Annotated in this window: 51 protein-coding genes and 1 pseudogene (2 of these 52 running past the window's edge); 21 read left to right on the top strand and 31 right to left on the bottom strand. The window is 70.2% G+C overall.

Annotation, left to right across the window (positions count from 1 at the left end; genetic code table 11):
• Both LCC91_RS12495 and LCC91_RS12490 read right to left on the bottom strand, forming a co-directional pair.
• A protein-coding gene (locus tag LCC91_RS12495; RefSeq protein WP_052231494.1) for a flavin monoamine oxidase family protein crosses the window boundary here: on the bottom strand, positions 1–746 show its start. 946 nt of this gene lie to the left of the window's left edge; 746 of the gene's 1,692 nt are visible here — the first part of the coding sequence; it begins with the start codon at positions 744–746; its stop codon lies off the left edge, out of view.
• 64 nt (positions 747–810) lie between these two features.
• Positions 811–1,476: a LysE/ArgO family amino acid transporter gene (locus LCC91_RS12490; protein ID WP_052231493.1), complete on the bottom strand. Its 666-nt coding sequence runs from the start codon at positions 1,474–1,476 to the stop codon at positions 811–813.
• 356 nt (positions 1,477–1,832) lie between these two features.
• On the opposite strand from LCC91_RS12490, the gene LCC91_RS12485 reads away from it, so the two are divergent.
• From LCC91_RS12485 to LCC91_RS12415, 15 genes are all read left to right on the top strand, one after another.
• A complete protein-coding gene (locus LCC91_RS12485) occupies positions 1,833–2,915 on the top strand; it encodes an extracellular solute-binding protein (RefSeq protein ID WP_043700326.1) in 1,083 nt (360 codons plus the stop codon).
• A 57-nt stretch (positions 2,916–2,972) separates the two neighbouring features.
• Positions 2,973–4,046, top strand: a complete 1,074-nt coding sequence (locus LCC91_RS12480) for an ABC transporter ATP-binding protein (protein ID WP_224440950.1) — start codon at positions 2,973–2,975, stop codon at positions 4,044–4,046.
• Positions 4,043–4,912: an ABC transporter permease gene (locus LCC91_RS12475; RefSeq protein WP_043700154.1), complete on the top strand. Its 870-nt coding sequence runs from the start codon at positions 4,043–4,045 to the stop codon at positions 4,910–4,912. Before LCC91_RS12480 ends, LCC91_RS12475 begins: the two co-directional genes overlap by 4 nt.
• A 1-nt stretch (position 4,913) precedes the next feature.
• Positions 4,914–5,771: an ABC transporter permease gene (locus LCC91_RS12470; protein WP_043700152.1), complete on the top strand. Its 858-nt coding sequence runs from the start codon at positions 4,914–4,916 to the stop codon at positions 5,769–5,771.
• A 10-nt stretch (positions 5,772–5,781) separates the two neighbouring features.
• Entirely contained in the window at positions 5,782–6,684 is a 903-nt protein-coding gene (argP, locus tag LCC91_RS12465) for an HTH-type transcriptional regulator ArgP (RefSeq protein ID WP_143897866.1), read from the top strand.
• Positions 6,685–6,761: 77 nt separating this feature from the next.
• The gene (locus LCC91_RS12460; RefSeq protein WP_143897864.1) at positions 6,762–7,874 is read left to right on the top strand and encodes a metal-dependent hydrolase; all 1,113 of its coding nucleotides are present in this window, start codon (positions 6,762–6,764) and stop codon (positions 7,872–7,874) included.
• Positions 7,871–8,248, top strand: coding sequence for a DUF2237 family protein (locus LCC91_RS12455; protein WP_043700148.1), 378 nt, complete (start codon positions 7,871–7,873; stop codon positions 8,246–8,248). Before LCC91_RS12460 ends, LCC91_RS12455 begins: the two co-directional genes overlap by 4 nt.
• Before the next feature lie 46 nt (positions 8,249–8,294).
• Positions 8,295–9,275, top strand: a complete 981-nt coding sequence (gene speB / locus LCC91_RS12450; RefSeq protein WP_043700145.1) for an agmatinase — start codon at positions 8,295–8,297, stop codon at positions 9,273–9,275.
• A gap of 151 nt (positions 9,276–9,426) precedes the next feature.
• The gene (gene argS / locus LCC91_RS12445) at positions 9,427–11,109 is read left to right on the top strand and encodes an arginine--tRNA ligase (RefSeq protein ID WP_043700142.1); all 1,683 of its coding nucleotides are present in this window, start codon (positions 9,427–9,429) and stop codon (positions 11,107–11,109) included.
• A gap of 35 nt (positions 11,110–11,144) precedes the next feature.
• Entirely contained in the window at positions 11,145–11,834 is a 690-nt protein-coding gene (locus LCC91_RS12440; protein WP_052231492.1) for an SPOR domain-containing protein, read from the top strand.
• 76 nt (positions 11,835–11,910) lie between these two features.
• Positions 11,911–12,537, top strand: coding sequence for a thiol:disulfide interchange protein DsbA/DsbL (locus LCC91_RS12435; RefSeq protein WP_043700139.1), 627 nt, complete (start codon positions 11,911–11,913; stop codon positions 12,535–12,537).
• Between the two features lie 114 nt (positions 12,538–12,651).
• Complete coding sequence (gene lptA, locus LCC91_RS12430; protein ID WP_058615842.1) at positions 12,652–13,296, top strand: lipopolysaccharide transport periplasmic protein LptA; 645 nt, start codon at positions 12,652–12,654, stop codon at positions 13,294–13,296.
• Positions 13,293–14,051, top strand: a complete 759-nt coding sequence (gene lptB, locus LCC91_RS12425) for an LPS export ABC transporter ATP-binding protein (protein WP_043700131.1) — start codon at positions 13,293–13,295, stop codon at positions 14,049–14,051. Before lptA ends, lptB begins: the two co-directional genes overlap by 4 nt.
• A gap of 5 nt (positions 14,052–14,056) precedes the next feature.
• Positions 14,057–15,616 (top strand): RNA polymerase factor sigma-54, encoded by a 1,560-nt coding sequence (gene rpoN / locus LCC91_RS12420; RefSeq protein WP_043700128.1) that lies wholly within the window; start codon positions 14,057–14,059, stop codon positions 15,614–15,616.
• A 16-nt stretch (positions 15,617–15,632) separates the two neighbouring features.
• Positions 15,633–16,838: a THUMP domain-containing class I SAM-dependent RNA methyltransferase gene (locus LCC91_RS12415; protein WP_043700125.1), complete on the top strand. Its 1,206-nt coding sequence runs from the start codon at positions 15,633–15,635 to the stop codon at positions 16,836–16,838.
• Positions 16,839–17,050: 212 nt separating this feature from the next.
• Here the strand turns inward: LCC91_RS12415 and pcaF are convergent, their stop codons facing one another.
• The 19 genes and pseudogenes from pcaF to LCC91_RS12320 form a co-directional block, all read right to left on the bottom strand.
• The gene (gene pcaF, locus LCC91_RS12410) at positions 17,051–18,253 is read right to left on the bottom strand and encodes a 3-oxoadipyl-CoA thiolase (RefSeq protein ID WP_043700122.1); all 1,203 of its coding nucleotides are present in this window, start codon (positions 18,251–18,253) and stop codon (positions 17,051–17,053) included.
• A 67-nt stretch (positions 18,254–18,320) separates the two neighbouring features.
• A pseudogene (locus LCC91_RS12405) lies at positions 18,321–18,599 on the bottom strand (MaoC/PaaZ C-terminal domain-containing protein); the annotation flags it as partial.
• 22 nt (positions 18,600–18,621) lie between these two features.
• Positions 18,622–20,118: an IS5 family transposase gene (locus tag LCC91_RS12400; protein WP_224440884.1), complete on the bottom strand. Its 1,497-nt coding sequence runs from the start codon at positions 20,116–20,118 to the stop codon at positions 18,622–18,624.
• An 83-nt stretch (positions 20,119–20,201) separates the two neighbouring features.
• Positions 20,202–22,004: a phenylacetic acid degradation bifunctional protein PaaZ gene (gene paaZ, locus LCC91_RS12395; protein WP_224440949.1), complete on the bottom strand. Its 1,803-nt coding sequence runs from the start codon at positions 22,002–22,004 to the stop codon at positions 20,202–20,204.
• Between the two features lie 85 nt (positions 22,005–22,089).
• Positions 22,090–22,839, bottom strand: a complete 750-nt coding sequence (locus LCC91_RS12390) for an ABC transporter ATP-binding protein (protein ID WP_143898594.1) — start codon at positions 22,837–22,839, stop codon at positions 22,090–22,092.
• A complete protein-coding gene (locus tag LCC91_RS12385; protein ID WP_043700113.1) occupies positions 22,836–24,710 on the bottom strand; it encodes a branched-chain amino acid ABC transporter ATP-binding protein/permease in 1,875 nt (624 codons plus the stop codon). The genes LCC91_RS12390 and LCC91_RS12385 overlap by 4 nt, the downstream gene beginning before the upstream one ends.
• Positions 24,707–25,732, bottom strand: a complete 1,026-nt coding sequence (locus LCC91_RS12380; protein ID WP_043700110.1) for a branched-chain amino acid ABC transporter permease — start codon at positions 25,730–25,732, stop codon at positions 24,707–24,709. Before LCC91_RS12380 ends, LCC91_RS12385 begins: the two co-directional genes overlap by 4 nt.
• A gap of 98 nt (positions 25,733–25,830) precedes the next feature.
• A complete protein-coding gene (locus LCC91_RS12375; RefSeq protein ID WP_043700108.1) occupies positions 25,831–26,979 on the bottom strand; it encodes an ABC transporter substrate-binding protein in 1,149 nt (382 codons plus the stop codon).
• Between the two features lie 55 nt (positions 26,980–27,034).
• Positions 27,035–28,132: a 1,2-phenylacetyl-CoA epoxidase subunit PaaE gene (gene paaE, locus LCC91_RS12370; protein ID WP_043700105.1), complete on the bottom strand. Its 1,098-nt coding sequence runs from the start codon at positions 28,130–28,132 to the stop codon at positions 27,035–27,037.
• A 46-nt stretch (positions 28,133–28,178) separates the two neighbouring features.
• Positions 28,179–28,733: a 1,2-phenylacetyl-CoA epoxidase subunit PaaD gene (gene paaD, locus LCC91_RS12365; protein ID WP_221934164.1), complete on the bottom strand. Its 555-nt coding sequence runs from the start codon at positions 28,731–28,733 to the stop codon at positions 28,179–28,181.
• Positions 28,734–28,740: 7 nt separating this feature from the next.
• On the bottom strand, positions 28,741–29,532 hold the full coding sequence (gene paaC, locus LCC91_RS12360; protein WP_224440948.1) for a 1,2-phenylacetyl-CoA epoxidase subunit PaaC: 792 nt from the start codon (positions 29,530–29,532) through the stop codon (positions 28,741–28,743).
• 8 nt (positions 29,533–29,540) lie between these two features.
• The gene (gene paaB / locus LCC91_RS12355) at positions 29,541–29,876 is read right to left on the bottom strand and encodes a 1,2-phenylacetyl-CoA epoxidase subunit PaaB (RefSeq protein WP_052231326.1); all 336 of its coding nucleotides are present in this window, start codon (positions 29,874–29,876) and stop codon (positions 29,541–29,543) included.
• Between the two features lie 46 nt (positions 29,877–29,922).
• Positions 29,923–30,930, bottom strand: a complete 1,008-nt coding sequence (gene paaA, locus LCC91_RS12350; protein WP_043698283.1) for a 1,2-phenylacetyl-CoA epoxidase subunit PaaA — start codon at positions 30,928–30,930, stop codon at positions 29,923–29,925.
• A 24-nt stretch (positions 30,931–30,954) separates the two neighbouring features.
• Positions 30,955–32,280, bottom strand: a complete 1,326-nt coding sequence (gene paaK, locus LCC91_RS12345) for a phenylacetate--CoA ligase PaaK (protein ID WP_043698286.1) — start codon at positions 32,278–32,280, stop codon at positions 30,955–30,957.
• A gap of 37 nt (positions 32,281–32,317) precedes the next feature.
• Complete coding sequence (gene paaI / locus LCC91_RS12340; protein WP_043698289.1) at positions 32,318–32,818, bottom strand: hydroxyphenylacetyl-CoA thioesterase PaaI; 501 nt, start codon at positions 32,816–32,818, stop codon at positions 32,318–32,320.
• Between the two features lie 167 nt (positions 32,819–32,985).
• A complete protein-coding gene (gene paaX, locus LCC91_RS12335) occupies positions 32,986–33,993 on the bottom strand; it encodes a phenylacetic acid degradation operon negative regulatory protein PaaX (RefSeq protein WP_185974940.1) in 1,008 nt (335 codons plus the stop codon).
• Positions 33,994–34,093: 100 nt separating this feature from the next.
• Positions 34,094–34,654, bottom strand: a complete 561-nt coding sequence (gene flhC / locus LCC91_RS12330; RefSeq protein WP_058616540.1) for a flagellar transcriptional regulator FlhC — start codon at positions 34,652–34,654, stop codon at positions 34,094–34,096.
• Positions 34,655–34,845: 191 nt separating this feature from the next.
• On the bottom strand, positions 34,846–35,223 hold the full coding sequence (gene flhD, locus LCC91_RS12325) for a flagellar transcriptional regulator FlhD (RefSeq protein WP_052231690.1): 378 nt from the start codon (positions 35,221–35,223) through the stop codon (positions 34,846–34,848).
• Positions 35,224–35,620: 397 nt separating this feature from the next.
• On the bottom strand, positions 35,621–36,184 hold the full coding sequence (locus LCC91_RS12320; protein ID WP_043702621.1) for a cob(I)yrinic acid a,c-diamide adenosyltransferase: 564 nt from the start codon (positions 36,182–36,184) through the stop codon (positions 35,621–35,623).
• A gap of 186 nt (positions 36,185–36,370) precedes the next feature.
• Between LCC91_RS12320 and LCC91_RS12315 the strand changes: the two genes are divergently transcribed.
• Together LCC91_RS12315 and LCC91_RS12310 are read left to right on the top strand one after the other, a co-directional pair.
• Positions 36,371–37,795 carry an FAD-binding oxidoreductase gene (locus LCC91_RS12315; RefSeq protein WP_043702624.1) on the top strand — a complete coding sequence of 475 codons (1,425 nt, stop codon included), beginning with the start codon at positions 36,371–36,373 and terminating at the stop codon, positions 37,793–37,795.
• A gap of 16 nt (positions 37,796–37,811) precedes the next feature.
• Positions 37,812–41,201 (top strand): EAL domain-containing protein, encoded by a 3,390-nt coding sequence (locus LCC91_RS12310; protein WP_143898504.1) that lies wholly within the window; start codon positions 37,812–37,814, stop codon positions 41,199–41,201.
• Here the strand turns inward: LCC91_RS12310 and LCC91_RS12305 are convergent.
• The 6 genes from LCC91_RS12305 to mnmG all read right to left on the bottom strand — a co-directional run bounded on the left by LCC91_RS12305 (position 41,108) and on the right by mnmG (position 47,166).
• Positions 41,108–41,962 (bottom strand): class I SAM-dependent methyltransferase, encoded by an 855-nt coding sequence (locus tag LCC91_RS12305; protein WP_143898502.1) that lies wholly within the window; start codon positions 41,960–41,962, stop codon positions 41,108–41,110. The two genes, LCC91_RS12310 and LCC91_RS12305, sit on opposite strands and share 94 nt — an antisense overlap.
• Positions 41,962–42,942: a ParB/RepB/Spo0J family partition protein gene (locus tag LCC91_RS12300; protein WP_043702631.1), complete on the bottom strand. Its 981-nt coding sequence runs from the start codon at positions 42,940–42,942 to the stop codon at positions 41,962–41,964. The genes LCC91_RS12305 and LCC91_RS12300 overlap by 1 nt, the downstream gene beginning before the upstream one ends.
• A 76-nt stretch (positions 42,943–43,018) precedes the next feature.
• A complete protein-coding gene (locus LCC91_RS12295) occupies positions 43,019–43,792 on the bottom strand; it encodes a ParA family protein (RefSeq protein ID WP_043702634.1) in 774 nt (257 codons plus the stop codon).
• Positions 43,793–43,825: 33 nt separating this feature from the next.
• Positions 43,826–44,440 (bottom strand): LysE family transporter, encoded by a 615-nt coding sequence (locus tag LCC91_RS12290; RefSeq protein WP_043702669.1) that lies wholly within the window; start codon positions 44,438–44,440, stop codon positions 43,826–43,828.
• A 45-nt stretch (positions 44,441–44,485) separates the two neighbouring features.
• Positions 44,486–45,181 carry a 16S rRNA (guanine(527)-N(7))-methyltransferase RsmG gene (gene rsmG / locus LCC91_RS12285; protein ID WP_043702637.1) on the bottom strand — a complete coding sequence of 232 codons (696 nt, stop codon included), beginning with the start codon at positions 45,179–45,181 and terminating at the stop codon, positions 44,486–44,488.
• Positions 45,178–47,166, bottom strand: coding sequence for a tRNA uridine-5-carboxymethylaminomethyl(34) synthesis enzyme MnmG (gene mnmG, locus LCC91_RS12280; protein ID WP_043702640.1), 1,989 nt, complete (start codon positions 47,164–47,166; stop codon positions 45,178–45,180). The genes rsmG and mnmG overlap by 4 nt, the downstream gene beginning before the upstream one ends.
• 156 nt (positions 47,167–47,322) lie before the next feature.
• Here mnmG and LCC91_RS12275 point away from each other — a divergent pair, with 156 nt between their 5' ends.
• The 4 genes from LCC91_RS12275 to LCC91_RS12260 all read left to right on the top strand — a co-directional run bounded on the left by LCC91_RS12275 (position 47,323) and on the right by LCC91_RS12260 (position 51,632).
• Positions 47,323–48,888, top strand: coding sequence for an ATP-binding protein (locus LCC91_RS12275; protein ID WP_043702644.1), 1,566 nt, complete (start codon positions 47,323–47,325; stop codon positions 48,886–48,888).
• Entirely contained in the window at positions 48,885–49,175 is a 291-nt protein-coding gene (locus tag LCC91_RS12270; RefSeq protein WP_082007665.1) for a YkgJ family cysteine cluster protein, read from the top strand. Before LCC91_RS12275 ends, LCC91_RS12270 begins: the two co-directional genes overlap by 4 nt.
• A gap of 187 nt (positions 49,176–49,362) precedes the next feature.
• Entirely contained in the window at positions 49,363–49,560 is a 198-nt protein-coding gene (locus tag LCC91_RS12265; RefSeq protein ID WP_043702648.1) for a YgaP family membrane protein, read from the top strand.
• 68 nt (positions 49,561–49,628) lie between these two features.
• Complete coding sequence (locus LCC91_RS12260; RefSeq protein ID WP_052231692.1) at positions 49,629–51,632, top strand: diguanylate cyclase domain-containing protein; 2,004 nt, start codon at positions 49,629–49,631, stop codon at positions 51,630–51,632.
• Here the strand turns inward: LCC91_RS12260 and LCC91_RS12255 are convergent.
• From LCC91_RS12255 to LCC91_RS12240, 4 genes are all read right to left on the bottom strand, one after another.
• Complete coding sequence (locus LCC91_RS12255) at positions 51,551–51,967, bottom strand: EAL domain-containing protein (RefSeq protein ID WP_224440947.1); 417 nt, start codon at positions 51,965–51,967, stop codon at positions 51,551–51,553. The two genes, LCC91_RS12260 and LCC91_RS12255, sit on opposite strands and share 82 nt — an antisense overlap.
• Positions 51,968–51,969: 2 nt before the next feature.
• Positions 51,970–53,466, bottom strand: coding sequence for an IS5 family transposase (locus LCC91_RS12250; RefSeq protein WP_224440884.1), 1,497 nt, complete (start codon positions 53,464–53,466; stop codon positions 51,970–51,972).
• A gap of 91 nt (positions 53,467–53,557) precedes the next feature.
• Positions 53,558–54,943, bottom strand: coding sequence for a putative bifunctional diguanylate cyclase/phosphodiesterase (locus tag LCC91_RS12245; protein WP_185974939.1), 1,386 nt, complete (start codon positions 54,941–54,943; stop codon positions 53,558–53,560).
• 20 nt (positions 54,944–54,963) lie between these two features.
• Positions 54,964–56,379, bottom strand: the 3' portion of a protein-coding gene (locus LCC91_RS12240) for a methyl-accepting chemotaxis protein (RefSeq protein WP_043702651.1). The gene runs 153 nt beyond the window's last position; 1,416 of the gene's 1,569 nt are visible here — the last part of the coding sequence; its start codon lies beyond the right edge, outside the window; it ends in the stop codon at positions 54,964–54,966.

Genomic DNA, 56,379 nt, shown 5'->3' with positions numbered 1-56,379 from the left:
TCCAGCATCGAGTTCGGGAAGTCCGAATCCCACCCGCCGGTGCCAAAGCCCACCTGGCCAAAGACCTCCCGGTGGTGGAAGCTCAGGCGCTGAAAGGCGCTGGACTGCGAGACGAAGTCGTAGAACGTGCGGTCGTCCCAGCGCGACACCAATGCGTTCCACAGCGCCTTGACGCGCTCGACGTCGCGCTGGCGCATCGCGGTTTGCAGCTCGGTAAAGCCCGCGCCCTCTTCCAACGCGTCGGCCCAGGCCTGCGCCACCTCGCGAAACAGCGGCGGCAAGTCCTCGATCGTGCGCGCCCAGTGCGTGCGGCCCTCCAAGTCGATGACGGTGCAGTTGGCTGCCGGCGTCAACGGGTTGGGAAACGGCCGGCTCTGCAGGCCCAACAGGTTGACGTAGTGATAAAAGCCCGTCGACGACAGCGGAAAGCGCATACCGCCCAGCTCCGCGATCGCGCCGTGGCCGCCCTCGAACGGTTGTGAGCGCAGCCGGCCACCCATGCGCGCCGCCTCGTACACGACGGGCTTCAAGCCGAGCTTCATCAGCTCGTACGCGGCGGTCAGGCCGGCCATGCCGGCACCGACGACCGCGACCTCGGTACCGTGGCGGCTGGCCGGCAGTTCCCCGAGGCCAGCCGGGTGCACCAGCCATTCGTCATAGGCGAACGGGAAATCCGGGCCGAACACGGTGATCGGCGCATCGGGAGCACGGCGCGCGGGCGCGCGCAGCGTGGGGGTAGTCGTCATAGGGGGTCTCCTTTCTGTCGTGGGTGGAAAAGGCGGCGTGGGGGCTCCAGCGCGCCGGGCCACATCAGTCGAACAAGCTGACAATCAACGCGGCGGCCGTGCCCCACATCATCAGCGCGACCAGGCCGTCGAGTGCCCGCCAGACGCGCAGCGAATTGAGCCGCCGCCCGAGCCAGAACGCCGCGCCGCCGAGGACCAGGAACCACAGCACCGAACCGGTCGCCGCGCCCAGACCGAACACCGGCTGCTGGGCACCCCAGGCCAGTGAAGCCGTACCGATCAGCACTGCGGTGTCCAGCCACGCGTGCGGGTTCAACCACGAAAACGCCAGCGCGGCCAACACCGCCTGCCGGCGCGTGACGGGCTGGGCGTCCGCCGCGCCCACCGCCGGCATGTCCGCCGCGGCGGGCCCGTACCAGAAGCGCTGCGCCGCGCGCCAGCCATAGACGAGGAGGAAGAGCACCCCCGCGCCGACCAGCGCGCCGTGCAGCTTGTCCGACAGGCCGCCCAGTTGGGCGAGCCCCGCCACGCCCAGCGTGATCAGCACGATGTCCGCGACAGCGCAGGTCAGAACGGTCAGCCACAGGTGGCGGCGCTGCAGCCCGGTGCGGATCACGTGCGCGTTTTGCGGCCCGATGGCCATGATCAGCGACAGGCTCGTCATCAGGCCGGCGGTGAAGCTGGGAGCAGCAACGCCAGCAAAACCAGTACTCCAGATCCAGACACTCATGGGCAATCCTCACTCGCGACCACCGAGGCCTGCCCCCGGCGCGTCATAGCCCAAGTGTGCCGTGCCGCGCTGCTACCTATAAAGGTTTTTAAACGCTTCTTGCTTTATTCAATTTTTACTCAACAACCTCCCGGCCAAGCAGCCCACGCGATGCCCTCGTGAGTTGGGGTGCATTTTTCTAGCGCGACCATGTATTCGAGCGCGCCCATGTACCCAGCCAAGCAGCGGTACCTCGGCCGTTTGCCCGCCGGTTGGTCACAGTTTCGTCATATTTACGCTTTACAGTGGTTCGGTTCCGTGCGATGATTTTCTACGCGCGGCTCCTTTTCGTTTCTTACCCGCAGGAGGTTTTTCTCATGAACGCGAAACGCCAAACGCTGCGCTGGCTGGCCTCACTGACCGCGGCCGCCAGTCTGTTGCCCGTCCAGGGCTTGGCCAACGACAAAGTGTTGCGCTTGCTGACGTGGGCCGATTACGCGCCCAAAGAAGTCATCGAGCAATTCACCCGCGAGACCGGCATCAAGGTGGAAGTCACTTTGTCCAACAACGAAGAAATGATCGCGAAGCTTCGTGCCACGGGTGGGGCGGGCTTCGATCTCGTGCAGCCGAGCCAGGACCGTATCGTTGGTCCGCAAATGGAGTTCGGCATTTACAAGCCGCTGGATTTGTCCAAGATCCACACCGACCGCTTCATTCCTTCGATGCTCGAGGCCACGAAGAAGAACACCACCGTGGCCGGCAAGGTCTATGCGGTGCCGCACATCTGGGGTACCGACGGACTGGTGGTCAACACCAAGTCAGCACCCAACGTGCGCGACTACCCCGACCTGTGCCGCCCGGAGTACGCGGGCAAGGTGTCGATGCGACTGAAGCGACCGACACTGATCGCGTTTGCTTTTGCGTCGGGCAAAGACCCGTTTGCCCTCTACAACGACTCCAAGGCCTACACAGCGCTGATGGAAGAGGTGGGGCAAACCTTGATGGCGTGCAAGAAAAACGTCAAATATTTTTTTGACAACAAGGATCAGCTGCTTGCGGGCATACGCTCCGGCGAGCTGACGGCGGCGATGATGTGGGACACCGGCGGCTGGTCGCTCAATCGCACCAACCCAGACATACGCTTCATCGCCCCACAATCCGGTGCGCTGGGGTGGGTCGACACTTTCGCCATCCCCGCCAAAGGCCGCAATGACGAGGCAGCCTACGCGTGGATCAATTTCAATTTGCGCCCCGACATTGCCGCCAAGGTGGTCAAATCCGTTGGCAATTTTACAGCCGTCAAGGGCGGCGACGCCGACGTCGATCCGGTGCTCAGACGTCAATTCCAGGAGAGCTTCCCCGAAACGGCGCTCAAAAATATCAAGTGGTATCCGCCCGTGCCCGCCGGCTTGGAAGAAATTGAAGGGCGCATTCTGGATCGCATCAAGGCGGCCCGTTGACGTGTCATGAACAGCGGGGCGTCCACTGCACCCGCGTTTGACCTGGAAGTGTGCGCCGTGGCCAAGCGCTACGGCGCGTTCACGGCTGTCGACGGCGTGAGTTTTCAGGTCGCGCATGGGTCTTTTTTTTCGATTCTGGGGCCGTCGGGCTGCGGCAAGACCACGCTGCTGCGCATGATCGCCGGCTTCACAGAGCCCGACGATGGCGACATCCGGATCCAAGGGCGCTCGATGCGCGGCATCCCGCCGAACCGTCGTCCGACGCATATGGTGTTTCAACACCTTGCGCTCTTTCCGATGATGAGCGTGGGCGAGAACGTGGCGTACGGGCTGCGACGCCGCGGCCTGTCGCACGCGCAGGCGCTGCAGCGCGCACGCGCGATGCTGGCCCGGGTGGGGCTGCCGGGCAGCGAGAACAAGCGCATCGAGCAGCTCTCGGGCGGGCAAAAGCAGCGCGTCGCACTGGCACGCGCACTGGTTCTGGAGCCTGCGCTGCTGTTGTTGGACGAGCCGCTTGGGGCGCTGGACTTGAAGCTGCGCGAACACATGAAGCTGGAGCTCAAGCAGCTCCAGGCCGCTGTGGGAACGACGTTTGTCTACATCACCCACGATCAAAGCGAGGCGCTGGTCATGTCGGATCAAGTCGCGGTCATGAACCGCGGGCGCTTCGAGCAGGTCGGCTCTCCCGAGGCGCTGTATTTTGAGCCGCGCACGGCCTTCGTGGCGGGGTTCGTGGGGCACAACAACCGGCTGGCCGGGCACGTTGCAGATGTGCGCAGCGACGCGGTGCTGTTGGATCATCCCAGCGGCTGGCAAGCGTGGGCGCGGCCGATGCAGCCGATGGCCGCGGGCACCCCGGCGTGGCTGTTCGTGCGCCCCGAAGTCATCGAGCTGCTGCGCCAGCCCCCCACCGACCGCCCCGCATGGCCCGTGCAGGTATTGGCCGTGCTGTTCGATGGCGGCAACACCACGGTGCACGTACAGCACACGCCCAGCGGCGCATCACTGCGGGTGGCGCTACCGCTGGCCGGACAGTGGTCCGATGTGCGCCCGGGACAATCGTTGTTCGTCGCGTGGCGCGCGGAACTCGCCTGGGCATTCCCCCGCACCGAGGAGGACGACCACGCATGAACAAGGCTGTCGGGCGGGCCCTGGGTTTGGGCTGGCTGCTGGCCCCGGTGTTGGTGTGGTTGCTGGGCCTGCTGGTACTGCCCCACATGGAGCTGCTGTGGCTGTCGCTGCAAGAGCGCGTTGGCCCCGGTGAATACGCGTGGAGCCTGCGGCAATACCGCACCTTTGTCGAAGAGCCGCTGTACTGGCACACGTATGTACGGACGGCGGTGATGTCGGCGCTCGCCACCGCCTTGACGTTGTTGCTGGCGTTCCCTGTGGCATGGGTGATAGCCAAACTCGTGCCATCGCGCCGCAAAGCGGCGTGGATGCTGCTGGTGCTGATGCCGTTTTGGGTCAGTGAGCTGGTGCGCACCCTGGGATGGCTGATTTTGCTGCGACACGGCGGCGTCATTTCGTATGTGCTGCAGCATTGGGGGTGGACGTCGGAGCCCGTCGAGCTGCTGTATCGCGATGCCACGGTGCTGCTAGGCCTGGTGTACGGCTCGCTGCTGTTCATGGTCGTGCCGCTCGTGCACAGCCTCGAGACGCTCGACGACAGCCTGGTCGAGGCCGCCTACGACTTGGGGGCACGCCACTGGGAGGTGCTGTGGCACGTCGTGCTGCCCCATGCCGCGCCGGGGATCACCGCCGGCTGCATCGTGGTCTTCATGCTGTGCGTCGGCAATTATTTGACGCCGGTGCTTTTGGGAGGCAAAGACGCGCTGTGGTTTACCGAGATGGTGTACACGCAGTTCATCAGCCGCTTCAACTGGCACCAGGGCGCGGCGTTTGGTTTCTTGCTGTTGATCCTTTCGACCGGGTTGGTGTGGCTGGGACTGCGGCTCACTGGCCAGCGCCTCGATCACGTCATGAAAGCCAGCTGAGATGATTGCGACGCTGCCCCAAGGCCGTTGGCTGCGACGGGTCTTGACCGCTTATGCGGTGGTGTTTTTTGCTTTTTTGTTTTTGCCGCTTGGGGTGGTGGCGGTTTTTGCTTTCCATGACGCCGCGCATCCCTCGCCGCCTTGGATGGGGTGGACGCTGCAGTGGTTTGTTGGCCAGAGCGAGGCGCGCGTGGGGTTGCTGCACGATGCGGCGCTGCTGCGCTCATTGGCCGTGAGCACCTGGGTGGCCACGTGGGTGGCGCTGCTGTCGGTGGTGGTGGGCACCTGTAACGCATGGCTGCTGGAGCGCGCATGCTTTCCCGGCAAACCGTTGCTGGTGTTGCTGACCTTGGCGCCGCTGGTCATCCCGGGCGTGGTGCTGGGCATTTCGATTTTGGCGTTCGCCAGCCGTGTGGCCAACGGCTTGGAGGCCTGGCTGGGCTGGGAAGTGTCGTGGCTGCGCCCCGGGTTGCCATTGGTCGTGCTGGGCCAATTCAGCTATATCGCAACGATCGCGACGTTGACAATCGCCGCGCGGTTGCGCCGCATCGACCCCGGCTGGGAGGATGCCGCACTCGATCTGGGTGCAACGCGCTGGCAGGTTTGGTGGACGATCGTCTTTCCGTACTTGCGCCCTGCCATGGTAGGGGCGGCCGCCATGGCGTTTGTGATGTCGTTCGAAAATTTCAACACCACGCTGATGCTGGTGGGCTCCGAGCCCCCCCTGACGATTTTGATGTATGGGCGCATGCGCGAGGGTTCGACACCCGTGCTCAACGCGGTGAGCGTGTTGCTCATGCTAGGCTCGGCGTTGGTGGCCTTGATCCTGTACTGGCGCAGCCGCCGCGCGACGGGTTAAGCTGCGCGGCATGCTCGATGCGCGACAACTCGAAGCCCTGGCCGCCGTGGTGGAGCACGGTAGCTTCTCCGCCGCCGCGCAGGCGCTGTCACTCACCGTGGCGGCCGTCTCGCTGCGGGTCAAAGCGCTGGAGGCGCACCTGGGGCAGCGCCTCGTGGTGCGCGGCAAGACCGTGCGCGCCACGCCGGCGGGGCAGGCGCTGCTCGCGCACGTCAAGCAGGTGCAGCTGATGGAGGCGGACTTGCTGGAGCGCCTCGCGGGCGGCTCGGGGCAGCGCTGGCAGAGCGTGCCGGTGGCGATCAACGCCGACTCCGCGGCGGCGTGGTTCTTGCCGGGGGTGGCGCCGCTGCTGGCGCGCCAGCGGCTGCTGCTGGACCTGACCATCGACGACCAGGACCACACGCACGAGCTGCTGAAAAACGGCACCGTGATCGGCTGCGTGACCACGCGCGCCGACCCGATGCGCGGCTGCGTGGCCGATCCGTTGGGCGTGATGCGCTACCGTTGCGTGGCCGCGCCGGCGGTGGCGGCGCGCGCGCGCACCGCGCACGGGCGCGTCACCCCGCACCGGCTGCTTGCGCTACCCGCGGTGATCTTCAACCGCAAGGACGCGCTGCAGGACGCATGGCTGGCGCAGCATTTCGGGCTGCGCAACGCCCGCTATCCGCGCCACTTCACCCCGGCGGTGGACGCCTTCGAGCGCGCCATCGAGCTGGGGTTGGGCTGGGGCATGGTGCCGGAGCTGCACCTGGCGCAGCGGCAAGGGCGCGCCCCGCTGGAGGAGGTGTTGCCCGGCGCGGTGGTGGACGTGGCGCTGTACTGGCAGCACTGGGAGCGCGAGCCCCCGACCGTGCAGCGCCTGACGCGCGCCATTCGCGAGGCGGCACGCGCGTGCCTGATCCCGCTGGCCTGAACGCCACACGACCCCGACGGGCCGCACGGGTATTGGCGCGGCGCTAGCATCCCGCGCATTGACATCCCGCTGTTTCCATGGATTCGCTGACGCAAATGGCCCTTGGTGCCGCCGTCACCGTCGCGGTGATGGGGCGGCACACGGCCGCGTGGAAAGCCGCCGCGTGGGGTGCGGTGGTCGGCACACTGCCGGATCTGGATGCCCTGATTGACCACGGGGATGCGGTGCTGGACATGGTACGCCACCGGGCCGAAACGCACGCGCTGCCCATCCAGACCGCGGCCTCGGTGCCGATCGCGTGGGCCATCGCGCGCCTGCAGCGCGAACCGCTGGGCCGCTGGTGGTGGGCCGTGTGGCTGACGCTCATCACCCATGCGCTGCTGGACGCGTTCACCGTTTACGGGACGCAGCTATGGCAGCCCTTCACCGACGAGGCCTACGGACTCGGCAGCCTCTTCATCATCGACCCGCTGTACACGCTGCCGCTGGTGGTGGGGGTGCTCGCGGCGGTCCTGAGCCGACAGCGCGCGGGCTGGAACACCGCGGGACTGGTGCTCTCCAGCGTGTACCTCGCGTGGAGTGTGGGCGCGCAGCAATGGGCCACACGGCAAGCCGAGCGCGATTTGGCCGCGCGCAGCGTCACCCCGGAGCGACTGCTCGTCACCGCCGCGCCGCTGACGACGCTGCTGTGGCGCGTCGTCGCGGTGGAGGGGCCGCACTACCACGAGGGCTACGTCGGCCTGCTCGACGGCGGGCGGCCGATCCGCTTCGAACGCCACGACCGAGGCGGTGCGCTGCTGGCGCAATACGCCGATCACCCGCAGGTACAGCGCATCGCGCGCTTTTCCGACGGGCTCTACCGCCTGCGCGCGCTCGAGGGACGGCTGCACCTGACCGACCTGCGCATGGGACAGGAGCCCGCGTACGTGTTCGATTTCGACATCGGCCCACTGACCGCCGCCGGTGACGCGCCGCCCGCCACCCGGGTCGGCTCGCGTGTGGCGTTCGCCGACGGGTGGCCGTGGCTGCGCGAGCGCGTGATCGGGGCCGATCTGCCCCCGCTGAACCGCTGGCTGCAAGCGCGGCGTGCGAACGACTCGGCCGTGACGGCCGTCGAGAAACCCGCTGCCGCGACCGCAACGGCGGTTGCCGAATCCGTGACCCTCCCGCCTCCATCGAATCGACCATGACCACCGCCCGCAATGTGCTGGGCGGCCCCTTGCGGGCCTGCTCGTACGACCCGTTGACCGGCTACTTCCGCGACGGCTGCTGCCACACCGCGGCACACGACGTCGGCTCGCACGTCATCTGCGCCAAGGTGACGGCGGAATTCCTGGCGTTTTCGCTGCAGCGCGGCAACGACCTCGTCACGCCGCGCCCGGAATGGCGTTTCCCGGGGCTCAAACCCGGCGATCGCTGGTGCCTGTGCGCGCTGCGCTGGAAGGAGGCGCTCGACGCCGGCGTCGCGCCACCGGTCATCCTGGAGAGCTGCCACGAACGGGCACTGGCCTACGTCTCGCTGGACGATTTGCGCGCCCACGCCTGGTCGCCGACGCGGACGTGAGCGCGGCATCGCCGCGGCAGCGCGCACCCCTGCCACAATCCGGGCCATGAACCCGACGATTCCCGACGCGCCGCCGGCGGGCGACAGCGCGATTCGCCGCCCCACGCTGCACGGCACCTGGCCGGAGATGACTTACGCCGGCGTGCTGAGCTTCATGCGCCGCACCTACACGCGCGACCTCTCGGGCGCGGACGTGGTGGTCAGCGGTGTGCCGCTGGATATCGCCACGACGTTTCGGCCCGGGGCGCGCCTGGGCCCGGCTGCGATCCGCGCCGCCAGCGTCCAGCTCGCCGAACTGAAGCCCTTCCCGTGGGGGTTCGACCCGTTCGACACGCTCGCGGTGGTGGACGCGGGGGACTGCTGGCTCGACCCGCATAACCCGCACACCGTGCCTGGCGCCATCCGCGACCACGCGCGGCGCATCCTGGCCAGCGGCGCGCGCATGCTCACCTTCGGTGGCGACCACTACATCACCTACCCGCTGCTGCAGGCGCACGCGGAGCGCTACGGCGCGCCGCTGGCGCTGATCCATTTCGATGCGCACTGCGACACCTGGCCCGACGACAACCCGGACTCGCTCAACCACGGCACGATGTTTTACAAGGCGGTGCGCGAGGGGCTGATCGACCCGGCGCACTCGGTGCAAATCGGCATCCGCACGTGGAACGACGATTTCATGGGACTGCACGTGCTCGATGCGCCCACCGTGCACGCGCGCGGGGTCGACTGGGCGCTGCAGCAGGTGCTGGCCATCGTCGGGGACCGCCCGGCGTACCTGACGTTCGACATCGACTGCCTGGACCCGGCGCACGCCCCCGGGACCGGTACGCCGGTGGCCGGGGGCCTGAGCAGCGCGCAGGCGCTGCACCTCGTGCGCGGGCTGGTGCCGGTGAACCTGGTCGGGATGGACGTGGTCGAGGTCTCGCCGCCGTACGACCACGCGGAGATCACGGCGCTGGCCGCAGCGCACGTGGCGTGCGACCTGTTGTGCGTGCTGGCGGCGCAGCGCGGCGCGCGGCGCTACTGATCCGGCACGAAGCAGTTTCGTCTCTCCCGCAGCCTTCTGCGCTTGAGAGATAGGCTGGGCACTCAAGACAAAACCGTGCCAGCGCAATACCGCGGCGTCCCTCGGACGGCAGCGGACGGCGCTCGCCGGCCGGCTCCTACAATTGGGCCCCATGCAAACCGTCAAGAACGAACTGCTCGGCGCACTGGCGGCCGAGCTGGAGGCGCTGCACCCGGGCGCCGGCGCGCGCGCGGCGTTCGAGCAGCCCAAGATCGCGGCGCACGGCGACCTGGCCATCACCGCCGCGCTGCAACTGGCCAAACCTTTAGGGCAAAACCCGCGCGCGATCGCGCAGACGCTGGTGGAGCGACTGCAGGTGCAGCCCGCGTTCCAGCAGTGGGTGGGCGCGCTGGAGATCGCGGGCCCCGGCTTCATCAACCTGCGGCTGCTGCCGCGCGCCAAGCAGCAGGTGGTGCGCGAGGTCCTGGCCGCTGGCGACCGCTACGGGTACCGCCCCCCCAACGGGCAGCGCGTTTTGGTGGAATTCGTCTCCGCCAATCCGACGGGCCCGCTGCACGTGGGACACGGGCGTCAGGCGGCGCTGGGCGATGCGATCTGCAACCTGTTCGAGACGCAGGGCTGGCAGGTGCACCGCGAGTTCTATTACAACGACGCCGGGGCGCAGATCGACAACCTGACGCGTTCGGTGCAGGCGCGCGCGCGCGGGCTCAAGCCCGGCGACCCCGGCTGGCCCGAAAACGCCTACAACGGCGACTATATCCAGGACATCGCCGACGATTTCCTCGCGCGCAAGACGGTGGTGGCGGACGACCGGACGTTTACCGCCAGCGGCGACGTCGAGGACTGGGACGGCATCCGGCAGTTTGCGGTCGCGTACCTGCGGCGCGAACAGGATTTGGACCTGAAGGCCTTCGCGGTGCGCTTCGACCAGTACTACCTGGAGTCGAGCCTCTACACCAGCGGCCGCGTAGCCCAGACCGTACAGCGCCTGATCGACGCCGGCAAGACGTATGAAAAGGACGGCGCGCTGTGGCTGCGCACCACCGAGTACGGCGACGACAAGGACCGCGTGATGCGCAAGTCCGACGGCAGCTACACCTACTTCGTGCCGGACGTGGCCTACCACATCACGAAGTGGGAGCGCGGCTTCACCAAGGTCATCAACATCCAGGGCACGGACCACCACGGCACGATCGCGCGCGTGCGTGCCGGACTGCAGGCGGTCGGGCTGGGGATTCCGCCCGGCTACCCGGACTACGTGCTGCACACGATGGTGCGCGTGGTACGCGGCGGGCAGGAGGTCAAGATCTCCAAGCGCGCGGGCAGCTACGTGACGCTGCGCGACCTCATCGAGTGGACGAGCAAGGACGCGGTGCGCTTCTTCCTGCTGTCGCGCAAGCCCGACACCGAGTACACCTTCGACGTCGACCTGGCGATCCAGCAGAACAACGACAACCCGGTGTACTACGTGCAGTACGCGCACGCGCGCATCTGCTCGGTGCTGGCGCAGTGGCGCGCGCAGGGCGGCGACCCGGCGACGCTGGCCGACGTCGACCTGGCACCACTGGACACGCCGGCCGCGCAGGCGCTGATGCTGCAGCTCGCGCGCTACCCCGAGGTATTGACGGCTGCTGCCGCCGACTTCGCCCCGCACGACATCACGTTCTACCTGCGCGAGCTGGCGGCCGCCTACCACAGCTACTACGACGCCGAGCGCATCCTGGTCGACGACGAGGCGACACGCCGTGCGCGCTTGGCGCTGGTGGCGGCCACCGCGCAGGTGCTGCGCAGCGGGCTGCGCGTGCTGGGGGTGAGCGCACCGGAATCGATGTGAGCCTTTTCGCCAACGCCCTGCCCCTTCCCACCACCATGGACCGCCCACTCGCTCCTCGCCCGCCCCGCCCCACCCAGCGGGGCGGTACCCTGCTCGGCTTCATCGTCGGCCTGCTGGTCGGCATCGGCGCGGCGCTGGCCGTCGTGGTGTACGTGACCAAGGTGCCGATCCCGCTGGTCGACCGGGGCGTGCAGCGCAAGCCGGTGCAGCCGGAAACGGAGGCCGAGCGCCTCAAGAGCTGGAACCCCAACGCCGGGCTGTCGTCGGCCAAGCCGTCCGCGCAGGGCGCGACGGCGCCGGCCGACGGCGCAGGCGCGAGCACGGGTCCGGCCGACGGAGCTGCGGGCGACGGCAAACCCGCGGGCCGTGACACCACCCCTGCCGCCCCCGGCGCGGCGGGCGGCGACCCGATCGCCGAGCTGATCCGCCAGCGCGCCGGGGGCACGTCCCCCGCCGCGGGCGAGGCCAGCGCGGCCGCGGCGGCCGACCCGTTCCTGTACTACGTGCAGGTGGGGGCGTTTCGCAGCGCCGAGGAGGCCGAGGCGCTGCGTGCACGGCTTGCGCTGCAGGGCTTCGAGGCCAAAATCAGCGAACGCGAGCAGGCCGGCCAGCGCGTGCACCGCGTGCGTCTGGGTCCCTTCCCGAACCGGGTGGAGGCCGAGGTGATGCAGGAACGGCTCAAAGCCAAGGCGTTCGAGACCGCCCTCGTGCGGGTGCAGCGCTGAGCGGGAACCGCTGCCCGGGCCGTATGCTCGAAGGCAGCATCCGTTGTTTTTGTTTCCTGTCCTGACAACCTCTACCATGCAACGCCGCCAGTTTCACGCTTCCCTGCTCGGCCTCGCTGCCGCCGCCACGCTCCCCCCTCTCCACGCGCAGGAAGCGCTGCGCGAAGGCAGCGACTACCGGCGGCTGGCCAAACCGGTGCCGGTGGACGCCGGGCCGGGGCAGGTCGAGGTGCTGGAATTCTTTGCGTACAGCTGCATCCACTGTTACCGCTTCGAGCCGCTGATGACCGCCTGGATGCGCAAGCTGCCCAAGGAGGTCATCGTGCGCCGGGTGCCGGTGGGCTTCAACGCCGCGTTCGAGCCGATGCAGCGCCTCTACTACACGCTGGAGGCACTCGGCCGCCTAAACGATTTGCACGAGAAGGCGTTCAAGGCCGTGCACGAGGACAAGGTGCGCTTCGCGTCGCTGGACGTGGTCGCGGACTGGGCCGCAAAGCAGGGGCTGGACCGGCAGGCGTTCACGCAGACCTACCAGTCGTTCGGGGTCAGTGGCAAGGTCAAACGCGCGCTGCAGCTGCAGGACGCGTATGAGGTCGACGCCACCCCGTCGCTGGGCATCGCCGGGCGCTACCTGGTGCCCGGCCAGGCGGCGCGCACGCTGGTCATCGCGGACGCGCTGATCGCGCGCGCGCGCCAGGCCTGACCCGGCCGCGCCGCCCGCGCTTGCCGTCCCACCACGCAATCCCGCCGCGGGGTGCGGCGGCGCGGCCGCGGGCAATCGTGGCACAATCGGCGCACGCCTAGGAGAGCAAGTTCCGTGCCCGCCGATCGTTCCCCCTCCTGGCGGCGTGCCCTCGCCGTCGTCGCCGCGCTCGCTGCTGCGGGTGCCGTCGTGTCCGCCCACGCCGAGCGCGCCGACCGCGACGCGCCCATGCAGGTCGAAGCCGACGCGCTGCGCTACGACGACGCGCAGCGCACCAGCGTCTTCACCGGACGGGTACTCATCACCAAGGGGACGATCCGCATCCGCGCCCAGCGCGTCGAGGTGCGGCAGGACGAAGAGGGCTACCAGTTCGGCGTGGCCACCGGCAGCGCCACCGAGCGCGCGTTCTACCGGCAAAAGCGCGAGGGACTGGACGAATATATCGAGGGCGAGGCCGAGCGCATCGAATACGACGGGCGCGCCGATCGCGTCACGCTGCGCGGCCAGGCCGAGCTGCGCCGCTACCGCGGCACGGCGCTCGCCGATCGCACGGTCGGCGCCGTCATCGTGTACGACAACCGGGACGACACCTTCAGCGTCGACGGCGCGCGCGGGCAGCCCGGTGCCGAGGGGGGCACAGGGCGCGTGCGCGCGACGCTGACGCCGCGCGGCGCCGACCCTGCGGCCACCCAGCCATCCCCCGCCAATGTCCCGCCGCCGGCGCTCGCCCCGAGCGAGCGGCTGGAGCGGCGGCCATGACGGCCGCCGCCGCGGCCGCCTGCTTGCGCGCCGAGGGGCTGCACAAGCGCTACGGCCGACGCACTGTCGTGCACGACGTCTCGCTGCAGGTCCGCGGCGGCGAGGTGGTCGGGCTGCTCGGCCCCAACGGCGCGGGCAAGACGACCTCCTTCTACATGATCGTCGGTCTGGTGCGCGCCGACGCGGGCCGGCTGTGGATCGACGGACAGCGCGCCGAGCACCTGCCGATCCACCGCCGCGCGCGGCTGGGGCTGGGGTATCTGCCGCAGGAGGCGTCGATTTTTCGCAAGCTGACGGTGGCGCAGAACGTGCGCGCCGTGCTGGAGCTGCAGCGCGACGCCGCCGGCCGCCCGCTGCCCGAAGCGGTGCTGCGCGAACGGCTCGATGCGCTGCTGGCCGAGCTGCACGTGGACCACCTGCGCGACGCGCCGGCGCCAGCGCTCTCTGGCGGCGAGCGGCGGCGGGTCGAGATCGCGCGCGCGCTCGCCGCGCAGCCGCGCTACATTCTGCTGGACGAGCCGTTCGCGGGCATCGACCCGATCGCGGTCATCGAGATCCAGCGCATCATCGGTTATCTCAAGGGCCGCGGCATCGGCGTGCTCATCACCGATCACAACGTGCGCGAGACGCTGGGCATCTGTGACCAGGCGGTCATCATCAGCGAGGGCCGCGTGCTCGCGCACGGCACCCCCGCCGAGATCGTCGACGACGCTGACGTGCGGCGCGTGTACCTGGGCGAACACTTCCGGCTGTAGCGGCGATGAAGGCGGGACTCGCGCTGCGCGTCACGCAGCATCTCACGTTGACGCCCCAGTTGCAGCAGTCGATCCGGCTGCTGCAGCTGTCCACGCTCGAGGTCACGCAGGAAGTCGAGCAGATGCTCGCCGACAACCCCTTTCTCGAGCGGGCGGAGGACGACGACGCGGAGACACCGCCCGCCGCCCCGGCGGACGAGGAGCGCGACGGCGCGACGGCCCCGGTGGACGACGCCGATCCCCCGGACACTGCGGCGGTGTGGGACGAGGCCGGGCCCCGGTCGGGCGTGGAGGCCGACTGGCCCGCGCGGCTGGACGAGGACGCGGGCGGCTGGAGTGCCGACGAGTCGCCCGGAGCCGACGGTCCGGACTGGTCGTGGGAAGGCCCCGGGCTGGACCGCGACGGCCGCGACCTCGACGACGAGAACCGTCCGGCAGCCAGCGAACTGGCCAGCGCGCACGAGCGGCTGCAGGACCACCTGCACCGGCAGGCGCTGGCGCTGCACCTAAGCGACGAGGAGCGCGCGGCGCTGTACTTCCTGATCGAATCGCTGGACGACGACGGCTACCTGACGGAGCCGCTGGAGGCGTTGAGCGACGCGTTCTGGCGGCAGTGCCACCCCGACGATGCGCCGCCGGACCCCGATGCGCGCGATGAAGTGCTGGCGCTGCTGCGCCGCGCGCTCGGGTGGCTGCAGGCGATGGAGCCCGCGGGCGTCGGGGCGCGCGACCTGGGCGAATGCCTGCGGCTGCAGATCGGCGAGCTGCCCAACACGCCGGCGGCGCGCGCCGCGCTGGCGCTGTGCGCCCAGCCGCTGGAGTGGATCGCGCGGCGCGACACGCGGCGGCTCGCCCAGGCCACCGGCCTGGGCGAAGCCGATGTGCGCGCCGGGCTCGCGGTGCTCACGCGCCTCGAGCCCAAACCCGGGCGGCGGTTTGCCGATGCCGAGCGGCAGATCGTCGTGCCGGACGTGATCGTCACCGTGCGCGCGGGTGTGTGCGACGTGCAGCTCAACCCCGCGGTGCTGCCGCGCCTGCGCGTGACCGACGTGTACGCGCAGGCGCTGCGCGGCCAGCGCCACGGTGACCTGCAGCAGCGGCTGCAGGAGGCGCGCTGGTTCATCAAAAACCTGCAGCAGCGCTTCGACACCATCCTGCGCGTGGCGCAGGCGATCGTCGAGCGCCAGCGCAACTTCTTCCTGCATGGCGCGGTGGGCATGCGCCCGCTGGTGCTGCGCGACATCGCCGAGGCACTGGGGCTGCACGAGTCGACCATCAGCCGCGTCACCACCGCCAAGTACATGGCCACGCCGTTTGGCACGTACGAGTTCAAATATTTTTTCGGCTCGGGGCTGGCCACCGACGCGGGTGGCAACGCCTCCAGCACCGCGGTGCGGGCGCTGATCAAGCAGCTCATCGCCGCCGAGGATCCGCGCCAGCCCCTGAGCGACGGGCGCATCGCCGAGTTGCTCAAGGAGCAGGGCATCGAGTGCGCGCGCCGCACCGTGGCCAAGTACCGCGAGTCGCTGCGCATCCCGACCGCCAGCCTGCGCAAATCCCTCTGACCCCCCACCCCTTCCGATGTCCACGCTCGACCTGTTTCTGCCCTGCGCAGGGGGCTGCGCCCCCTTTCTGGCCGACGAGGTGGCCGCCCTCACCGGCCAGCCGATGGACGCGCTGCGGGTGGGGCGAGCGGGCGTGGCGCTGCGCGGTGACTGGGACACGGTGCTGCGCCTGAACCTGCACAGCCGCATCGCGCAGCGCGTGCTCATCCGGCTGTGGGAAGGCCCCTACCGCCGCGAGGACGACATCTACGCCGCTGCGGCCGCCGTCGCGTGGGAGGATTGGTTCACCCCCCGGCAGACGATCAAGGTCGAGGTCACCGCCCAGCGCAGCCCGCTGCGCAGCCTACACTTCGCGGGCCTGCGCGTGAAGGACGCGGTGTGCGACCGGTTGCGAGAGCGGCGCGGGGCGCGGCCGAGCGTGGACACCGCCCAGCCCGACGTGCGGCTGTACGTGCACCTGACGGCCGAGACGCTGACGCTGGCGCTGGACACCAGTGGCGAGCCGCTGTTCAAGCGCGGCTGGCGCATCGACAAAGGCGACGCGCCGCTGAAGGAGACACTGGCCGCGGCGGTGATCGCGGCCACCGGCTGGACCGGCGTCGACGCCGACGGCGCGCCGGTGCCACTTGTCGACCCCTGTTGTGGCAGCGGCACGCTGGTCATCGAAGCGGCGCAGATCGCGCTGCGGCACGCCCCCGGGCGGCAGCGGCGCTTTGCGTTCGAGCGGCTGCTGCCGCACGATCCGGCTCGCTGGGCCGCGCTGCGCGACGCTGCCCGCGCCGCCGAGCGTCCGTGGCCCGCGGGCGCAGCGGCGATCGCATACGGCAGCGACGTGTCGTTCCGCATGGTCGATTTCGCGCGGCGCAACGCGGAGCGCGCCGGGGTCGGCGCAGCGGTGGCGTTTCGCGGCGGCGACGCACTGCAGCGGCTGCCACCGACCGACCGGCCGGGTATCCTGCTGCTCAACCCGCCGTATGGCGAACGGATCGAAGCCGCGGGAGTCGCCGGCGGCTTGGGGGCCGATGCGTTTTACGAGCGCCTGGCCGCGCACTGGAAGACCCACTTCGGCGGCTGGACCGCGTGGGTGCTGACGCCGGACCGCGACCTGCCGCGACGCCTGCGCCTGCAAGCGAGCCGCCGCATCCCGCTTTACAACGGCCCCATCGAGTGCCGGCTGCTGCGTTTCGACCTGCAGGCCCGAAATGGTAGCTCTGATAATTGAGCCGCTGGTCGGGTGTCCGGGTTGTCTTTTTGCAACTTTGCGCGAAACGCTTGTCACTTTGTGATAAAGTACTGGTTGAGCCGTTCGCGCGGCTCCCCGCTTTTCCTCCCTGAGCGGGTGCCTTTGTGTGTGACAGCAAAAGGCTTGCAGCCCCGGCCCTTTAGGTCGGGGCTCTTTTTTTGCCGGGTCGCGCCACCGCGCCCCGACGGGGGTCAAACCCGCTCCAGCACCACCGCGATGCCCTGGCCGACGCCGATGCACATCGTGCACAGCGCGTAGCGGCCACCGGTGCGGTGCAGCTGATTGACGGCGGTCGTGGCCAGCCGTGCGCCGGACGCGCCCAGCGGGTGCCCGAGCGCGATGGCGCCGCCGTTGGGATTGACGCGCGGGTCGTCGTCGGCCAGCCCCAGTTGCCGCAGGACCGCCAGCCCCTGCGCGGCGAAGGCCTCGTTGAGCTCGATGACATCCATCTGATCGAGCGTGAGGCCCGTGAGCGCGAGCACCTTGCGCGTCGCCGGCGCGGGGCCGATGCCCATGATGCGCGGCGGCACTCCGGCCACGGCCATACCCACCACGCGCGCGCGCGGCGTCAGGCCGTGGCGCGCCGCCGCCGCCTCGCTGGTCAGGATCAGCGCACACGCGCCGTCGTTGACGCCGCTGGCGTTGCCGGCGGTGACGGTGCCGTCCGGGCGCACGACGCCTTTGAGCTTGGCCAGCGCCTCCATCGTCGTCTCGCGTGGGTGCTCATCGCGGTCGACGACCACCGGGTCCCCCTTTTTCTGCGGGATCGTCACGGGGACGATCTCCTGCGCGAAAAAGCCGGCACGCTGCGCCGCCAGCGCCTTGCGCTGCGAGGCCAGCGCCATGCGGTCCTGATCCTCGCGGCTGATGCCGAACTCGGCGGCAACGTTTTCGGCGGTCTCCGGCATCGAGTCGACGCCATACAACGCCTGCATGCGCGGGTTGACGAAGCGCCAGCCGATCGTCGTGTCGTACACCGCGTTGCTGCGCGCAAACGCCGTCTCGGCCTTGGGCATCACGAACGGCGCGCGGCTCATGCTCTCGACGCCGCCGGCGATCATCAGTTCGGCCTCGCCGGCCTTGATCGCGCGCGCGGCCGTGCCCACGGCGTCCAGCCCGGAGCCGCACAGCCGGTTGACGGTCGCGCCCGGCACGTCCACCGGCAGGCCCGCCAGCAGCGCCGCCATGCGCGCGACGTTGCGGTTGTCCTCACCCGCCTGGTTGGCGCAGCCCAGGATCACGTCGCCGAGCGCCCCCCAGTCCACGCGGGGGTGGCGGGCCATCAGCGCCGCGATCGGGATCGCGGCCAGGTCGTCGGTGCGCACGGACGAAAGCGCGCCGCCGTAGCGGCCGATGGGGGTGCGCACGGCGTCGCAGATGAAAGCATGGGTCATGGTCGGCTCCAGACAGTCGGCGGGAACGGGACGGAATCAGGGGCGGATGCCGGGCAGCAGACGCGGCTCAGGCGCGCTTGGCGACGAGCGTCAGGATGTCGTAGCTGGCCACCAGCTCCCCGTGCTGGTTGGTGACCTCCACGTCCCAGACGACGACGCCTTGGCCGCGCCCCTGGGGGTCGGTCTTGTGGCGGTCGATCTTGCGCTTGGCGGTGAGGCGCGCCTGGATGGTGTCGCCGATCGCCACCGGCTTGACGAAGCGCAGCGTCTCCAGCCCGTAGTTGGCCAGCACCGGCCCCGGCGCGGGCGAGACGAACAGGCCGGCCGCCGCCGACAGCACGAAATAGTCGTCCCTGAAAAATTCATTTTCACGCCGCCCTTAGCCGCAGCTGGGCAGGGTTGGCGCCACTGGACTCGGTTGGCCGCCGCTGGGCGAGCCACCGGCCGATGAGGCGCACGGCCGCAATGAGGCGCAAAAAAGCTCGCCTCAAGAAGGGCACGCCCTTCTTCGTGATCATGCGCAGCAGCCAGCGGATGTTGTAGCCCGCCGCGCACAGCACCGCGTGCAGCCGGTCACCCTGCTCGCCCTTGAGGTGGCACCTGTCCATGCGGTGATCCTGCTTCAAGTGCCCGATGACCGGCTCGATGGCCTGGCGGCGCTTGAGCAGCTTGCGCTCCTGCTGCGTGAGGCGCTTGATCTTGCCGCGGTGCACCAGGCGCACATCCGCAATGTCGGCTTCCACCCCGCGGTAGCCCAGATCGGCAAACGCTGTGCTGGGCTTGATGCCAGTGTCCTGCATCAGGATCGTGGCCTGCTCCAGCTGCGCTTGCAGCGTGTGCCCGTCGTAGGGGTTGCCATGGAAGGCCCGGGCTGCGACGATGAGGCTGTGCTTCAGGGTGCTGGCAATGCCGACCTTGACGCCGAACTCGTAAGGGCAGCGGGCCTTGCCCTTGTTGATGCACTCCACCTCCGGCGCGTGCCAGGCGTAGAGCTTTCGAGTCCCGTCGGCGGTCTTTCGGTTGGCAGTCTGCGCCACCAGACGCGCCGCCTTGTTGAGGGTGTGGCCAAGAGCACTCTGGATGGCCTGCCCCAGGCGGCTGGCCTTGCGCTCGATCTCGCGCTGCAGCCTGGCCACGATCGTGCGCTGGCGCTTGATGACCCGGCGCATGCGCGCAAACTGCCGCGCGTGCGCATAGCGTCCTGCCTTGCGGGCCAGCTCCTTGCCTTCCTTGGCAAAGGTCTGCTTCAAGGCGATGCCGGCGGCCTTGGCCGCCTCCACCAGCTTGGTGCGTGCCGTCTCCAGCAGCCGGCTGTCGGTGGGGTGCGCCACCGCCTTGGGTTGTACGGTGGTGTCCACCACCACGCGCTTGAGTTCCTGCGGCTTGATGAGTCCGGTTTCCACCGCCACGTTGATGGTCTGCGCCAAGAGTTCTTCCACGCCTTCTTCGCCCAGCAGCCGGCGAAACTTCACCAGCGTCGTGGCGTCGCACGGCCGGCGATGTTCAAAGTACGCCCGCCCCGAGAAGAACTGCCATGTGGGGGTTTCGCCCCAGCGCTCGACCACCCCTTCGTCCGACTCGTTGAAGGCGTGCTTCAGATACAGCAGCGCGATCATCACGCGCAGCGGCACGCGGGGTCGGCCTGCGTTGGACGCCCGAGCTGCGCGCACCGGAGATTCGCCAAAGAGGTCCAGATCGGGCATCGCGACACCTGCGCGCGCTTTGCGCATGAACAGGTGCGACAGCCTTGCTTCCAACTCCTGCCACGGCATGCGTGAGGACAACACCGCCAGCGGATGGCGCAGGTCGATCATCTGATCGAGCCGGGCGCGGAAGAAGTCCTCGGTGGCGGGGCAGGCAAACATCGCAAAACTCCCAGAAAACGGCGCATCAGACCATCAAATCTGGGGGAAATTGTACTCGCAAACAGACAATAACACAAGAAAAATCATGCTGTTATGAATATTTCAGGGGCGACGAAATAGCCGTGCGCGATGCGCTGGCCAAACGGCGATTCCTTCGCGGCGATCTCGTCGAAGTGCATGTAGAAGTAGTCGCCCGAGATACCACCGAAGGCGACGATGTCGGCCTCGGTGACCGTGCGGCGGTGCGTGAGCAGGCTCTCGCCGATCCGCAGATCCTCGAAATAGCGGCGGAACGGGTGGACGTCGGTCTCGAGGCGCGCCGCGCCGCGCACGTATTCGCCGCTGACGGCGGCGAGCATCGTCGGCGACCCTTGCACCGCGGTGCGCTGCAGGTAGTGCTTGACAGCACGCAGCCCCCCCAGCTCCTCGCCACCGCCGGCGCGCCCGGGGCCGCCGTGCTTGAGGTGCGGCAGCGGCGAGCCGTGGCCGGTGGATTCGGGCGCGGCCTCGCGGTCCAGCACCAGCAGCCGCCCGTGCCACGCCGCCGCGACGGGGATCGCCCGCGCCGCGATCTGCGGATCGCGCGTGACCAGCGTGCCGACCAGGCTGCCGCGACCGCGCGCGGCCAGCGCCAGCGCCTCGTCCAGCTCGTCATACGGCAGCAGCGTGCTCACGGGCCCGAACGCCTCGACGTCGTGCACCGCGTCGTGGCGGTGCGGGTCGCGGCTGAACAGCAGCACCGGGGCCATGAAGGCGCCGTCGGCCGTGCCGTCGCCGAGCGGCGCGAAGCCCGGCCCCCCGTCCCACACGACCTCCGCGCCCTCGCGCAACACCGCGACGCGTTCGCTGACGTCGCGCACCTGCGCGTGGCTGGCCAGCGCGCCCATGCGCACCGCCTCCAGCGCCGGATCGCCCACCACCACCCTCGCCAGGCGCGCGCGCAGCCGCTCGGCCACCGCGTCCAGGTGGCGCCGCGGCACGAGCGCGCGGCGGATCGCGGTGCACTTCTGCCCCGCCTTGACCGTCATCTCACGCACCACCTCCTTGACGTAGAGGTCGAACTCCTCGTCGTCAGGCGTCACGTCCGGCGCCAGGATCGCGCAGTTGAGCGAGTCGGCCTCGGCGTTGAAGGGGACGGACTGGCGCACGAGATTGGGGTGCGCGCGCAGCTTGGCCGCCGTGTCGGCGGAGCCGGTGAAGGTGACGACGTCCGGCCCCTCCAGGCGATCCAGCAGGTCACCCGTGCCGCCGATGACGAGCTGCAGGCTGCCCTCGGGCAGCAGGCCGCTGTCGACGATCAGGCGCACCAGCGCCTGCGTCAGATAGCTCGTCGCGGTGGCCGGCTTGCCGATACAGGGCATGCCGGCCAGGAAGGTCGGCGCGAATTTCTCCAGCAGCCCCCACACGGGGAAGTTGAACGCGTTGATGTGCACCGCGACGCCGCCGCGCGGCACCAGGATGTGCGTGCCGGCGAAGCGCCCCTGCTTGCCCAGCGGCACCACCGGGCCTTCGTGCCACAGGTTGCCCGACGGCAGCTCGTTCGTCCCCAGGCTCGCGTAGGCGAACAGGGTACCGATGCCGCCTTCGATGTCGATCCAGCTGTCGCTGCGCGTCGCGCCGGTGTGGGCGGACCAGGCGTATAGCGTCTCCTTGCGCTCCATCAGGTATTTGGCCAGCGCCTTCAGGCGCGCGGCGCGCTGCTGGAAGTCGAGCTGCAGCAGCGCGCCAACCGCTTGGCGGCCGTGGGCGAGGGCCTCGCCGAAGTCGATCGCCTCGGCGTGCGTGGCGGCCACCGGCGTGCCGTTGACAGCACTGCGCAGGGTCTGGGCGGGGGTGTGGCCGAACCAGCGGCCGGCGATGTAGCTGTGCAAAACGGGCGTGGTCATGGAAGCGGGCAACGGTTGGGAGCGAAAACGAGGGGCAGGAAACACCACCGCGGCCCCACCATCCGGCGGCCGCGACAGTGGTGGATCAGGCGGCGCGCCGCGCGCCGACGCCGAGGTAGGTGTCGATGATGCGGCGGTCGTGCAGCAGGTCTTCGGCCGGGCCGTGCAGCGCGACCGCCCCCATCTCCAGCACGTAGCCGCGGTCGGCGATCTGCAGCGCAGCGCGCGCGTTTTGTTCGATCAGCAGCACCGACACGCCCAGCTCGCGCAGCCGCGCCACGGTGTGCAGCACCTCGCGCACGATCAGCGGTGCCAGCCCCAGCGACGGCTCATCCAGCATCAGCAGACGCGGCCGCGCCATCAGCGCGCGGCCGATCGCCAGCATCTGGCGCTCTCCGCCGGAGAGCGTCGCCGCCATCTGCGCGCGGCGCTCGCGCAGGCGCGGAAAGATCGCAAACACCTCCTCCATGCGGGCGCGCTGCGTGCGGTCGCCCCGGCGCCAGCGCGCAAAGCCGCCCAGCAGCAGGTTGTCCTCGACCGACATCTCGCCAAACAGCTCGCGCTTTTCCGGCACCAGCGCCACCTGGTGCGCGACCATGCGCTCGACGCTCACCCGCGGCACCACCTGCCCGTCCACCGCCAGCGTGCCGCTGGAGCGCAGCAGCCCCATCGCGGCGTTGAGCAGCGTGGTCTTGCCCGCGCCGTTGGGGCCGATGACGGTGACGATCTCGCCCTCGTGCACGTCGAGGTCCACCTGGTGCAGCGCCTCCACCGGCCCATAGGCAACGCTGAAGCCGCGCAGCTGCAGCAGCGGGGGTTTGGACGGCGCGTTCATGCGGCCCCTCCGACGGCGAGGTCGTCACCCAGGTAGGCCTGCAGCACGCGCGGGTCGCGCTGTACCTCGGCCGGCGTGCCGTGCGCGATCACGGTGCCGAAGTCCAGCACGGTGATGCGATCGGCCAGGTTCATCACGAATTCCATGTCGTGCTCCACGATCAGGATGCCCAGGCCCTCGCGGCGCAATTGGTCCAGCAGCGCCGCCAGCGCTTGCTTCTCCAGGTGGCGCAGCCCTGCGGCCGGCTCGTCGAGCAGCAGCAGCGCGGGCTGACCCGCGAGCGCGCGAGCGATCTCGACGATGCGCTGCTTGCCAAGCGGCAGTGCCCCGGCGGGCGTGTCGGCGTGCTCCGCGAGCCCGCAGCGCTCGATCTGCCGCATCGCCTCGGCCAGCAACGCCGCCTCCTCGTGGCGGTCCAGGCGGAACATGCTCGCCCACCAACCCTTGCGCCCGCGCAGGTGCGCGCCCAGCGCCACGTTGTCGAGCACCGAGCGCTGCCCCATCAGCCGCACGTGCTGGAACGTGCGGCCCAGCCCGCGCGCAGCGAAATCGCGCGACGGCCGACCGGTCATCGGCTCGCCCAGCAGCCGCACCTCGCCCTCGGTCGGGTCGTCGACGCCGGAGATCATGTTGAAGAAGGTGCTCTTGCCCGCGCCGTTGGGGCCGATGAGCGCGTGCACCTCGCCGGCGCGCACCTGAAGCGACACCTGCGCGTTGGCCACCAGCCCGCCGAAGCGCTTGGTGACCTCGCGCGCTTCGATCAACACCGTGCCGGCGGGTGGCAGCGTGCGCGCGGGCAGTGCCGCGGGCGCCGGCAGCCGCCGCGGCGCGGGCACCACGCCGGCGCGGCGCGCCCACGCGGCCAGCGTCGGCCACAGGCCCTCCGCGTAACGCTGCAGCACCAGCATCATCAGCAGCCCGAAGACGATGATCTCGAAATTGCCGCTCATGCCGAACAGCTTGGGCAGCCAGTCCTGCAACTGCTCCTTGAGCAGCGCGATCAGCGTCGCGCCGAGCAGCGCCCCCCACAGGTGGCCCGAGCCGCCGACCACCGCCATGAACAGGTATTCGATGCCGATGTTGAGGTTGAACGGGGTGGGGTTGACGAAGCGCTGCAGGTGCGCGTAGAGCCACCCCGACAGCGCCGCCAGCAGCGCGGCGAGCATGAACACGCGGATGCGCAGCGCGGCGGTGTCGACCCCCATCGACTCCGCCATCAGGCGGCCGCCCTTGAGCGCGCGAATCGCCCGCCCGGCACGCGAGTCCAGCAGGTTGTGCAGCGCCCACACCGCCAGCAGCAGCAACGCCCAGATCACCACGCCGAGCGCGCGCGGGTCGGCCAGCGACCAGCCCCCCACCGACAGCGGCGGGATGCCGGTCAGCCCCGTGTGGCCGCCGAGGAACGCGAGGTTGCCGAACAGAAAGTACAGGCTCAAGCCCCACGCGATCGTGGCCAGCGGCAGGTAGTGACCGCCCAGGCGCAGCGTCACGGCGCCCAGCCCCCAGGCGATCGCCAGCGTCAGCGCCAGCCCCAACGCCAGCCCCACCCACGGCAGCGCGGCCGCCGGCAGGCCCGACAGCGCGGCGGCCACCTCCGGCGCGGTGCACACCCAGGCGGTGGCATACGCGCCCAGCCCGACGAACGCCGCCTGCCCGAACGAGGTCATGCCGCCGATGCCGGTGAGCATCACCAGCCCCAGCGCGACGAGCGCGTGCAGCCCGATGTAGTTGAGCAGCGTGATCGTGAAGTCGGGCAGCACACCCCAGGCGGCGGCCAGCAGCAGCACGAAGCCGATGGTGAGCGCGCGCTGGCTCACGCGCGGCGTGGCGCTCGCCCCCGTGCCCGCGCGGGCGGTCGTGTCGGCGCTCATTCCTCTTCCTCCACGTGGTGGCTGCGCAGCGAGCGCCACAGCAGCACCGGGATGATCAGCGTAAACACCAGCACCTCTTTGAAGGCGCTGGCCCAAAACGACGCGAACGCCTCCAGTTGCCCGACCAGCACCGCGCCGAGGAGCGCGGCCGGGTAGCTCGCCAGCCCGCCGATGATCGCGGCGACGAACCCCTTGAGGCCGATCAGAAAGCCCGTGTCGTAGTAGATCGTCGTGATCGGCGCGATCAGCAGGCCCGAGATCGCGGCGATCTTGGCCGCCAGCGCAAAGCTCAAATCCCCCGACAGCTCGGTGGGGATGCCCATCAGGCGCGCGCCCACGCGGTTGATCGCGGTGGCGCGCAGCGCCTTGCCCAGCAGCGTGCGCTCGAAAAAGACGAACATCGCCACCACCAGCGCCACCGTGACGCCCAGCACCACCAGCGACTGGCCGCTGACGATGAGGCCGCCGAGCTCGAAGCGCGCCTCGGAAAACGGCGGGGTACGCGAGCCTTCGGCGCCGAAAAACCACAACCCCAGCCCCATCAACACCCCGTGCAGCGCCACGGAGACGATGAGCAACACCAGCACGGTCGCGTGCGCCAGCGGCCGAAACGCGAGGCGGTAGATCAGCGGCCCGAGCGGCGTGACGATCAGCACCACGGTGAGCGCCTGTCCCAACAGCGACGCCGGACGCCACCACACCGCCAGCGCCGCCAGCGCCGGCAGCAGGACGCACCACAGCCCCGTGGCCCACCAGTCCACGGTGCCACCGCGCGCCTGGCGCCACGCCTCCATCGCCAGCGTCAGCGCGGCCAGCGCCAGCAGCAGCCACAGCGTGGCAGGGGTGCCGCCCGCCTGCAGCACGGCCATCGTGAGCGCACCGTACGCCACGAGCTCGCCTTGCGGCACGAAGATCACCCGCGTCACCGAAAACACGAGCACCAGCGCCAGCGCCATCAGCGCGTAGATCGCGCCGTTGATGATCCCGTCCTGGCCCAGGAACAGGGCGATTTGCAGATCCATGGGGTCACGCCAAGGCGCCGGCGGCGTGCGGCCGCCGGCGGGTTGCGGGGGCCCCGCGCGCGCGGCCCGAGGGCCGCGCACACGGGCGGCTCAGGGCATCAGGGCTGGTACTTCCAGGTGCCGTTTTCGATCTTGACCATCACGCGCGCGCGCTGGTCCAGACCCAGGTGGTCGGTGGGCGACATGTTGAAGATGCCGTGCGCCCCGGCGACGTTTTTGACGTTTTCCAGCGCATCACGCAGCGCGGCCCGGAACGCCGGCGTGCCGGGCTTGGCCTTCTTGAGCGCCTCCGGCGCGGCGGCGGCCAGCAGCAACCCGGCATCCCACGCATGGCCCCCGAAGGTGCTGACCGACCCCTTGCCATAGGCGCCCTCGTACGCCTGCACATAGGCCAGCGCCGACTTCTTCACCGGGTGGTCATTGGGCAACTGATCGGCCACCAGTACCGGTCCGGCGGGCAGGAAGGTGCCTTCGCAATCCTTGCCGCACACGCGCAGGAAGTCGTTGTTGGCCACGCCGTGCGTCTGGTAGATCTTGCCGGCGTAACCGCGCTCCTTCAGCGTCTTTTGCGGCAGCGCCGCCGGCGTACCGGAGCCGGCGATCAGCACCGCATCCGGCCGCGCCGAGACGATCTTGAGCACCTGACCGGTCACCGACGTGTCGGCGCGGTTGTAGCGCTCGTTGGCCACGATCTGCAGCTTTTTCAGCCCCGCGGCCTTGACGAACTCCTGGTACCAGCCCTCACCATATGCATCGGCAAAGCCGATGAAGCCCACCGTGCGCACGCCGTTGTCGGCCATGTGGCTCGCGATCGCCAGCGCCATCTGGATGTCGTTCTGCGGGGTCTTGAAGACCCAGCGCTTCTTGGCGTCGACCGGCTCGACGATGCGGGCCGACGCCGCCATCGAGATCATCGGCACCTGCGCTTCGGCGACGACGTCGATCATCGCCAGCGAGTTCGGCGTGATGGTGGAGCCGATGACGACGTCGACCTTGTGCTCGCTGATGAGCTTGCGCGTGTTGGTCACGGCCGCCGTCGTGTCGCTCGCATCGTCGAGCACGATGTAGTTGACCTTCTCGCCGCCGATGGTCTTGGGCATCAGCGTGAAGGTGTTCTTCTCCGGAATGCCCAGCGACGCGGCCGGACCGGTGGCCGAGACGGTGACGCCGACATTGATGTCGGCCCACGCCGGGACGGACAGGCCGACGGCGGCAAGGGCGGCCAAAAGGGTTTTGCGCAGGGTCATCGGGTGTCTCCTCTGAAGGGGTCGGGAAAAAAGCCGGCGAGCCGGTCGGAAAAACTCAACGCTCATCGAAGCTCAGCACCAGACGGGGCGTCACCGCGTGCGCCTGGCAGGTGAGCACGAAGCCGCGGGCCACCTCGTCGTCGGTCAGGCCGAAATTTTTCTCCATCGTAACGCGTCCTTCCAGCACTTTGGCGCGGCACGTGCTGCACACCCCCCCTTTGCAGGAGTAGGGCAGGTCCAGCCCAGCCTCCAGCGCCGCGTCCAGCACCGCCTCGCCCGCGCCGATCGGCACGTCGTGCTGCTTGCCGTCGAGCACGACGATGGCGTGCGCCGCCGCCCCGGCCACGCGGCGTTCCCCGGCGGCGTCCACCGCGGCCTGCACACGCGCGGCCTGCGCCGCGCCGGTCGTGAAGCGCTCGGTGCGGATGCGCTGCGGCGGCACACCGGCGGCGAGCAGCGCGCGCTCGGTGGCCTGGATCATCGCTTCCGGCCCGCAGATGAACACTTCGTCCATGCTGGCCGGCGGCAGCAGCGCGTCCATGATCGCGCGCACCTTGGCCTCGTCCAGCCGGCCCTGCAGGAGGTCGACCTCCTGCGCCTGCCGCGACAGGACGTGGATCATCGTGAAGCGGTCCGGGTAGCGGTCCTTGAGGTCCTGCAGCGCCTCGTTGAACATGATGGTGGCCGTGCGCCGGTTGCCGTACACGAGCGTGAACTTGGCGTGGGGCTGCTCCTCCAGCGTGCTCGCGGCGATCGACAGGATCGGCGTGATGCCCGAGCCGGCCGCAAAGCCCACGCGGTGCAGCGCGCGCGGGCGCTGCACGGTGAAGCGCCCCTCGGGCGGCATCACGTCGAGGACGTCCCCGGGGCGCAGCGCCTGCGCCGCCCAGTTGGAGAAGCGCCCGCCCGGCACCGGGCGAATCCCGATCTCCAGCTCGCCGCGCTCGGCCAGCCGGGAACGCGGGCAGCAGATCGAGTAGTTGCGGCGCAGCTCCTGCCCGTCGAGGCGGGTGCGCAGCGTCAGGTACTGCCCCGGCTCGAAGCGAAACGTCTCGCGCAGCGCGGGCGGAATGTCGAAGGTGACGGCCACCGACCCGGCGGCTTCGGGGCTGACGCGTTTGACGGTCAGGGGATGAAAGTGCGGAACGCTCATGGCACCCTCGGGTGGGGGTTCGGGGTTGGGGGCTGGTTGGGGGGGGTCAATGGGGCTTGAAGTGGTCGAACGGCTCGCGGCAGTCCAGGCACTGGTACAGCGCCTTGCACGCGGTGGAGCCAAAGTGCGACACCTCCCGGGTGTGGGTGGAACCACAGTGCGGGCAGGCCACTGGTTGCGGCGCGCGCTGCACGAAGCGCAGCACGCGCTCGCCCGGCGCGGGGCCGTCGTCGTGGCAGCGCCCGGGCGGCGCGATGCCGTAGGCGCGCAGCTTCTCGCGCGCGGCGTCGCTCATCCAGTCGGTCGTCCACGCGGGCGCCAGCTGCGTGGTCACGCGAGCGGCCACGCCGAGCCGCGCCAGCGTCGCTTGCACGTCGTCGGCGATCTGCGCCATCGCCGGACAGCCGCTGTAGGTGGGGGTGATGACGACCTCGACCAGCGTCGGGTCGTCCGCCGCGACGCGCACCGCGCGCAGGATGCCCATCTCGGCCAGCGTCACGACCGGGATCTCCGGGTCGGTCAGCGCATCGAGCGCGGCGCGCACGCGCGCCAGCTCCGCGTCGCCGACCGCACTCCGCCGATGCAGGGCGTCCGTCGTCATCGCCGCCTCACCAGACCGCGCCCGGGTGGGCGCGCGCCACGCACTGCATCTCGGCGAGCAGGTAGCCGAGGTGCTCGGAGTGCAGGCCGTGCTTGCCCTGCGGGACATAGCCCTGGTCGCTGCTGACGCGCAGCGTCGCTTCCTGCAGCGTCGCCTCGACCGTGGCGCGCCAGACGGGGCGCAGGCCCGCCACGTCGACACCGATGCCGGCGGCCACTGCCGCGGTCTCGAAGTCGCTGGGCGTCCAGAACTCCTGCGTGTAGGGCATCAGGTGGTCGAACGCCGCCTGCATGCGCGCGTGCGACTCGTCGGTGCCGTCGCCCAGGCGCACCACCCAGTCGCTGGCGTGGCGCAGGTGGTAGCGCGCCTCCTTCAGCGACTTGGCGGCGATCGCGGCCAGCGGTTCGTGGCGCGACGCCTGCAGCGCGTCCCACAGCGGCACCATCAGCGCGCTGTAGAGGAAGTTGCGCGCCAGCGTCACGCCCCAGTCCATGTCGCCCTGGGCGTAGCCCACGCGCGGCAGGCTCGCCGGCAGCTCGAGCAACACGTAGTTGCGAAAGTCCGGCGCGTCGCGGAAGTACGCCAGCGTGTCTTCCGTGACGTCGCCGCCCTGCAGCCGCGCGACCTCCTGGTACAGCAGCCGCGCCTGGCCCACCAGGTCCAGCGTCTGGTTGGTCAGCGCCAGATCCTCCTCCAGCACGGGACCAACCCCGCACCACTGGCTGTTGCGCTGCGCCAGGACGAGGGCGTTGTCACCCAGGTGCAGCAGGTAGTCGACCAGCACGGTCTCGGTGGCCACGGCGTCCATCACATGTGCCCCACTTCGTCCGGGATGTCATAGAAGGTCGGGTGGCGATAGATCTTGTCCGCCGACGGGTCGAAAAACTCGCCCTTGTCGCTGGGGCGGCTGGCCACGATCGCCGCCGACGGCACGACCCAGATGCTCACGCCTTCCTGACGGCGGGTGTAGATGTCGCGCGCCATCTGCAGCGCATGCTCGGCGTCGGCCGCGTGCAGGCTGCCGCAGTGCTTGTGCTCCAGGCCCTGCTTGCTGCGCACGAACACTTCCCACAGCGGCCAGTCCTTCAGCGCCGGGGGGGTCTTGGCGGGCGCATCCGCGCCCGCGGTGGGTTGGGTCTCCATGGGGGCTTCTCTCCTCGTTCGGTCCACGGTCTGGGGGCGGGGGCGTTCAGGCGGCGGCCTTGTGCGCGCGCGCGCGGCGCTTGGCCGCGTGGGCCAGGGCCGCCTCGCGCACCCAGGCGCCGTCGCGGTGCGCCTTGATGCGGGTGCCCAGGCGCTCCTTGTTGCACGGGCCGTTGCCGTTGACGGTCTGCCAGAACTCGTCCCAATCGATCTCGCCGAAGTCGTAGTGGCCGCGCTCGGGGTTCCACTTCAGCTTGGGGTCGGGCAGCGTGACGCCCAGCACCTCGGCCTGCGGCACGGTGGCGTCGACGAACTTTTGCCGCAGCTCGTCGTTGCTGATGCGCTTGATGCCCCAGCGCATGCTCTGCTCGCTGTGCACGCTGGCGCTGTCGGGCGGGCCGAACATCGCCAGGCACTTCCACCACCAGCGGTTGACGGCGTCCTGCACCATGTCGCGCTGCGCCTGCGTGCCGCGCATCATCGTCAGCAGCAGCTCGTAACCCTGGCGCTGGTGGAAGCTCTCCTCCTTGCAGATGCGGATCATCGCGCGCGCGTACGGCCCGTAGCTGCAGCGGCACAGCGGAATCTGGTTCATGATCGCGGCGCCGTCGACCAGCCAGCCGATCACGCCCACGTCCGCCCAGTTGAGCGTCGGGTAATTGAAGATCGAGCTGTACTTGGCCCGCCCGGTGAGCAACTGTTCGATCAGCTCCGCGCGGGTGACGCCCAGGGTCTCGGCCGCCGAGTACAGGTACAGCCCGTGGCCCCCTTCGTCTTGGATCTTGGCCAGCAGGATCGCCTTGCGCTTGAGGCTGGGCGCGCGCGTGACCCAGTTGCCTTCCGGCAGCATGCCCACCACCTCGCTGTGCGCGTGCTGGCTGATCTGGCGGATCAGCGTCTTGCGGTAGGCCTCGGGCATCCAGTCCTGCGGCTCGATGCGGCCATCGGCGTCGATGCGCGCCTGAAAGGCTTCGAACTTGTCGGCCGGCTCGTCCGGCTGGATCGGCTGCACCTTGGCGCCGGGGTCGGGAATGCTCAGGGCTTGGGTGTACATGGCGGTCTCCTGGAGGACGGGGCGTCAAACGGTGCGCGGGCGTTCGTCCTGCACGCGCTTGGCCTTGCCGGTCTGTGTGCGCGGCAGCGCATCGGCGTCGAGCACCGTGACGCGCGTGCTCACGCCGATGAAGGTCTTGATGCGGTGTTGCAGCTCGTGCGCGATGGTGGCGCGCTCGGCGTCGGTCAGGCGGCCCGAGAGCGACCGCTGCAGCTCGCAGCGCACCTCGAGCTGGTCCAGGTGGCCGTCGCGCGTCAGCACCAGCAGGTAGTTGCCCGACAGCTTCGGGTCGCGCAGGATTTGCTCCTCCACCTGGGTCGGGAAGACATTGACCCCGCGCAGGATGATCATGTCGTCCGTGCGGCCGGCGATCTTGCCCATGCGGCGAAACGACCGGGCGGTGGGCGGCAGCAGCCGCGTGCGGTCGCGGGTGCGGTAACGGATCACCGGCATCGCTTCCTTGGTCAGCGACGTGAAGACGAGCTCGCCCTCTTCGCCGTCGGGCAGCACCTCGCCGGTGTCCGGGTCGATGATCTCGGGGTAGAAGTGGTCCTCCCAGATCACCGGCCCGTCCTTGGTTTCGATGCACTCGTTGGCCACACCGGGCCCCATGACCTCCGACAGCCCGTAGATGTCGATCGCGTCGATCCCCAGCTTGCGCTCGATCTCGGCGCGCATGCCTTCGCCCCACGGTTCGGCACCGAAGATGCCGACCTTGAGCGAAATCTGGTCGGGCCCGATGCCCTGCTGCTCGAACGCTTCGGCGAGCACCAGCGCGTACGACGGCGTGACCATGATGATGTCGGGCTTGAAGTCCTGGATCAGCTGCACCTGTCGTTCGGTCTGGCCACCCGACATCGGGATCACCGTGCAGCCAAGGCGCTCCGCCCCGTAGTGCGCGCCCAAGCCGCCGGTGAACAGCCCGTAGCCGTAGGCCACGTGGACGATGTCACCCGGGCGCCCGCCGGCGGCGCGGATCGAACGCGCTACCAGGTTCGCCCACGTGTCGATGTCGCGCTGCGTGTAGCCGACCACGGTGGGCTTGCCCGTCGTGCCCGACGAGGCGTGCACGCGCACCACGCGCTCGCGCGGCACGGCGAACAGCCCGAAGGGATAGTTGTCGCGCAGGTCCGCCTTGGTCGTGAAGGGGAATTTCGCCAGATCGGCCAGCGTCTTGAGGTCGTCCGGGTGCACGCCCGCGGCGTCGAACTTGGCGCGGTAGTGCGGGACGTTGTCGTAGGCGTGGCGCAGCGTCCAGCGCAGGCGCTCGAGCTGCAGCGCCGCGATTTCGTCACGGCTGGCGGTCTCGATCGGCTCCAGGTCGCCGGGGCGAGGGGCTTTGACGGGCATCGGGGTCTCCTCGGGGCTCTGTGGGTATGAAGCGGCGTCAGGGGCGCGGTCGGTCCGCCGCCTGGGCAGCCTCGGCGGCATGCGCCAAACCGGCGATCACCTCGCCGCCCAGCCGATAGCTCTTGCCGCGAAACAACGCGACGGTGCGCCCGCCGCGCACCCGCACCGTGATGTCGTACACGCCGGTGCGGCCGGCCAGCGAGCGCTCGACGGCCTCGGCCTCCAGCACGTCGCCCTCCCGCGCCGGGGCCAGAAAGTCGATGTGACACGCCGACGCCACCGTGTTGTGGTTGTAGCTGTTACAGGCGTACGCGAACGCGCTGTCGGCCAGCGTGAAGATCAGCCCGCCGTGGCAGATCGCGTGGCCGTTGACCATGTCGCGCCGCACCGGCATCGACAGCACGGCCCGCCCGGGCGCGATTGCCTCCAGCCGCATGCCCAGCGCCTGCGTCGCGTGGTCGCGCGCCCACATCGCGGCGGCGACCGCCTCGGCCAGCGCCTGAGGATCGGTCGGGGCGGGAGCGGCGTCGTGGTTCATCGTGATACAAAAATACTGCGTTACTAGTGCGTTTCAGTATCACGCAAACCGCCGCGGCGTGCATTGGGGTTTACCCGAAGCGCCAAGGCACAGCCCGCCGACCCGACTAACGGCGGGTCAGGGAGGCACCAGTTGGGGGAAAGGAGGGGCGATGCCGCCCCGCTGGGTCAGGCGAGGTGCGGCGTGCCGAGCGAGCACTCGTCGTCGAGCGGCTCGAAACGCTGCCACAGCCAGCCGACCGCCCCGGGCACGTGCCCGTCCGCGAGGCACAGGCGCTCGTCCAGGTGGCGCTCGGCGGGCTCGAGCAGCGCGCGGTAAAGCCGCCGGCAGACGTCGCGCGCCTGCTCCCCGGGCCAGCCGCGCGGCAGCAGCTCCTGCGGCAACTGTGGATCGCGCAGCAGCAGGCGGCGCCAGTCGTGAATCAGCAGGGTCCGCGCGAGGAACGCCGGCGCAGGGGCCGGCGCACCGCGCGTGTGCACCTGCGCGGCGATGGGCGCGTAGCGGGCAACGAAGGCGGTGTACGCCTGCGCCAGCGCGTCCAGGTTCCACGCCTGGTGCACGAGATCCCGGTCCGGCGCGGTGCCCCGCAACGGCAACCGCTGTGCCCGCAGCGGCAGCAGGTCGCGCCGCCGCTCGCCCAGCCCGTCCGCCTGTAGCGCCTCCAGCGTCGCGTCCAGATCAGCGCTCGGGTGCACGAACACCCCGCCCGGCAACTCCCCGTAGCCCTGCCAGTACAGCGAACGGCGCAGGCGCTCGCGCTCCCGCGCCGCCAGCGCCCCGGTGGTCAGCAGCAACCGCCAATGCAGGTCCCAGCGCGGTGCGCGCGGCGCATAGATCTGGCGCGCCGCCTCCTCGGCGCGCGCGCGGCCGGCGGCGGTGAGGAGGTAGTCGGTGCGCCGGCCGCGCGCCTCGGTGGTCAGCCACCCGTCCTGCACCAGCCGGTACACCGCGGTGCGCACCAGCCGCTCGTTGACGCCCAGCGGCTCGAGCAACTGGATCACGCTGCCCAGCCACACCCGTCCGCCGCGCGGCAGGACCGCGTCGCCAAACAGGGTGATGATCAGCGACCCCGCGTGCACGCGGTCCTGCCGCGCGAACGCGTCGATGCGCGCCTGCAGCGCATCGGGCGCGTCGTCCGCGGAACGGGGCGCGGCGGTGGCATCGGCGGTGACCATGGCGCGATGGTAGCGCCAGTGGGCAACGTGGCGGCGGGGCCGGGGTGGTCGTCCGTACAAGCCGGCATCCAGCGCCGGGTCGCCGCAGCGCCGCGGGGCATCACGCGTCAGCGCGCAGCGCGCCTTCCGCCTTGCCCTTGCCCGCGCGCGCCGGCGGCTTGCACAGGCCGCAGACGTAGTGGCGCGCGTTGATGTAGGGGTCGGCCACGAAGTGGCCACCGCAGTGCGTGCAGCGCGTGCGCACGAGCATGCCCGCATCCATGAAGCGCGCCAGCCGCCACGCGCGCGTGAAGCTCAGCAGCGGCTCGATGCCGCACACGCGCATCTGCTCGGCGTAGAGGCGATACGCCTTCATGATCGCGTCGATGTCGTCCAGCGCCACGGTCTTGACGAGCGACTGGCGGATGTTCTCGAAGAGCGAGGCGTGGATGTTGGGCTGCCACTGCAGGAAGTAGTCCGTGGAAAACGGCAGCTGCCCCTTGCTGGGCGAGCGGCCCGTGACCTCCTTGTACAGGCGCAGCAGCTTCTCGTAGGAGAGATGGGTTTCGCTCTCGAGCACCTGCAGCCGCGCGCCCAGCCCGATGAGTTCGATTGCGCGCTCGATGTCGCGGGCCTCGTGGACGATGCGCTTGGGCGCTTTGGATGCAGTGGCGGTGGTCATGGCGGTCTCCGGGGCGAAGGGGAGCGGTGAAAGCGCTTTTGGCTGGGATGTCCGGCACAGAGGCGGGGCGCGGCAAACCGCGGGCGTGGAACACGAGGGGGGTTGACCGGGCCACCTCAGCGACACATCACGCCGGATCGGCTGGGGCTTGCGTCCACACCCCCTCGGGCTTCGGTGATGTGCGCGGGGACTCAGGCCGCGGCTTCGGCCAGGCGGCTTGCCATCAGGATGTTGGCGTGCAGGCGCTGCGCGGTCTCGCCCACCGAGCGCTGCGGGGCGTGGCGGCTGGTGAGCAGCGCAAACACCATCTCGTCGTCGGCCTGGAAGCGGCACAGCAGCGTGTTCTGGCTCGCCAGCTTGATGAGCTGCGCGGGCGACAGCGCCGCGAGCAGATCGACCGACGCTTCGCTCAGGCCCAGCCGGAAGGTGGCCTCGGCCTTGTCGGCGCGGATGAGCCGCTGCGCCAGCATCAGGTAGGTGAGGTTGGCCTCGCGGATGTCGGCGAGCAGCTGCTCGCGCTCGGCATCGGTCAGGGCGGGCGTCGTGCTCAGGGTGGCGGTGGCGGTCATGGCTTCACTCCTTCTCGACGGTCTCCGACGCCTGGGGCCACTGGGGTTTAGCACAGCCCGCCAAACGTCGGTTCGTTGAAAAGGATTGTGAAAACCGCCCTGCTCGACTTGAATCGGAAGGTGTCTGTTCGGCCTGTCGGCACCCCAGCAGGGGTTTGTCGGAAAAAGGCTGACACGACACCTGGCGATAACCAGGTGGATACACCAAGATCCGCGCGCCCCATCACGACCGACACAGAAGGGACAGGATCACCCCTGCCGCGCGCGCCCCACCACGCTGTCGCCCGCGCATGTAATGCCGTTTCGGCCATGCTTCACCGGAAATACAACCGGCATCGTCAGGCCGTAAGTGCGCGCGGCACTGGCGGATGAGGCCATGCGGGCGGTGGCGGCGGCTTCATGCCTCGCCCCGCTGCAGTCGCTCGCTCCTCCAGTACACGTCGTCGCCGCCATCCATCCGGTTGAGCACGCGCGCCAGCACGAACAGCAGGTCGCTCAGGCGGTTCAGGTACTGGCGCGGGGCGTCGTGGATCGCTTCCTCGTTGCCCAGCGCCACCACGCTGCGCTCGGCGCGCCGCGCAACCGTGCGGCACACGTGCGCCAGCGCCGCGGCGCGCGTACCCGCCGGCAGGATGAATTCCTGCAAGCGCGGCAGCCGCGCGTTGTAGTGCGCCAGCGCCTCGTCCAGCGCCAGCACCGCGTCGGGTTTGAGCAGCTCGTAACCCGGAATGCTCAGCTCCCCCCCCAGGTTGAAGAGCTGGTGCTGGATCTCGACCAGCACATCGCGCACGTCGTCCGGCATCGGTTCGCACAGCAACAGCCCGATGTGGGAGTTGAGTTCGTCCACGTCCCCCATCGCGTGCACGCGCAGGCTGTTTTTGCTGACGCGCTGGTTGTTGCCCAGCCCCGTGGTGCCGCCGTCCCCGGTGCGGGTGGCGATTTGCGTGAGTCGGTTGCCCATGGAATCTGTCCTTCGACGGGAGGTCCAAGCCGATAATCCCGGCATTATTGCGCTGGCGCGGTTTTGTCTTGAGTCCCCGGCTTTCCTCGCAAGCACAGAACGCTGCGGGAAAGGTGACTCATCTTCGTGCCGGATCAATATCGGCACCCCCCGCGTGAGTGCGCGCCCACCGACCGAGGAGACCCCATGAACGCCCCCCCGCCCACCCCGGCGCTGCCCGCCGTGCGCGAACGCCCCCTGCCCCCGGCGGCGTTGGAGGCGCTGCAGGCGCGCTTTGGCGCGCGCTGCACCACCGCGCTGGCCGTGCGCGAGCAGCACGGCCGCGATGAATCGGCCTACACGCACATCCCGCCCCCGGCGGCGGTGGTCTATGCGGAGTCCACCGCCGACGTCGCCGACGCGGTGCGCATCGCGGCGCAATGGCGCGTGCCGGTGATCCCATTCGGCGTCGGCTCGTCGCTGGAGGGCCACCTGCTCGCCGTGCAGGGAGGCATCAGCCTGGATGTCAGCCGCATGAACCAGGTGCTGGCCATCCAGCCGGAGGATCTGACCGCCACCGTGCAGCCGGGCGTGACGCGCAAGCAGCTCAACGAGGCGATCCGCCATCTGGGCTTGTTTTTCCCGATCGACCCGGGGGCGGACGCCACGATCGGCGGCATGGCCGCCACGCGCGCCAGCGGCACCAACGCCGTGCGCTACGGCACGATGCGCGACAACGTCCTGGCGCTGGAGGTCGTCACCGCCAGCGGCGAGGTGATCCGCACCGGCACCCGCGCGCGCAAGAGCAGCGCCGGCTATGACCTGACGCGCCTGTTCGTCGGCAGCGAGGGGACGCTGGGCGTCTTTACCGAAATCACCGTGCGGCTGTACCCGCTGCCGGAGGCGGTCTCGGCCGCGATCTGCTCCTTCCCGGACGTCGGCGCGGCGGTACGCACGACGATCGCCATCATCCAGATGGGCAGCCCGATCGCGCGCTGCGAGCTGCTGGACGCGCGCACGGTGCGCGCGGTCAACGCGCACAGCAAGCTCACGTTGCGCGAGGAGCCGATGCTGTTGATGGAGTTCCACGGCTCGCCCGCCAGCGTGCAGGAACAGGCCGAAGCGGTGCAGGCCATCGCCGACGAGCACGGCGGCCGCGCCTTCGAATGGGCCACGACCCCGGAAGAGCGCACGCGCCTGTGGACGGCGCGCCACAACGCGTACTTTGCCGGCGTGCAGAGCCGCCCCGGCTGCCGCGTCATCACGACCGACGCCTGCGTGCCGATCAGCCAGCTGGCCGACAACGTGCTCGCCGCGGTGGCGGAAGCGGACGCCGCCGGCATCCCGTACTTCCTCGTCGGGCACGTCGGCGACGGCAACTTCCACATGGGCTATTTGATCGACCCGAACGACGACACCGAACGCGCCACCGCCGAGCGGCTCAACCACGCGCTGGTCGCGCGGGCGCTGGCCAGCGGCGGCACCTGCACCGGTGAGCACGGCGTGGGGCTGCACAAGATGGGCTTCTTGCGCGCCGAGGTCGGCGACGGGGCGCTTGCGCTGATGCGCGCGATCAAGGCGGCGCTCGACCCGCACGACATCCTCAATCCGGGCAAGGTGCTGTTGGGCTGACCGGCGGCGCGGCGCGATGGCGACTTCCGAGCCCCACCCCTCCGCTGGCGCCGCCCGCCGCCACCGGCGGGCGCTGCTGCTCGTGATGCTGTACGCGACGGTCGCGGCGCTGTGGATCACCGTCTCGGACGCGCTGCTCGCCTGGGCGCTGCCGGCGGGTCCGCTGCGCGAGCGCATCGGCACCGTCAAGGGCTGGTTGTTCGTCGGCGTCACGGCGGTCCTGCTGTACGGGCTGCTGTACCGCTGGGCCGATGGCGGCGATGGGGGCGAGGCCGACACACTGCCGCCGCCCCCCGCGGGGTCGGCGCCGCGCATCGTGCCCCGCTGGGCCCTGGCGCTGCTGGCCGTGACCATCGTCGGCCTGACGGCCCTGACGCAGGCCCAGCGGTACGAGCTGGCACAGCGCGCGGTGGAACGGCAGCTGCAGGTCTCCGCCCGCGCCAAGGCCGAACAACTGGCCGACTGGCACCGCGAACGGCTCGACGACCTGCGGCTGTTTACGCAGACGCGGCCGCTGCGTGACGGCTGGACCGCGTGGCGCCAGACGCCGTCGACCGACACCGAAGCCACGCTGCGCCACCGCCTGACGCTGGTGCTGCGCTCGGGCCGCTACCGCAACGCCGGCGTGCTGGATGCGCAGGGGCGCGCAATCTGGGCCGACGGCGGCGACGCGACCACCGCCTCTCCCAACGTGCGGGCGGCGGTCGAGGCGGCACTGGCCGGCGTACCAGTGGCAACCCGCGTCTGGCACGACGGCCACGGCTGGCAGTGGCTCTACGCCGCCGCGCTGACCGACACCGCCGAGACGGGCGCGGTGGCGCTGTTCATCGCCGCACCGGAGCGCCTGGCCGCGCTGCAGGCCAGCGATCCGGCCGCACCGTACCCCGAATCGGTGATGTTGGCCCGGCGCGAGGGCGAGCAGGTGTGGTTTCTCGACGGCCCGACGGCGCAGGGGCGCGACCCCAGCCTGCCCGCGGATCACCCCCGGCACCCCGCCGCGCGCCTGCTGCGCGGCGAAGCGCCGGCCGGCGTCGCGATCGCCGGTGAAGACCGGCTGTCGACCCCGGTGTGGGCCGTGGGCCAGCCGGTGGCGGGGACCGACTGGTGGCTGCTCGTGATGCTGCCACGCGCGCACGTGCTCGACCAGGCCCTGCTCGGCGCCGGCGCGAGCCTGCTCGCGGCGCTGCTGGCGCTGTTCGCGATGATCGTCGGCGCCCTGCTCTTCGACCAGCGCGCGCGCCTGATCCAGAGCCGGGCCCGCGCCGCGGAGCTGCAGGCGGTCTACGCGCGCCTGGCCGACAGCGAGGCACGCTACCGCCTGCTCGCCGAGCACGGCGCGGACGTGGTGTGGCTCTACGACCTCGCGCACGACCGCTTCGAATACGTCAGCCCGTCGGTGCAGCGGCTGCTCGGGCTGCCGCCGCAGGCGCTGGTGGGCCGGCCGTTCGACGACGTGCTGACCCCCGCCGCCCGCGCCCACGTGCGCCAGCGCTTGCCCGAGCGCCTCGCCGAGCTGGCGCGTGGCGAGGCGTCGGCGATGACCGAGACCACCGAGCTCGTGCTGCAGCACGCGGACGGCCGAGCGGTGGTCAGCGAAACCGTGTCCTCGCTCGTGCTCGACGCGCAGGGCCAGCCCGTGCGCCTGCAGGGCGTCACGCGCGACCTCACGGCCCGGCGCGAGGCCGAGGCCCAGATCCGCCGCCTGACCCAGGCCATCGAACAAAGCCCGGCCGCCGTCGTCATCACGGACGCCGAGGGCCACATCGAATATGTCAACCCGGCGTTCGAGCGCATCAGCGGCTACCGCCTGGCGCAGGTTCAGGGACGCAATCCCCGCATGCTGTCATCGGGGCGCGTGCCGGCGTCGACGTGGCGGCAGGCGTGGCGGCTCCTGCGCGACGGCCGCCCGTGGAGCGGCGAGGTGATCAACCGCCGCCCGGACGGCAGCGAGTACCTGCAGGCGGTCACGATCGCCCCGGTGCTCGACCCGCACGGGCAGATCACGCACTACGTCTCGGTGCAGCTCGACATCTCCGCCCAGCGCGACGCCGAGGCCAAGGCGTACCAGCTGGCCTGGTTCGATCCGCTCACGGGGCTGCCGAACCGGGCGCGCACGCTGCAAGTGATCGCCAACGCCCTGCAGGGCGACCGGCTGCACCGGCGGCATCGTGCGCTGCTGCTGCTCAACATCGACCGCTTCAAGACCTTCAACGAAGCGCTGGGCCACGCCAGCGGCGACGCGCTGCTGCGCCAGTTGGCGCAGCGTCTGCAGCAAGACCTGCCCCCCGTGGCGCTGCTGGCGCGGCTGGGCGGCGACGAGTTTGCGCTGTTGACCCAGGCCTCGACGGGCGACGTGCTCAGCGCCTCGCAGGAGGCGCAGCGGCTCGCGGAAGCGATCCACGCTGCGTTGGCTGCGCCGTTCGACGCCGGCGACGGCAGTGACCGGCGCGTCAACATCACCGTCAGCATCGGCATCGCCGTGCTGCCGCACGGCGCGGACGAGAGCCCGCTCAACGTCTTGCGGCGTGCCGACACGGCGCTGCGGCGCGCCAAGGAAATGGGGGGCCGGCAGAGCGTCTTTTTCGACGAGGCGATGGGTGCGACCGTGGCGCAGCGCTTTGCCATCGAACAGGCGCTGCGGCGCGCGCTGGGGGCACAGGAGCTGCGCCTGTACCTGCAACCCCAGACCGATGCGACCGGACGCTGGCGCGCGGCCGAGGCGCTGGTGCGCTGGCAACACCCGACGCAGGGGCTCGTGCCGCCGGCCGCATTCGTCCCGGTGGCGGAGGACTGCGACCTCATCGCACCGCTCGGGGCTTGGGTGCTCGAGGCCACCTGCGCCGAGCTGGGCCGGCTGGCGCGCGCGGGCTGCCGGCTGCCCATCGCGGTCAACGTCAGCCCCCGGCAGTTCCACCGCCCGCATTTCGTCGACGAGGTGCTCACCGCCCTGCGCCGGCACGGCGCCGAACCGGCCGACCTCGTGCTCGAGGTGACCGAAGGCGTCGTCGTCGACGACGTCGACGCGGTCGTGGAACGCATGCGCGCGCTCACCAGCGAGGGGGTTCGGTTCTCGATCGACGATTTCGGAACCGGCTATTCGTCGCTGTCGTACCTGCGGCGGCTGCCCATCCACGAAATCAAGATCGACCGCAGCTTCGTGCAGGACGCCCCCCGCGACGCGGGCTCCGCCGCGCTGGTGGAGGCGATCATCGCGGTGGCGGAGCGGCTGCGGCTGCGCGTCGTGGCCGAGGGGGTGGAAACGCCCGAGCACGCGGCGTACTTCGCGCGCTGGCCCCATGTGCTGCAGCAGGGCTACCTGCACGGCCTGCCCGAACCGGCGGCGGCGGTGCTGGCGCGCTGGCTGGCCGATGAGTGCCCGGGGGGCGCCGCCAACGGCGCACGGTAGGCCCACACCGGCCGGCCGTCCGGACAGTGCCAGCACACCGTCGGGGTCCAGCCGGGCACGTCGAACTCCAGGCTCACCAGCCAGGCCCCGGGGCGCAGCTCGCGCGCGGCCTTTTCTGCCGCGCGCGGCATCGTCTCGGGCCGCTGGAACAGGTACACGAGGTCGTAGCCCGACCAATCCAGCGTCCACATGTCCCCCCGCCACACGCGCGCGCCCACCGGCGCGCGCAGCCGCGCCAGCCACGCGAAGGGCCACGAACGCTCGACGCCGTCGAGCCGCGCATCCGGATACGCCCGTTCCAGCGCCCGCAACCCATCACCGGCACCGCAGCCGGCGTCGAGCACGCGCGCCACGGGCGGCAGCCACACCGCCTCGCGCAGGCCATCGAGCGCGCCGGGCGGCGTCGGGTACAGCGGCGCGTCGCGCCACGTGCGCCACGGGTACATCGCCAGCGCCAGCGCCAGCAGCACCGCCCACACCCACGCCGGCGGCAGCGGCACCATCCCGGCGGCGAGCACCCACGACAGCGGAAACCCCAACGCCATCACCATGCGCCGCATCGGCGTGGTGCCGCGGCGCAGCGCCCACACCAGCGCGAGCAGCGCCGGGATGCCAAACGCCTCGGCCACCGGCCGCTGCAGGCCGACGCGCAGCGCGACGAACCCCGCCCAGGCCACGACCCACAGCGCGAGCGCCGGCAGCGGCCAGCGGTCCACCGCCGCGGACGCGGGGCGGGCGCGGGAGCGGGCGCGATCGCGCATCAGCCGTGCAGCGCGCGCAGCCGGTCGATCAGCCCGTTGAGCTCATCCAGCGAGCCAAAGGCGATCGCCAGCTCCCCCTGTTCCCACACGCGGCCACCGCGCTTGACGCGTTTTTTCACGCGCACCTCGACCTCGGCGGCCAGCAGCTCGGCGAGCTCCTCCTCCACCCGGCGGACGTCGCGCGACTTCTCGGCCTTGGGGCGCGGCGGCGTCAGGGCGAACTCGGCCGTCAGGCGCTTGACCAGCGACTCGGCCTCGCGCACCGACAGGCCCTTGGCCGCGATCTGGTGCGCCGCGGTGATCTGGGTCGCCCGATCCAGGCTCAGCAGCGCGCGCGCATGCCCCATGTCCAGGTCGCCCGCCATCAGCATCGTCTGCACCGGCTCGGCCAGTTGCAGCAGGCGCAGCAGGTTGGTCGCCGCGCTGCGCGAGCGCCCCACGGCCTGCGCCGCCTGCTCGTGCGTCAGGCCGAACTCCTTGATCAGGCGCTGCAGGCCCTGCGCCTCCTCCAGCGGGTTCAGATCCTCGCGCTGGATATTCTCGATCAGCGCCATCGCGGCGGCGACCTCGTCCGGTACCTCGCGCACCAGCACCGGCACCTCGTCGAGTCCCGCCAGCCGCGCCGCGCGGAAGCGCCGCTCCCCGGCGATGATTTCGTACACCGGCCGCGCCCCCCGCGGCGCGGCGGGCGCAAACGGCTGCCCCGCCGGGCTGGCGTGCCACGCCGCCAGCCGCTGCGCCCCCACGTCGTCCGCCAGGCGCCGCACCAGCACCGGCTGCATCACGCCCTGGGCGCGGATGCTCTCGGCCAGCTCGTACAGCGCGCCCTCGTCCATGCGCGTGCGCGGTTGGTACGCCCCGGGCACCAGGTCCGCCAGCGGCAGGCTGCGCGGTGCGTCGTCCGCGGGCGCCGCGTCCACGGCGGGGCCCAGCAACACCTCGAGCCCGCGCCCGAGGCCTTTGGGTTTTTTGCTCACCATCGATCTCGTCCTGCAAACCGCTTTTGTTTTTTCGTCCCGCGAGCCGGCTGGGATCGCCCCACGCGCGCCTCGCGCTTCACAGGGTGTCGACGCGCGCCACCATCTCGCGCGCGAACTCGACGAACGCCTTGGCCCCGCGCGAGCCGGGGTCAAATACCACGCCCGGCAGTCCGTAGCTCGGCGCCTCCGCCAGCCGGACGTTGCGCGGGATGACGGTGTCGAACACCTTGTCGCCGAAGTGCGCCTTGAGCTGGTCACTCACCTGCTGCTGCAGCGTCATGCGCGGGTCGAACATCACGCGCAGCAGCCCGATCAGACGCAGCTCTCGGTTGAGGTTGGCGTGCACCTGCTTGATGCTGTTGACCAGGTCGGACAACCCTTCCAGCGCGAAGTACTCGCACTGCATCGGCACGATCACACCGTGCGCCGCGCACAGGCCGTTGAGCGTGAGCAGGCTCAGCGACGGCGGACAGTCGATCAAGACGAAGTCGTAATCGGCCGCGACCGCGCGCAGGGCATCGCGCAGCCGGTGCTCGCGGCGCTCCAGCGACACCAGCTCGACCTCGGCGCCGGCCAGTTCACGGTTGGCGCCGAGCACGTCGTACCCGGCCGCGGCGCTGCGCTGCACCGCGTCGCGCACGGCCGCCGTGCCGAGCAGCACTTCGTACACCGATGCGGGGAGCGTACGCTTGTCCACGCCGGAACCCATCGTCGCGTTGCCCTGCGGGTCCAGGTCCACCAGCAGCACGCGCTGGCCCACCTGCGCCAGACCCGCCGCAAGGTTGACCGCGGTGGTCGTCTTGCCGACCCCCCCCTTCTGGTTCGCCACACAGAAAACACGCGCCGCCATTGCGTCCGCCTTTCTTCCGCCTCGGCCCGCCCGTCACCGCGACAGGGCGAGCTTGACGCCAAAGCCCAGCAACAGCGCCCCCGCGCCCCGGTTGAGCCAGGCGGCGACGGCGGGACGGGCGCGCATGCGCTCGGCCAGCCGGTGCGTCAGCCACACGACCGTCAGCCCATACCCCAGGGTCAGCACGGCGATCGTCGCCGCCATGACGCCGAACGTCAACAGGCCCTGATGGCGCGCCGGGTCGACGAAGAGCGGGAAGAACGCCATGTAGAACACGATCGCCTTCGGATTGAGCAACGTGATCGTCAGGCTCTGGCGGAAATAGTGCCCGGCGCGCATCTGCAGCACCGGCGCATCGCCCGGCCGGATCCGCAGCAGGCGCACGCCCAGCCACGCCAGATACGCAGCACCCAGCCACTGCACGGCCGCGAACGCCGCCGGATACGCCAGCAGCAGCGCCGCCACGCCGGCCACCGCGAGCCACATCAACACCTGGTCCCCGGCGATGACGCCGAGCGTTGCCGCGAGCCCGCCGCGCAGCCCGCCCTTGCCCGTCGACGTCACGAGGGCGAGGTTGCCCGGTCCGGGAATGGCCAGAAAAACGAGCACGGCAACGACAAAAGCCCCGTAATCGGCGACGCCGAACATCATCGAACTCCAGCGGTTGAGGAAACGCAGCGGCAGGGGTGGAGTTTACGGGGAATCCACCGCCGCGGGCCGCATCCAGACCAGACAGCGCTCGGCGTCCAGCCCGGGCACGGACAGGGGTTCCACGTGAAACACCTCCACATCGCGGGGCAACGCGGCGATCTCGTCGTGCGGCACCCGCCCCTTCATCGCCATCCAGACCCCGCCCGGGGCCAGACAGCCGCGCGACAGCGCCACGAAATCGGCGAGCGACGCAAACGCGCGCGACACCACGACGTCGAAAGGCTGCGCCAACGTCTCGACGCGCGCGTGCACGCCCCGAAGATTCGGCAGCCCGAGCGTCGCGGCGACCTGGGTGATGAACGCCGCTTTCTTCGCCACCGTATCGACGCAGGTGACCGCGCATGCCGGGCAGGCGATCGCCAGCACCACGCCCGGCAGCCCCCCGCCCGAGCCGACATCGAGCACGCGCGCCATTGACGGAGCGGCCACCACCCCGGACGGCGCATCATCCGACCACCCCAGCTGGCGCCGCAGGGGTGCCACCACCGCCAGGCTGTCGAGCAAGTGCTGTGTCAGCATCTCCGCCGGCGCGCGCACCGCGGTCAGGTTGTACACGCGGTTCCAGCGCGCCAGCGCCTCCAGGTACGCCAGCAGCCGGCGCACCGCATCGTCCGGCAGCGCGAGGCCCAGCGCCGCGAGCCCGTCGCGCAGCAGCCCTTCCAGCGACGGCGGCGTCATGCGGCGCGCGCCGCACCCGCGGCCTCGTCCACGCCGGCGCTGTCCGCGAACCCCTTGAAGCGCCCGCGCTTCAGGTGGATCAACAGCAGCGAAATCGCCGCCGGCGTGACCCCGGAAATGCGCGCCGCCTGTCCCAGCGTTTCGGGGCGGTGTTTTTGCAGCTTTTGCCGCACCTCGATGCTCAGGCCGGCCACCTGCAGGTAGTCCAGCTCCGGCGGCAGCTTCAGGTGCTCGTACGCGGCCGCGCGCTGCACCTCGTCGCGCTGACGCTCGATATAGCCGGCGTATTTGGCACCGATCTCGACCTGCTCGACCACCGGCGCGTACAGATCGGCCAGCGTTTCACGTGAAACCTCGGGGCTGGCAAAACGCCCCCCCTCCAGCGACATCAGCGCCTCGTACCCCACCCCTGGCCGGCGCAACAGGTCGAACAGGTTGTACTCGTGCTCGATGCCCTTGCCCAGCACGCGCTCCGCTTCCGCCGCCGAGACGATGCGCGGGTTGACCCACGTGGACTTGAGCCGCTCGGTTTCACGTGAAACAGCGTCGCGCTTGCGGCAGAAGGCCTCCCAACGCGCGTCGTCCACCAGCCCGAGGCGGCGGCCGACCTCGGTCAGCCGCATGTCGGCGTTGTCCTCGCGCAGCTGCAGCCGGTACTCCGCGCGGCTCGTGAACATCCGGTACGGCTCGGTCACGCCCTTGGTGATCAAGTCGTCTACCAGCACACCCAGGTAAGCCTCGTCGCGCCCCGGCACCCAGGGGTCGCGCTCCTGCACCTGCAGCGCGGCGTTGATCCCGGCGTACAGCCCCTGCGCCGCCGCCTCCTCGTACCCCGTCGTGCCGTTGATCTGCCCGGCAAAAAACAGGCCCCGGATGGACTTGGTCTCGAACGTCGAGCGCAACGCGCGCGGGTCGAAATAGTCGTACTCGATCGCGTAGCCGGGGCGCAGGATGTGGGCGTTTTCCAGCCCCGCGATGGAGCGCACCAGCGCGTACTGGATGTCGAACGGCAGGCTCGTGGAGATACCGTTCGGGTACACCTCGTGCGTGTCCAGCCCCTCTGGCTCGAGGAAGATCTGATGGCTGTCCTTGTCGGCAAAGCGGTTGATCTTGTCCTCGACGCTCGGGCAGTAGCGCGGGCCAACCCCCTCGATCTTGCCGGTGAACATCGGGCTGCGATCAAAGCCGCTGCGGATGATCTCGTGCGTGCGCGCGTTGGTGTGCGTCACCCAGCACGGCACCTGGGGCGGGTGCATCTCGGGACGCCCCAGAAAGCTGAACACCGGCACCGCCTGCCCCTCGGTTTCCGACCCCGGCATCCCGTCGCCCGGCTGCACCGTGCAGCGCGACCAGTCGATGGTGCGCCCGTCGAGTCGCGGCGGCGTCCCGGTCTTGAGCCGCCCCTGCGGGAGCTGCAGCTCCTTCAGCCGCGCCGAGAGGCGAATCGCCGGCGGATCCCCCGCGCGCCCGGCGCTGTAGTGCTCGAGGCCCACGTGGATCTTGCCATCCAGAAACGTTCCCGCCGTCAACACCACGGCGCGCGCGCGGAACCGCACCCCGATCTGCGTCACGGCCCCCACGACCCGGTCACCCTCGACGATCAGGTCGTCCACCGCCTGCTGGAACAGCCACAGGTTCGGCTGGTTTTCCAGGCGGCGGCGGATGGCCGCCTTGTACAGCTTGCGGTCGGCCTGGGCGCGCGTCGCCCGCACGGCCGGCCCCTTGCTGGCGTTGAGGATGCGGAACTGAATCCCGGCCTCGTCGGTGGCCAGCGCCATCGCGCCGCCCAGCGCGTCCACCTCCTTGACCAGATGCCCCTTGCCGATGCCGCCAATGCTGGGGTTGCAGCTCATCTGTCCCAGCGTCTCGATGTTGTGGGTCAGCAGCAAGGTGCGGCAGCCCATGCGCGCGGCGGCAAGCGCCGCTTCGGTGCCGGCGTGCCCGCCACCGACGACGATGACATCGAAAGCCTCGGGATACCACATGGATACGGCGCTCCAACGACGACGGGCCGCGACCCCACACCGGCCCGGCCCCGCCCATGACAAAACGAGAGGCGCGAATTGTCCCACGTTCGCCGCACCCGTGCACCCGGCGCGGCGGTTACCCCGCCATCACGGGCCTTCTGCCACAATGTCCGCATGCGCCGCAAGCTCCCCATCGGCATCCAGACCTTCCGCAAAATCCGCGAAGAAGGCTGTTACTACGTCGACAAGACGCCGTATGCCATTCGGCTCGTCGAGCAGGGCACGCACTACTTCCTCTCGCGCCCCCGCCGCTTTGGCAAAAGCCTGTTTCTGGATACGCTCGCGGAGCTGTTCGCGGGCAACCGAGCGCTCTTCGAGGGGCTCTACGCCGAACACCACTGGGACTGGTCGGTGCGCTACCCCGTTATCCGCATCAGCTTCGCCGCTGGACGGTTGGAAACTCGCGAGGCGCTCGAAGCCCACATCGCCGCCGAACTCGAAGGCAATGCCCAGCGCCTGGGCGTGATGCTCGCCGATGCCGCCGATAGTCACCTGCGCTTTCGCGCGCTCATCCAAGCCGCGGTGGTGCGGCATGGCCAGCGCGCCGTGGTGCTCGTCGACGAGTACGACAAGCCGATTCTGGACAACCTCGGCGACAAGGCGGTGGCCGCTGCGATGCGCGAGGGCCTGCGGAACCTCTACTCCGTCCTCAAGGACCAGGACGCGCACCTGCGCTTCGTGTTCTTAACCGGTGTCTCCAAGTTCAGCAAGGTCTCCATCTTCTCGGGGCTGAACAACCTGCGCGACATCACGCTCAGCCCCGAGTACTCGGCCATCTGCGGCTACACGGACGCGGACATCGACACCGTCTTCGCCCCGGAACTCGAAGGACTCGACCGCGAGGAGATTCGGCGCTGGTACAACGGCTATGGGTGGCTGGGCGAGCGCGTCTACAACCCGTTCGATGTGCTGCTGCTCTTTCAGGAACGGCTCTTTCGCGCCTGGTGGTTCGAGACGGGAACGCCGACATTTCTGATTGAGCTGCTCGCCAAACGCCACACGTTCACGCCGCAGCTCGACGCGCTCATTGCCAGCGAGCAGTTGCTCAACGCCTTTGACGTCGAACACATCGCGACCGAGGCGATTCTGTGGCAGACGGGTTATCTGACGATTCAGGGTCACCGCCGCACCGGGGCACGCACGGAGTATCGGCTCGGCTACCCGAACCTGGAGGTGGAAGCCGCGCTCAACGAATCGCTGCTGGCGGCCATCGCGCCGGAGACCATCGAGCTGGGGCTGCGTACCAGCCGGCTGTTCGACTTGCTCATGGCGATGGACTTCGAGGGCCTCAAGACCCACTTCGAGAGCCTCTACGCCTCCATCCCCGTCGATTGGTACCGCAACAACCCCATCACGCAGTACGAGGGCTACTGGGCGAGTGTCTTCTACTCGCACATCGCGAGTCTCGGCCTGGACCTGACGCCCGAGGACGTCACCAACCAGGGCCGAATCGACCTCACGCTCAAGCTCGACAACGCCATCGTCGTCATCGAGTTCAAGCGTGTCGAGGGGACCACCCCCACGGGCGAAGCCATCGCGCAACTGAAGGCCCGCGGCTACGCCGACAAGTACCGCGCGGACGGCCGCCCCATCTACCTGCTCGGCATCGAGTTCAGCGCGGAATTGCGCAATATCGTCGGCTGGGACGTCGAGCCCCTGGCCGACGGTCGCCACGCATGACCCTGTCCTGCCGGCCCGGGTGCGGCGCCTGTTGCATCGCCCCGTCGATCAGCAGCCCGATGCCGGGCCTGCCGCACGGCAAACCGGCGGGTGTACCTTGCCCGCACCTGGACGACGACCGGCGCTGCCGGCTGTTCGGTCGACCGGAACGGCCGGCGGTGTGCCGCTCGCTGTCACCGAGCTCGGAAATGTGCGGCGACCACCCGGCACAGGCGCTGGCGTGGCTGACCGCGCTGGAGCACGCCACCCACCCCCGGTCCGAAGACCCCGCGCGATGTTCCACGTGAAACCGTCACGAGAACACATCGCAAACCACTCCCTCACTACCGTGGTATCGGCGCGTCATCGAAAAGCCGCAGCCCCTGCTCTCTGCACCCCCCTTGCTGCAGGTCAACGGAACAGGATACAGTCGGAGGTATCTTCAACGCGTCTTTACTCGTTCACTCGCGGATAACACACCCAAGGAGTAGCACCATGACCCGCAACGTCGGCGGCATCGACCGCATCCTGCGCATCGTGATTGGCCTGGCCCTGATCATCGCCGCTGCCACCGGCGCGGTGGGCGTGTGGGGCTGGATCGGCGTCGTGCCGCTGGCCACCGGGCTGATCGGCTGGTGTCCGCCGTACGCGATCTTCGGCATCAACACCTGCAAGACGCGCACCGGCGAGTGAGCCGCCCGCCGGGCGGGCATGACGCGCCCGGTTTGGGAATGCAACGGTACAAAGCGTAGGCGCATCTGATGCGCTGGCTGCTCCGCGCTGTGCTGCTGGGCGCCTTGGTCGGCTCCGCCGTCGCCCAGCCCGTGGATCTGCCGGCGTCGACCGCGTCGTTGTCGGCGCAGGCGCTGTTCGAGCGCCACGCGGCGCCGATGCTCTGGATCGACCCCGACAGCGGCCACATTCTGGATGCCAACGCCGCGGCCGCGCGCTTTTACGGCTGGTCCGTGCCGCTGCTGCGGCAAATGCGCATCCAGGATATCAACGTGCTGGATGTCGAGCGGGTGCAGGCGGAGCGCCAGCGCGCCGCGCTCGAAGAGCGTGCGTTTTTCATCTTTCCGCACCGGCTGGCCGATGGGTCGGTCCACCTGGTCGCGGTCCACTCGACCCCGTACACGGTCGACGGGCTGACACGGCAGCTGTCCATCATCCAGGACCTGAGCGGCCCGTCGACGACGGCGCACGAAACGTGGCGCGCGCACGAAAACATGGCGCAGGCGCTGGCCGTGCAGCGCGCGCAACTGGAGGCCACCCACCGCCGACGCCTGCTGCTCGGTGGGGCGCTGCTGACGCTGACGGCGATCACCGCGGCGCTGCTGGGGGCGCTGCTGTGGCGCCAGCGGCGGCTGACCCATGCCGCCGAGCAGGCCGAAGCCGCCGAGCGCGCGCAGCACGCCGCCCTGCAACAGGCCCACCACCAGCTGCAGCGCCTCTCGACGCTGGCGATGGCGTTGCGCGGCGGGGCCACCGGCACGTGGGAGTGGGACCTGCGCCGCGACGAGCTCCAGCTCAACGCGGCGGCGCTGCAAAGCCTGGGCCACAACGCGGCCACGCTGCCGCGGCTGGATACCCCCGCGTGGCTGGCGCTGCTGCACCCGCAGGATCGCACCCGGTTCGAGCACGCCTGGGCCGCTCACCTGGCGGGCAACGCCGAGCTGCTGTCGTGCGAGGTGCGGCTGCGCCACCGCGACGGCCACTGGGTCTGGGTGCTGCTGCGCGGCCAGATCAGCGAGCGCGACGCCGCCGGCCATGCCGCGCGGCTGGTCGGCGTCTGGCTGGACGTGTCGCAGCAGCGCCACGAGCAGGAGACGCAGGCGCTCGCGGAACAGGTGTTTCGCCACACGCAGGACGCGATCGTCGTCACCGATCCGGAGGGGCGCATCGTGCGCGTCAACGAGGCGTTCTGCCGCCTCACCGGCTACGCGACCGACGAGGTGCTCGGCCGCACGCCGGCGCTGCTCGCCTCCGGCCGGCACGACCGGGCGTTCTTCGCCGCGATGTGGCACAGCCTGCGCAACGACGGCTTCTGGAGCGGCGACGTGTGGAACCGGCGACGCGATGGCTCGCTGATGGCGAACTGGATGTCAATCAGCGCCTTGCGCAGCGCCGACGGTGCCCTGTTGGGCTACGTCGGCATCTTCCACGACGTCACCGCCCGGCGCCTGGGCGAGGAACACCTGCAGCGCGCGGCGCTGTACGACCCGTTGACGGGCCTGGGCAACCGCGTGCTGCTGATCGACCGCTTGCAACAGGCCATCGCCCAGGCGCAGCGGCACGGCCACGTACTCGCGGTCGTGATGCTGGACCTGGACGGCTTCAAGGCGGTCAACGACACGTATGGCCACGCCGCCGGCGACCGGCTGCTGGTGACGCTGGCGCAGCGCTTCCGCGCGCTCATCCGCGAGGGCGACACGGCCGCACGGCTGGGCGGGGACGAATTCGTCTTCCTGCTGCCGGATCTGATCCGCCCGGCCGACGCGCTGCCGACCGTGCAGCGGCTGCTGCAGGCCGCGTCCACGCCGGTGGAGGACGCCGCCGGTGCGCTGCGCGTGTCGGCGAGCATCGGCATCGCCTATTTTCCGCAGGACGGCGCGCCGGGCCCAGACGCGCTGCTGCAGCGTGCCGACGAGGCGATGTATGCCGCCAAGCACGGCGGCCGCAACCGCTACGCCGAGTGGCCGCCGGACGAGGCAACGCGCTCGAACACATCGTTGGCCGGCAGCGCCGGCGCGAACAGCCAGCCCTGATAGACCGGGCAGCGGCAGCGGCGCAGGAAGGCGAGCTGCTCCGCGGTCTCCACGCCTTCGGCGACCACCTCGCGCCGCAGCGTGCGCGCCAGCGCCAGCGCCCCGCGCACCAGCACGGTGTCGGTGTTGTCGTGCGGGATGTCGCGCACGAAGCTGCGGTCGATCTTGAGCCGCTGCACCGGCAGCGCCTTGAGCAGCGCCAGCGACGAGTGCCCGGTGCCGAAGTCATCCAGTGCGACCGCAACACCCAGGTCCGCGAGCGCGGTGAGCGTGCGCCGCGCCTGGTCGGCGTCGGCCATCGCCTGCGATTCCGTGGTCGTCCCTGAAAAATTCATTTTCACGCCGCCCTTAGCCGCAGCTGGGCAGGGTTGGCGCCACTGGACTCGGTTGGCCGCCGCTGGGCGAGCCACCGGCCGATGAGGCGCACGGCCGCAATGAGGCGCAAAAAAGCTCGCCTCAAGAAGGGCACGCCCTTCTTCGTGATCATGCGCAGCAGCCAGCGGATGTTGTAGCCCGCCGCGCACAGCACCGCGTGCAGCCGGTCACCCTGCTCGCCCTTGAGGTGGCACCTGTCCATGCGGTGATCCTGCTTCAAGTGCCCGATGACCGGCTCGATGGCCTGGCGGCGCTTGAGCAGCTTGCGCTCCTGCTGCGTGAGGCGCTTGATCTTGCCGCGGTGCACCAGGCGCACATCCGCAATGTCGGCTTCCACCCCGCGGTAGCCCAGATCGGCAAACGCTGTGCTGGGCTTGATGCCAGTGTCCTGCATCAGGATCGTGGCCTGCTCCAGCTGCGCTTGCAGCGTGTGCCCGTCGTAGGGGTTGCCATGGAAGGCCCGGGCTGCGACGATGAGGCTGTGCTTCAGGGTGCTGGCAATGCCGACCTTGACGCCGAACTCGTAAGGGCAGCGGGCCTTGCCCTTGTTGATGCACTCCACCTCCGGCGCGTGCCAGGCGTAGAGCTTTCGAGTCCCGTCGGCGGTCTTTCGGTTGGCAGTCTGCGCCACCAGACGCGCCGCCTTGTTGAGGGTGTGGCCAAGAGCACTCTGGATGGCCTGCCCCAGGCGGCTGGCCTTGCGCTCGATCTCGCGCTGCAGCCTGGCCACGATCGTGCGCTGGCGCTTGATGACCCGGCGCATGCGCGCAAACTGCCGCGCGTGCGCATAGCGTCCTGCCTTGCGGGCCAGCTCCTTGCCTTCCTTGGCAAAGGTCTGCTTCAAGGCGATGCCGGCGGCCTTGGCCGCCTCCACCAGCTTGGTGCGTGCCGTCTCCAGCAGCCGGCTGTCGGTGGGGTGCGCCACCGCCTTGGGTTGTACGGTGGTGTCCACCACCACGCGCTTGAGTTCCTGCGGCTTGATGAGTCCGGTTTCCACCGCCACGTTGATGGTCTGCGCCAAGAGTTCTTCCACGCCTTCTTCGCCCAGCAGCCGGCGAAACTTCACCAGCGTCGTGGCGTCGCACGGCCGGCGATGTTCAAAGTACGCCCGCCCCGAGAAGAACTGCCATGTGGGGGTTTCGCCCCAGCGCTCGACCACCCCTTCGTCCGACTCGTTGAAGGCGTGCTTCAGATACAGCAGCGCGATCATCACGCGCAGCGGCACGCGGGGTCGGCCTGCGTTGGACGCCCGAGCTGCGCGCACCGGAGATTCGCCAAAGAGGTCCAGATCGGGCATCGCGACACCTGCGCGCGCTTTGCGCATGAACAGGTGCGACAGCCTTGCTTCCAACTCCTGCCACGGCATGCGTGAGGACAACACCGCCAGCGGATGGCGCAGGTCGATCATCTGATCGAGCCGGGCGCGGAAGAAGTCCTCGGTGGCGGGGCAGGCAAACATCGCAAAACTCCCAGAAAACGGCGCATCAGACCATCAAATCTGGGGGAAATTGTACTCGCAAACAGACAATAACACAAGAAAAATCATGCTGTTATGAATATTTCAGGGGCGACTCCGTGATCTCCAGTTCCAGCGCGTCGGGGGCGACGCCGTGCGCCCGCAGCAGCTCGCGCACCTGCGCCACCAGACCGGGCTGCCGGAACTGCGCCGGCGACAGGTTGACCGCCACCCGCAGGCGCAGCCCCTGATCGGCCCAGGCGCGGGCCTGGCGGCACGCCTCGTGCAACACCCAGTCACCCAGCGGCAGGATCAGCCCCGACGCCTCCGCCACCGGGATGAAGCGCGCCGGCGGCACCGCGCCCAGCTCGGCGTCGGTCCAGCGCAGCAGCGCCTCCACCCCCACCACGGCCCCCGTGCGCACGTCCACCTGCGGCTGGTAGTGCAGCGCCAGCCCGCCGTGGCGCAGCGCCTGCCGCAGCCGCTCCGCCAGCCGCGCGCGCTCGTCCATCGCCTGCGCCAGCGCCGGCGCGTAGCGCGCGGGCTGCTGACGCCCGCCGCCTTTGGCCGCGTACAGCGCCAGGTCGGCAGCGCGCAACAGGGCGTCGGCGTCCTGTGCGTCCTGCGGGCAGCAGGCCACGCCGACCGAGGCCCCGATGGCCAGCTCCAGCCCCTCCACCCGCACCGGGCGCCCCAGCGCGATGAGCAGCTTGTCCGCGACGCGCAGCGCGTCGACCGGCGATTCGACGTAGGGCAACAGCACCGCAAACTCGTCCCCGCCCAGCCGCGCGACCACGTCGTCGGTGCGCACGGCCTCGCGCAGGCGTTCGGCGACCACCTGCAGCACCCGGTCCCCCACCGGGTGGCCGTGGGTGTCGTTGATCCCCTTGAAGTCGTCCAGGTCCAGCAACAGCAGCGCCGCGGTGTGCCCGTGCCGGCGCGCTGCGGCGGCGGCCAGACACGCCTGCGAGCGCAACTGCGCACGGTTCGCCAGCCCGGTGAGCGGGTCGTGCGCGGCCAGGTGCTGCAGCCGTTCGATCAGCGCCCGCGACTCGGTCACGTCGCGCACGAACGCCACCGCACACGGCCGCCCGTCGCACACGCACAGGCCCAGCGCGATGTCGACCGGCAGTTCGCTGCCGTCGGCACGGCGCAACGCCAAATCGCGCACGCGCCCCATCGGCCGCGGCTGCGGGTGCGCAAAAAACCGCCGCACCCACGCCGCGTGCGCGCCGCGCGCGGCGGACGGCAGCAGCACGTCCAGCGGCTGCCCCACCAACGCCGCCGCGTCGGGATAGCCCGCCATGCGCACCAGCGCCGGGTTGACCCGCACGAGGGTCGCCGTCTCGTCGACGACGGCGATGCCGTCCGGGGCGGCGTCGAACACCGCGCGCTCCAAGGGCGCGATGACGCCGCTGGCCGCCGCCTCGGCCTCGGCCAGCAGCGCGGCCGGAATGTGCAGGGAGGTGGTCGCCGTCACGGATCCCCCCATCCACGCGCTCATGCACGCGCCCCCACCCGCCACACCGCCAACGCGTCGCTGAGCCGCTCGGCGCGCGCGTGCAGACTGCGCGCCGCCGCGGACAGCTCCTCCACCAACGCCGCGTTTTGCTGCGTGTCGCGATCCAGCTGCCCCATCGCTGCGCCGATCTGCGCCACACCCCCCGATTGCTGGGCACTGGCCGTTGCGATCTCCTCGATGAACGTCGAGACACGGCGGATGTGTTCGACCACCGACGCGATGCGCTCACCCGCCTCCTGCGCCTGGGCGGAGCCGGCCTTGACCTGCTCGACGCTGGCCTGGATCAGGGCGCGGATTTCCTTGGCCGCCTCGGCGCTGCGCTGCGCCAGGCTCCTCACCTCGCCCGCAACCACCGCGAAGCCGCGCCCCGCCTCACCCGCGCGGGCGGCTTCCACGGCGGCATTGAGCGCGAGGATGTTGGTCTGGAATGCGATGCTGTCGATCAGCCCCGTGATGTCGGCGATGCGCTGCGAACCGGCGGCGATCTGCCCCATCGTCTGCACGACGCACTGCACCACGTGTGCGCCCTCGTCGGCCGCGGCCATCGTCTGCTGCGCGACTTCGGTGGCGGTGCGGGTGTTCTCCGCGTTTTGCCGCACGGTGGCGGTGATCTGTTCGGTGGAGGCGGCCGTCTCCTCCAGGCTCGCCGCGGCGCGCTCGGTGCGCTGCGACAGGTCGTCGTTGCCCTGCGCGATCTGCTCGCTCGCCGCGCTCACCCCCGCCACCTGCGCGGCCACGTCGTCCACCAGCGCGCGCAAATTCAACCCCGCCTGGTTGATCGAGCGCGCGAGCAGCCCGATGTCGTCCACGCGGTTCAGCGGCGGCCGCGTATAGAGGTTGCCCGCCGCGACGGACAGCGCGTGCTCGCGGATGCTGCGCAGCGGCTGCAGGATCTGCCGGGTGAGCCACAGGTCCGCCAGCGCCGCGCCGACCACGGCCACCGCGCCGACGACCCCGGCCACCGGCCACGCGCCGGTGATGGCTCCGAAGCCGACCGCCGCCGCCGCGGGCAGCAGCGCCGCGGCCCACAACCCCACGCGCAGGCGCGCCGCGGTGCTGGCGCGCTGCGTCCAGCTGCGCCACGACTGCCAGCCGGTACGCACGACGAGCCCGCGATCGAACGCGAGCCCTTTGGCGCGCCCCTCGCGGAAGGCAGCGTAAAGCCGCTCGGCCGCCTCGATTTCCGAGCGCTCCGGCGCGGTGCGCACCGACAGATACCCGACCAGCTGCCCGTCGCGCACCATCGGCGCGGCGTTGGCCCGCACCCAGTAGTGGTCGCCGTCCTTGCGGCGGTTTTTCACCAGCGCCGTCCACGACAGGCCGCTCTTGATCGTGCGCCACATGTCCTCGAACGCCTCGGGTGGCATGTCCGGGTGGCGCACGATATTGTGCGG

The sequence above is a fragment of the Tepidimonas taiwanensis genome (assembly GCF_020162115.1).
Lineage (GTDB): Bacteria > Pseudomonadota > Gammaproteobacteria > Burkholderiales > Burkholderiaceae_C > Tepidimonas > Tepidimonas taiwanensis.
Note: the sequence above shows the minus strand (reverse complement) of the source record. Positions and strands in the feature narration are given on the sequence as shown.

Excerpts from the sequence above, each read along its gene's own strand:
- LCC91_RS12490 (WP_052231493.1), bottom strand. The coding sequence starts at position 1,476 with ATGAGTGTCTGGATCTGGAGTACTGGTTTTGCTGGCGTTGCTGCTCCC.
- LCC91_RS12485 (WP_043700326.1), top strand. The coding sequence starts at position 1,833 with ATGAACGCGAAACGCCAAACGCTGCGCTGGCTGGCCTCACTGACCGCG.
- LCC91_RS12475 (WP_043700154.1), top strand. The coding sequence starts at position 4,043 with ATGAACAAGGCTGTCGGGCGGGCCCTGGGTTTGGGCTGGCTGCTGGCC.
- LCC91_RS12470 (WP_043700152.1), top strand. The coding sequence starts at position 4,914 with ATGATTGCGACGCTGCCCCAAGGCCGTTGGCTGCGACGGGTCTTGACC.
- argP (WP_143897866.1), top strand. The coding sequence starts at position 5,782 with ATGCTCGATGCGCGACAACTCGAAGCCCTGGCCGCCGTGGTGGAGCAC.
- LCC91_RS12460 (WP_143897864.1), top strand. The coding sequence starts at position 6,762 with ATGGATTCGCTGACGCAAATGGCCCTTGGTGCCGCCGTCACCGTCGCG.
- LCC91_RS12455 (WP_043700148.1), top strand. The coding sequence starts at position 7,871 with ATGACCACCGCCCGCAATGTGCTGGGCGGCCCCTTGCGGGCCTGCTCG.
- speB (WP_043700145.1), top strand. The coding sequence starts at position 8,295 with ATGAACCCGACGATTCCCGACGCGCCGCCGGCGGGCGACAGCGCGATT.
- argS (WP_043700142.1), top strand. The coding sequence starts at position 9,427 with ATGCAAACCGTCAAGAACGAACTGCTCGGCGCACTGGCGGCCGAGCTG.
- LCC91_RS12440 (WP_052231492.1), top strand. The coding sequence starts at position 11,145 with ATGGACCGCCCACTCGCTCCTCGCCCGCCCCGCCCCACCCAGCGGGGC.
- LCC91_RS12435 (WP_043700139.1), top strand. The coding sequence starts at position 11,911 with ATGCAACGCCGCCAGTTTCACGCTTCCCTGCTCGGCCTCGCTGCCGCC.
- lptB (WP_043700131.1), top strand. The coding sequence starts at position 13,293 with ATGACGGCCGCCGCCGCGGCCGCCTGCTTGCGCGCCGAGGGGCTGCAC.
- rpoN (WP_043700128.1), top strand. The coding sequence starts at position 14,057 with ATGAAGGCGGGACTCGCGCTGCGCGTCACGCAGCATCTCACGTTGACG.
- LCC91_RS12415 (WP_043700125.1), top strand. The coding sequence starts at position 15,633 with ATGTCCACGCTCGACCTGTTTCTGCCCTGCGCAGGGGGCTGCGCCCCC.
- pcaF (WP_043700122.1), bottom strand. The coding sequence starts at position 18,253 with ATGACCCATGCTTTCATCTGCGACGCCGTGCGCACCCCCATCGGCCGC.
- LCC91_RS12400 (WP_224440884.1), bottom strand. The coding sequence starts at position 20,118 with ATGTTTGCCTGCCCCGCCACCGAGGACTTCTTCCGCGCCCGGCTCGAT.
- paaZ (WP_224440949.1), bottom strand. The coding sequence starts at position 22,004 with ATGACCACGCCCGTTTTGCACAGCTACATCGCCGGCCGCTGGTTCGGC.
- LCC91_RS12390 (WP_143898594.1), bottom strand. The coding sequence starts at position 22,839 with ATGAACGCGCCGTCCAAACCCCCGCTGCTGCAGCTGCGCGGCTTCAGC.
- LCC91_RS12385 (WP_043700113.1), bottom strand. The coding sequence starts at position 24,710 with ATGAGCGCCGACACGACCGCCCGCGCGGGCACGGGGGCGAGCGCCACG.
- LCC91_RS12380 (WP_043700110.1), bottom strand. The coding sequence starts at position 25,732 with ATGGATCTGCAAATCGCCCTGTTCCTGGGCCAGGACGGGATCATCAAC.
- LCC91_RS12375 (WP_043700108.1), bottom strand. The coding sequence starts at position 26,979 with ATGACCCTGCGCAAAACCCTTTTGGCCGCCCTTGCCGCCGTCGGCCTG.
- paaE (WP_043700105.1), bottom strand. The coding sequence starts at position 28,132 with ATGAGCGTTCCGCACTTTCATCCCCTGACCGTCAAACGCGTCAGCCCC.
- paaD (WP_221934164.1), bottom strand. The coding sequence starts at position 28,733 with ATGACGACGGACGCCCTGCATCGGCGGAGTGCGGTCGGCGACGCGGAG.
- paaB (WP_052231326.1), bottom strand. The coding sequence starts at position 29,876 with ATGGAGACCCAACCCACCGCGGGCGCGGATGCGCCCGCCAAGACCCCC.
- paaA (WP_043698283.1), bottom strand. The coding sequence starts at position 30,930 with ATGTACACCCAAGCCCTGAGCATTCCCGACCCCGGCGCCAAGGTGCAG.
- paaK (WP_043698286.1), bottom strand. The coding sequence starts at position 32,280 with ATGCCCGTCAAAGCCCCTCGCCCCGGCGACCTGGAGCCGATCGAGACC.
- paaI (WP_043698289.1), bottom strand. The coding sequence starts at position 32,818 with ATGAACCACGACGCCGCTCCCGCCCCGACCGATCCTCAGGCGCTGGCC.
- paaX (WP_185974940.1), bottom strand. The coding sequence starts at position 33,993 with ATGGTCACCGCCGATGCCACCGCCGCGCCCCGTTCCGCGGACGACGCG.
- flhC (WP_058616540.1), bottom strand. The coding sequence starts at position 34,654 with ATGACCACCGCCACTGCATCCAAAGCGCCCAAGCGCATCGTCCACGAG.
- flhD (WP_052231690.1), bottom strand. The coding sequence starts at position 35,223 with ATGACCGCCACCGCCACCCTGAGCACGACGCCCGCCCTGACCGATGCC.
- LCC91_RS12320 (WP_043702621.1), bottom strand. The coding sequence starts at position 36,184 with ATGGGCAACCGACTCACGCAAATCGCCACCCGCACCGGGGACGGCGGC.
- LCC91_RS12315 (WP_043702624.1), top strand. The coding sequence starts at position 36,371 with ATGAACGCCCCCCCGCCCACCCCGGCGCTGCCCGCCGTGCGCGAACGC.
- LCC91_RS12310 (WP_143898504.1), top strand. The coding sequence starts at position 37,812 with ATGGCGACTTCCGAGCCCCACCCCTCCGCTGGCGCCGCCCGCCGCCAC.
- LCC91_RS12305 (WP_143898502.1), bottom strand. The coding sequence starts at position 41,962 with ATGCGCGATCGCGCCCGCTCCCGCGCCCGCCCCGCGTCCGCGGCGGTG.
- LCC91_RS12300 (WP_043702631.1), bottom strand. The coding sequence starts at position 42,942 with ATGGTGAGCAAAAAACCCAAAGGCCTCGGGCGCGGGCTCGAGGTGTTG.
- LCC91_RS12295 (WP_043702634.1), bottom strand. The coding sequence starts at position 43,792 with ATGGCGGCGCGTGTTTTCTGTGTGGCGAACCAGAAGGGGGGGGTCGGC.
- LCC91_RS12290 (WP_043702669.1), bottom strand. The coding sequence starts at position 44,440 with ATGTTCGGCGTCGCCGATTACGGGGCTTTTGTCGTTGCCGTGCTCGTT.
- rsmG (WP_043702637.1), bottom strand. The coding sequence starts at position 45,181 with ATGACGCCGCCGTCGCTGGAAGGGCTGCTGCGCGACGGGCTCGCGGCG.
- mnmG (WP_043702640.1), bottom strand. The coding sequence starts at position 47,166 with ATGTGGTATCCCGAGGCTTTCGATGTCATCGTCGTCGGTGGCGGGCAC.
- LCC91_RS12275 (WP_043702644.1), top strand. The coding sequence starts at position 47,323 with ATGCGCCGCAAGCTCCCCATCGGCATCCAGACCTTCCGCAAAATCCGC.
- LCC91_RS12270 (WP_082007665.1), top strand. The coding sequence starts at position 48,885 with ATGACCCTGTCCTGCCGGCCCGGGTGCGGCGCCTGTTGCATCGCCCCG.
- LCC91_RS12265 (WP_043702648.1), top strand. The coding sequence starts at position 49,363 with ATGACCCGCAACGTCGGCGGCATCGACCGCATCCTGCGCATCGTGATT.
- LCC91_RS12260 (WP_052231692.1), top strand. The coding sequence starts at position 49,629 with ATGCGCTGGCTGCTCCGCGCTGTGCTGCTGGGCGCCTTGGTCGGCTCC.
- LCC91_RS12255 (WP_224440947.1), bottom strand. The coding sequence starts at position 51,967 with ATGAATTTTTCAGGGACGACCACGGAATCGCAGGCGATGGCCGACGCC.
- LCC91_RS12250 (WP_224440884.1), bottom strand. The coding sequence starts at position 53,466 with ATGTTTGCCTGCCCCGCCACCGAGGACTTCTTCCGCGCCCGGCTCGAT.